Below are 56,754 nucleotides of genomic sequence, written 5' to 3'. Positions count from 1 at the left end.
AGAATTGTTACAACGACCATAAAGAACAGAGCGGGAACAAATGCTTTTTTATTCGTTTCTTTACTCTTTATATAAGCGACAATTGCCCCAAACACAAATAACATCCCAGCAACAAGTATGTTATTCCCTAATGAAACTTCCCCATTTGCAATAAGTACTGACCTTAAATAAACGAAATCAAACAATACGAACGCAATAAAGAACAGTTGCACTGTATTCCATAAAGAAGATGACCGAAACATCCCTAATCCAAAACGATGGATCGTTAAATACGCAAAGAACCCCATTTGACTTATAACACTAAAAATAAATCCTACGCCCATCAACCAAAAGGAAATTGCTAAAATCTCTTTTCCGTCAAAATTTTGAAAAAATTTAGCGTACTTGTCCCACTCTAAAACAAAACCAATAAAGACTGTGCTAATCCCACCAAGAAACAACGTCGTAAAAAATAGTCGTACCCACTTGCGGCTATTCACAACACATCCCCCATTATTCTTATATTTCTAATTAAATTGTAACAATGACAATTTCAAAAAGCTAGCCATGTTAATGTATAAATTCCTTAAAGAGATTTATATTAAAAAAAGAGAACTTTGCTGAAAGGAGCTCCAACTTATGAAACGGATGCTGCTCGTTTTGATTTCTTCTTTTCTATTTATAGCACTAGCGGCATGTGCACAAGAAAAAGAAGCAAAATCCGAACTTGATTATGATCAAACAAAAAAAATGATTGTTGATATTTTAAAAACCGATCAAGGAAAAAAAGCGATCCAAGATGTATTAACTGATGAAAAAATGAAACAAGCACTCATACTAGATGAAACAGTAGTAAAGAAAACGATTGAAGATGCACTGGTATCTGAAAAAGGGCAACAATTCTGGGAAAAGCTCTTTAAAGACCCTGAGTTCTCATCGAAATTTGCTAAAAGTATGGGAAAAGAACAAACAAACTTAATGAAAACTTTACTAAAAGATCCTGAATACCAATCAGGTGTTATAGAAATTATGAAAAATCCTGAAGTAGAGAAAATTATGTTACAAACAATGAAGAGTAAAGAATATCGTCAATATTTACAGCAAGTACTAACCGAAACTGCCGAAAGTCCACTCTTCCAAGCTAAGATGATTGACATCATTAGTAAAGGTGTACAAAAAGCCGAAAAAGGTGGATCTGATAAGAAAGGCGCAGGTGGTGAAGGCGGTTCCCAAGATGGGAACAAAGAACAATAATAAAAATTATAGTAATGAGTGGACAATGTATATATTGTCCACTCATTACTACTTTATTTTTGCGCGACAGCTGTTTTATCAATAACTGTCTCAGCTATCGTACGATAAATGAGACCCGTTGTATGTGTATCTTCATATACTGACGGCGCAAAGTCCTCTTTATTCCAATCAGGTTGTTGAAGTGGAATTCGGCCAAGTACATCCGTTTGGAGTTCCGTAGCCAATTTATCTCCTCCACCTCTTCCAAACACATACTCTTTTTCACCAGTTGCTTTACTTTCAAAATACGCCATATTTTCAACAACACCAAGAATACTATGTTCTGTACGTAAAGCCATGGCTCCAGCGCGCGCTGCTACAAATGCCGCTGTTGGATGCGGCGTTGTTACAATAATCTCTTTACAAGCCGGCAACATCGAATGTACATCTAGAGCAACATCACCCGTACCTGGTGGTAGGTCCAATACTAAGTAATCTAAATCACCCCACTCTACTTCTGTGAAAAAGTGATTTAACATTTTCCCAAGCATCGGTCCTCTCCAAATAACAGGTGCGTTATCTTCTACAAAGAATCCCATTGAGATTACTTTCACGCCTAGACGCTCCACTGGTATTATCTTATCACCTCTTACGATTGGACGTTTTTCTATACCCATCATATCCGGTACACTAAAACCGTAAATATCCGCGTCAATGATACCAACCTTTTTGCCTAAACGAGCTAAAGCAATTGCAAGGTTAACAGAAACAGTTGATTTCCCTACTCCACCTTTTCCACTTGCCACTGCTAAAAATGTTGTATTTGAGTTCGGTGATAATAAGGATTCACTTTTCTCTTCCTCTTGCGGTGGTGCAAACTGAGCTAATTCCTCTTCTGTAAATTCTGCAAAACGAAGTCCAACTGTTGTTGCTCCAAGTTCTTTTACTAACTTTACAATTCCAGACTGCAACTGCATTTGTTCCGCTGTACCCGTCTTTACAATTGCAATTTTAACACTTACATGTTCCTTCTCAGGCTTGACTGTCACCTCTTTAATTGCATTTGTTTCTTTTAACGTTTTATGTATAAACGGATCTACAATCCCTTCCAATGCTTCCACTACCTGCTCTTTTGTTACCATAATTAGCCCAGCCCCCTGTATAAAAAATAACGTAATGTTAATTAAATTTATCTCTCTTTATTTTTGAAATAAATGCGTTTACATTTCCAGTATAACATATTTTCGGAAAACTTCGTTAACGAGAGAAACTCGAAAAAATCCTCCTTATTCTGGAGGATTTCCTTTTTCCGTAAAATAACGTAATATACCACGATATATTGCAGCAGCTACTTTTTGTTGGTATTTCTCCGAATTTAACATATATCTTTCATTCACATTCGATAAAAAGCCAGCCTCAATTAAAGCACCTGGTGTTTTGGCATACTTCAATAAATACACGTGAGGAATTGTTTTAGCAGAACGATTCGTATTTTCTAAGCTTGTTCTCAATTCCGCTTGTATAAATTTCGCAGCCCGTTCATTTTCAATCGAAGAACGATAGTAGAACGTTTGTGCGCCCTTAGATCCACTACTAGTTAGGGCATTTAAATGAATACTCGCAAAAAAGTCTACATCAGGCTTATTAATGATCTCAACACGCTTTTTTAAATCCTCTGCTTTACGTCTACTATATGACTTTGTATCTTTATTAGCTAAATCATAATCTCCTTCACGCGTTAAAATAACTAAAGCACCTTGTTCTTGTAAATAATCTTGTACCTTTTTTGTAATCTCAAGTGTAATATCTTTTTCTACAATATCCTTTCCACCAACAGCCCCTCCGTCTGGCCCACCATGCCCAGCATCTAGTACAATCACTTTCCCTGATAAGGGTAAATTCCAAGCTCGCCACGATTTTGTAATTTGAAATTCTTGTTTAACTAAAAAAAACAAAACAACCGCAGCGAGCGCAAAAGAGATAATTCGAATTCTCTTCATACCTTTCCTCCTCCAGCTAGTCCCTCTAATTACTTATATGGGACAAGAGGAAAGTTTATGCTTGTCTTAGTGTAGCTTTAATCGATATCTTCTTTCGCCTTTTTCATACCCTTCCTGCCACCACAAGCCGATAAACTGCTGGCAAGATTCAAAAAGTAATTCCTCGTCTTGCAACTTAATTTCACGTATAGTCATACTCGTTAAAAATTGAAATAACGTTTCAGTTAATTGTTGTTCTTCTTCTAAAGCCCTATATTTCACATCAAAGAACGATTCACCATGATAACCAAATTTACTGTATCTCGCTCCTAATAAATAAGATTCTATCCCTAGTTCAATACAATAATCTTCATACTGACGATGAAGTTCTTGCATCTGAAAGGCATCACGAATATTTAAACGCAATGTTTTTAATGATAATTCTCGCAGCATCTTCCGCTCGTATTTTAACTGCTTTTCTTTTTGTTTTTCTTGTAAGCTGACAATGACATTCATAGTACTTATAAACCTCCCTAATACGTATTAGTCTAAACTTCTAAAGAAGAAGCATACGCGAGGCCGTAGCACTAAAATATTCCAAGCTAAAAAAATTACAAAAGAAGAATTAAACATAAAAAAACCCCAACCAAAATGGTTGGGGTTTGTAGTTCGCAAAAATTAACGTTTTGAGAACTGAGGTGCACGACGTGCGCCTTTAAGACCGTATTTTTTACGCTCTTTCATACGTGCGTCACGAGTTAATAGACCCGCACGTTTTAATGTTAGACGGTATTCTGGATCAGCTTTTAATAAAGCGCGAGAAATACCGTGACGAATAGCACCAGCTTGACCAGTGTATCCACCACCATTTACGTTTACAAGTACATTGTAGTTACCTAAAGTTTCTGTTGCAACTAGAGGTTGTTTCACTACTTCACGTAATGCAGCAAATGGGATATAGTTTTCAAAATCACGACCGTTAATAATAACGCGTCCTTCGCCTGGAACTAGGCGTACGCGCGCTACTGAACTCTTACGACGTCCAGTGCCATAGTATTGAACCTGTGCCAAAGTAAGCCCTCCTTTAATTAATTATCCGCGAAGTTCGTAAACTTCTGGTTGTTGTGCTTGGTGTGGATGCTCTGCTCCAGCATACACGTTTAATTTCTTAGACACTTGACGTCCTAAACGTCCTTTTGGAAGCATGCCTTTAATTGCAAGCTCTAACATTTGTACAGGGTAGTTTGTACGCATTTCTAGAGCTGTTCTTTGCTTAAGTCCACCTGGGTGGTTAGTGTGACGGTAGTAAATTTTATCGTTTAATTTATTACCTGTTAAATGAATTTTCTCAGCGTTAATAATAATTACATGATCACCCGTGTCAACGTGTGGTGTAAATGTTGGTTTGTGTTTACCACGTAAAATGGATGCTACTTCAGTAGATAGGCGACCTAAAGTTTGACCTTCAGCATCAACCACATACCATTTACGCTCAACTTCGTTAGCTTTTGCCATAAAAGTCGTACGCATGTGTTTCCCTCCTCGTTATCTTTTCCATAGAAAAAATCTATTGTTTATCTTAAACACGATTTCCTTCCGGGGCTAATCGTGGTTTTAGAAACAATACCATATGTTATGATATACTTTTGAGTTTCTAATGTCAAGCAAATGTTACACCAGGATTAGTTGTTATAGTTTACCTGCCATAAGTAAAGTCCATGACCTGGAGCCATCTTTCCAGCAAACTGGCGATTTTGTTTCGCTAAAATCTCTGGAATACTATCCGGATCAAGCTTTCCTTGACCTACGCTAAGTAACGTACCAACAATAATTCTGACCATATTATATAAAAATCCATTACCTACAAAGCGAAAAATTAATTCATCGTCTTGCTCAATTAATTCGATTTCATAAATTGTTCGCACTTTATCTTTTTTGTCAGTTTTTGCCGAACAAAAAGAAGTAAAGTCATGCGTTCCAATAAAATAAGGAATCGCTTTTCTTATAGAGTTTATTTCGAGCGGATATGGATATTGATATACGTAATTTCTACGGAATACATCCGCAGTCTTTGATAATAATACACGATAGCGATATTCTTTTTTCTCGACACCGTAACGTGCATGAAATTCTTCTGTTTTCTTCTCTACCTGCCTGATAATAATATCATCCGGCAACATTGTATTTAAAGCATTACTCCATTGCCACTCTTCAAGAGACAAAGGTGTATCAAAGTGTATCACTTGTCCTTTGGCGTGAACGGTAGAATCCGTTCTGCCTGATGCCTGCACACGAACAAGTTCTCCTTTATGCAACTTCTGCAATGCTTTCTCTATTTCTTGTTGAACAGTCCGATGCTGTGGTTGAATTTGGTAACCACAAAAATGAATGCCATCATATGCAACTGTACATTTTATTCTTTCCATTTCTCTATTCTCCATTACGACCGCACCCATGCCAAAATACAAGCTAAACAAAGTAAGCTTACAATTGTTACTGTATCACTTATTTTCCAGCGTAGTTGCCTAAATTTAGTACGTCCTTCGCCACTTTTATATCCACGAGATTCCATCGCAATCGCTAAGTCCTCTGCACGCTTAAAAGCACTGATAAATAATGGAACGAGTAGTGAGATAATAGCTTTCATCCTATCTTTTATCGGTCCCCCGGCGAAATCAATGCCACGTGACGCTTGTGCTTTCATAATTTTACTCGTTTCATCCATTAATGTCGGGATAAAACGTAGTGAAATTGACATCATTAATGCGATTTCATGAACAGGAACTTTTATACGCTTGAACGGCTTTAATAACGTCTCCAACCCATCTGTAATTTCAATGGGTGTCGTCGTTAACGTTAATAATGTCGTCATTAAAATAATAACGAAAAATCGTATAGAAATGTATATCCCTTGCTCTAATCCTTTTTCATGTATCGAAAACCAACCAAGCTGGAATAGTACTTCCCCTTCTTTATTTGTAAAAATATGCAGGAAAAATGTAAAAAGAAAAATCCACAGAATTGGTTTTAAGCCCGAAAGTACATAACGAATCGGCACTTTTGCAAAAAATAAAGCAATGAGTGCATATAAAAATAAAAATCCATATGAAATCGCATTATTTGCTAAGAAAACAACAAATACATATAAAAAGACAATCAACAGCTTCGTACGAGGATCAAGTTGATGAATGAGTGACTGACCTGGAATATATCTCCCAATAATCAACTGCTGCATGATTCATGACCACCTTTTCGTAACACCTGTACAACTTCATGAGTAAGATCCTCTAAAGATAAGGTAGCCTTCGAAATTGAAATACCAAACTTCTCTTCAATTGCACGTTTATACTTTAAAGACATTGGAAGATCCACACCGATTTGTTCTAATTCATCAGCATATGAAAATACTTCCTCTGCTCTTCCTTGCAAAAAGACCGTTCCTTTATGCATGACCACTATTTGATCTGCATACTTAGCGGCATCCTCCATATTATGGGTAACAAGAATGACTGTAAGCCCCTGTTCCTTATGCAAATTGTAAAACATCTCCATGAGCTCGTGCTGTCCTTTTGGATCAAGCCCTGCTGTAGGTTCATCTAATACAAGCACTTCGGGTTCCATCGCAAGTACGCCTGCTATTGCAACACGCCTCATTTGCCCACCGCTTAATTCAAACGGAGAACGTGCTAATAACTCTATGTCTAATCCAACAAGCTGGATTGCATCTTTCGCCTTTTGTTTTGCCTCTTCTTCAGATACACCAAAATTAGTAGGTCCAAAACAAATGTCCTTTTCAACTGTTTCTTCAAATAGTTGATGTTCTGGAAACTGAAAGACAACCCCTACTTTTTTTCGTAGCGGCTTAAGTTTTTTCTCTTTTTTCCCTGCTGAAATTAAATGTTCACCAATTTGAACCGTACCATTTGTCGGCTGCAATAAACCATTTAAATGTTGAATCATCGTCGACTTACCTGAACCAGTATGACCGATAATGGCATAATAGCCCCCACTTGGAAACGACACGTCTACATCATAAAGTGCGCGTCTTTCAAATGGAGTTTTATATTGATAACGATGTTCTACTTTTTGGAATGTAATCTCCAAAGTTCGTTCACCAAGCTTTCCATTGTAAGATGCGTATTTTGCAAGTGAATTTCATTTCTTTTTAATAATTCTGCTATTTTCACCGAAAAAGGTACATCTAATCCAATCTCTTGGAGCATATGAGAGGATTTGAAAATTTGCTCTGGAGTACCTTCCTCTAATATTTCTCCCTTGTTCAAAATAATAATACGGTCTGACTGTGCCGCCTCTTCTAAATCGTGCGTAATCGATAACACCGTAATACCTTTTTGATCAACAAGTTGTCTGACCGTTTCTACTACTTCACGTCTTCCCTGAGGGTCTAACATTGAAGTTGCTTCATCTAGTATTAAAATAGATGGCTGAAGTGCTAGAACACCTGCTATTGCGACTCGCTGCTTTTGTCCACCAGATAACGAATGAGGTTCTTCATTTAAAAAATCTTCCATACGGACAAGTTGCAGAGCTTGTTCTAGTCTTTCTATCATCTGCTCCCTTGGCATTCCGATGTTCTCTAGGCCGAATACAACGTCATCTTGTACTGTCGTTCCAACAAATTGATTATCTGGATTTTGAAATACCATCCCAATTTGCTTTCGAACATCCCATACTGTTTCCTCTGATAAAATCATTGTATCATTTAAAGTGATTGTCCCTGATTCCGGTAAAAATAAGCCATTCAATAATTTTGCAAGTGTAGACTTCCCTGAACCATTTTGTCCAATAACAGATACCCATTCTCCTTCATATAAGGAAAACGAAACATCTTTTAATGCATAAGAGGCTGCCCCAGGATATTGAAATGATATATTTTCTGTCCGAAGTTTCTCTTTTTTCAATACAAGGCACCCTTTCTTTCGCCAAGTTAGCCTATCTTTTTATACTTAAAAAAAAAGGGCCATGACCAGTTACTTGAAAAGAACTGTCCTGCCCTTTTAATCATCATTATACTAACTCGATAATTACCATTGGTGCTGCGTCTCCGCGACGTGGACCAATTTTTGCAATACGAGTGTATCCGCCTTGGCGCTCAGCATAGCGTGGAGCTACATCAGCGAATAATTTTTGAAGTGCATCTTGACCAGTCTCAGCGTTAGCAACCTCATTACGGATGAAAGCTGCTGCTTGACGACGAGCATGAAGATCTCCGCGTTTACCTAAAGTGATCATTTTTTCCACTACAGAACGAAGTTCTTTTGCACGAGTTTCTGTCGTTTGGATGCGCTCGTTGATAATTAAATCAGTAGCTAAATCACGTAACATAGCTTTACGTTGCGCACTTGTACGGCCTAATTTTCTGTATGCCATTCGTAGTTCCCTCCTTTGTTGATGGGTTTAAATCCTCAGTCGTCTTTACGTAAACCTAAACCTAATTCCTCAAGTTTATGTTTAACTTCTTCTAAGGATTTACGTCCTAAGTTACGAACTTTCATCATATCTTCTTCTGTTTTGTTCGCAAGCTCTTGTACAGTATTAATTCCTGCACGTTTTAGGCAATTATAAGAACGAACAGAAAGATCTAGTTCCTCGATAGTCATCTCAAGAACTTTTTCTTTTTGATCTTCTTCCTTCTCGACCATAATCTCAGCATTTTGTGCTTCGTCAGTTAAACCAACAAAGATATTTAAATGCTCAGTTAAGATTTTGGCACCTAAAGAGATAGCTTCTTTTGGCCCGATGCTTCCATCCGTCCATACATCAAGCGTAAGCTTATCATAATTAGCCACTTGTCCGACACGTGTCTTTTCCACTTGGTAAGTCACACGTGATACTGGAGTATAAATAGAATCAATAGGAATTACTCCTATTGGTTGATCTTCGCTTTTATTTGCATCAGCTGGCGTATACCCACGGCCACGCTTTGCAGTTAAACGCATGCGGAAATGCGCATTTTTTGCTAACGTCGCAATGTGTAAATCTGGATTTAAGATTTCAACATCACTATCGTGAGTAATATCAGCAGCTGTGACAATACCTTCGCCCTGTACATCGATTTCCAACGTCTTCTCTTCTTCAGAGTAGATTTTAAGAGCTAACTTTTTCAAGTTTAAGATCATCGTCGTAACGTCTTCTACTACGCCCTCAACTGTTGAAAATTCGTGTAAAACGCCATCGATTTGGATAGCAGTTACAGCGGCACCAGGGAGTGAGGATAAAAGAATACGACGTAAGGAGTTACCCAAAGTAGTACCATATCCACGCTCAAGCGGTTCAATCACGAATTTGCCATACTTAGCATCTTCGTTAAGTTCAACCGTTTCGATTTTCGGTTTTTCGATTTCAATCATTAACTAAACCCTCCTTCAAAACGTCGAAACCCCGGTTAAACAAAGGAAGAACCTCTGTTTAACCGAAAGTCCCCCTTAGGCAGTTCCCGATTGTGCACAACAAGCGATGTTTCTGTACGAAATTTCTCGATAATGCATCATATCCATTATAGACAAAAGGGAAAATTCTATACAGAAAAATTACACACGACGACGTTTTGGTGGACGACATCCATTATGAGGAACTGGAGTAACATCTCTAATTGCTGTTACTTCTAGACCTGCCGCTTGAAGAGCACGAATTGCAGCTTCACGACCAGCACCAGGACCTTTAACAGTAACCTCTAAAGTTTTTAAACCATGCTCCATTGCAACTTTAGAAGCAGCTTCAGCAGCCATTTGCGCAGCGAATGGAGTAGATTTACGAGATCCACGGAAACCAAGTGCACCAGCACTAGACCAAGAAAGTGCGTTACCATGAGTATCTGTAAGTGTTACGATTGTGTTGTTGAAAGTAGAACGAATATGAGCTATACCAGCTTCAATATTCTTTTTCACACGTTTTTTACGAGTGTTTGTTTTACGTGCCATTGTTAGTTCAACCTCCTTTACTTATTATTTCTTTTTATTTGCTACTGTACGACGTGGACCTTTACGTGTACGAGCATTGTTTTTAGAGTTTTGACCACGAACTGGTAAACCACGACGGTGACGAAGACCACGGTAAGAACCGATCTCCATTAGACGTTTAATATTAAGAGATACTTCACGACGAAGGTCTCCCTCAACTTTAATACGATCGATGATATCACGGATACGTCCTAATTCATCTTCCGATAAATCACGAACTCGTGTTTCCGAAGAAATACCAGCTTCTGTAATAATTTTTTCAGCAGTTGTGCGACCAATGCCGAATACGTAAGTTAAAGAAATAACAACGCGCTTGTCACGAGGAATATCTACACCTGCGATACGTGCCATTCTGAATGCACCTCCTTCTGATTAACCTTGTTTTTGTTTATGTTTAGGGTTTTCACAAATAACCATTACTTTTCCACGTCTACGAATAACTTTACATTTTTCGCAGATTGGTTTAACTGACGGTCTTACTTTCATGTCTCGAACCTCCTTAAAGATTACGGAGTGCTATATTATTTAAAACGGTACGTAATACGACCACGATTTAAATCGTACGGAGATAATTCTACCGTAACTTTGTCTCCTGGTAAAATACGAATGAAGTTCATACGGATTTTACCAGAAACGTGAGCCAATACGACATGCCCATTCTCTAATTCTACTTTGAACATAGCATTTGGCAACGTTTCAAGAACGGTACCTTCGACTTCAATTACATCATCTTTAGCCATTCAATAGTTCTCCCTTCTTCAAATCAGTAACATTTTACACTGCTCTGAAATCCCGGAGAGCCAGCTACTTATAAAGTGGTAAGGATTTCGTATCCTGCTTCTGTAAGAGCAATCGTGTGCTCAAAATGGGCACACCATTTACCATCTACCGTTACCACTGTCCAGTCATCAGATAGTGTTTTTACATATCGTCTTCCTTGATTCACCATCGGCTCAACACAGATGACCATTCCCGGCTTTAATCTAGGGCCTCTATTTGGTGGACCATAGTGCGGGATTTGAGGGTCCTCATGTAAGTCTTGCCCGATTCCGTGACCAACATACTCCCTAACGATCGAGAACCCATTCTCTTCAGCATGTGTTTGAACCACATGCGAGATATTTGATAATCTTTCGCCTGGTTTTACTTGTTCTAGACCAAGATACAACGATTTTTCTGTGACATCAAGTAGCTTTTGAACAGATTCAGAAATGTTTCCAACTGGATACGTCCATGCAGAATCTCCATGGTACCCATTGTATTTCGCACCAATATCGATACTGATGATATCGCCCTCTTCGAGCTTACGCTTCCCTGGAATCCCGTGTACAAGCTCTTCATTTACAGAAGCACAAATGCTCCCCGGAAATCCGTTGTATCCTTTAAAAGATGGCGTAGCACCATATTTTCGAATCGTCTTTTCCGCTATTTGATCGAGCTCTTTCGTTGTAATTCCTGGAGTAATATGTTGTTTCAACTCTTGATGAGTTAAAGCAACGATCCTGCCAGCTTCTCGCATGATTTCTATCTCGCGAGGAGTTTTGCAGATGATCATTACGCTAAGTCTCCGATGAGAACATCGATATCAGCAAATACTTTATTGATACCTTGCTCACCATTAATGCTTTGTAAGTAGCCAAGCTCCTCGTAGAAATCAAGCAAAGGTTTTGTTTGCTTAATATTTACATCTAAACGATTTGCTACAGTTTCTTCATTGTCATCAGAGCGTTGATATAATTCGCCACCACATTTATCGCACACATCAGCTTTTGCTGGCGGATTGAATTCTAAGTGGTAAGTCGCACCGCATTCTTTACAAATGCGACGGCCTGTAAGGCGTGTTAATAACAAACCTGAATCCACATTAATGTTTAAAACATAGTCGATTTTTTTGCCAAGATCTTTCATAATCTCTTCAAGAGCTGATGCTTGTGCAACAGTTCGTGGGAAACCATCTAATAAGAAGCCTTTAATACAGTCTTCTTGGCTTAAACGTTCACGAACAATTCCAATTGTAACTTCATCTGGAACAAGCGCACCTTTATCAATAAAAGATTTTGCTTGTAAACCAAGTTCAGTTTCAGCCTTCATAGCTGCACGGAACATATCTCCTGTTGAGATGTGAGGGATGTTATACTTGGCAACAATCTGTTCGGCTTGTGTACCTTTACCAGCACCAGGAAGCCCCATTAAAATCAAGTTCATCCTTGTTCCCCCTCAGTACATGAGCATGTAGGGAAGACAGTTCTTCCCACTTACTCACTGCTTGATAAACCCTTTGTAATGGCGTTTTACCAATTGGCTTTCTAGCTGCTTCATTGTTTCTAAAGCAACGCCGACAACGATTAACATACTCGTTCCACCAATCTGTGCAGATGGAGGAAGATTTCCCAATTTCGTAAAGATAACTGGTAAGATTGCAATCGCTGCTAGGAAAATTGATCCCACAAAGGTCAAACGATACAAGATTTTTGTTAGATATTGTTCTGTATTCTTACCCGGACGAATACCTGGAACATATCCACCTTGCTTGTTTAGATTCTCTGACATTTGCTCTGGATTAACCTGAACAAATGCATAGAAATATGTGAAGGCTACAATGAGCGCAACATATATGATCATTCCCACTGGGTGAGAATAGTTAAAGTTTGCAATAATCCACTGCGACACATCATGTTTCGGGAAGAACTGTGCAATAGTTGGAGGCGTAATTAAGAATGAAACAGCAAAAATGACTGGAATAACACCCGCACTATTTACCTTAAGTGGTAAATGAGTGTTTTGTGCTCCAGCATGATTCCCATTCCCTCCTGTTACACGCTTCGCGTATTGAATTGGGATCTTTCTAACAGCCTGTTGAATGAAAATAACACCAACAATAACTGCTAGCACAGCTAGTAAAATCAATGCAACTTTAACGATACTCATGAACAATTGATCTCCGATATTTTGAAACTGTTGTTGATACACTTGAGATATAACACTTGGGATCGCTGCGGCAATACCACCAAAGATAAGAATGGAAATACCATTACCTACACCTTTAGCTGTAATCTGTTCACCTAACCACATTAAAAATGCAGTACCAGCAGTCAGTACCGTAGCAATGTATAAATAAGTGCTCCAACCTGGATTCAAAATTAATTGCCCACCTACCATACCGTTAAAACCGATTGACATACCAAACCCCTGAATAAACGCAAGAACAATTGTAAAGTAACGCGTGAATTGCGTTAGTTTACGACGGCCCATTTCGCCTTGCTTCGACCATTCCGAAAATTTAGGAACAACATCCATCTGCAATAATTGCACGATGATGGATGCTGTAATATACGGCATGATTCCCATCGCGAAGATGGAGAAGTTCTTCAAGGCGCCACCGCCAAATGTATTTAGGATACCTAAGGCATTTAATTGATCTTGTGCTTTCAGTACGTCTCCATTTGTAAATGGCACTGGGATAAACGTGCCAATCCTGAATACGACTAACATGGCTAAAGTGAATAATATTTTACGTCTTATCTCAGCAACGCGCATAAAGTTGGAGATTGTACGAAACATTAGATCACCTCAACTGATCCGCCAGCTGCTTCAATTGCTTCTTTAGCACTTGAAGAGAACTTGTGCGCTTTAACAGTTAATTTTTTCTCTACTGCTCCGCTTGCAAGAATTTTAACACCGTCGTTTAACTTGCTGATAACGCCAGTTTCCAGCAATAATTCAGGTGTTACTTCTGTACCATCTTCAAAACGATTTAACGTTGATAAGTTTACAATAGTAAACTCTTTACGGTTAATGTTTGTGAAGCCGCGTTTTGGTAAACGACGGAATAGTGGAGTTTGACCACCTTCGAAGCCAAGACGAACACCGCCGCCAGAACGTGCGTTTTGTCCTTTATGACCTCTACCAGCAGTTTTACCGTTACCAGAACCGATACCACGACCGACACGGTTACGTACTTTACGAGAACCTTCTGCAGGTTTTAATTCATGAAGTTTCATTCCCAGGCACCTCCTTATATTAATGAGTTATCCTTAAGCTTCTTTTACAGTTATAAGGTGAGAAACTTTGTTGATCATACCAAGAATAGCAGGAGTTTCTTCCTTAACTACAGTTGAATTCAACTTTTTAAGACCTAAAGCTTCTACCGTCGCACGTTGATCTTGTGGACGACCAATTACACTACGAGTGAGGGTAATTTCTAACTTTTTCGCCATTTGTTTTCCCTCCTTAACCTAGTAGCTCTTCTACAGATTTACCGCGTAATTTTGCAACATCTTCAGCGCGCTTAAGTTCGCTTAATCCGTTCACAGTAGCGCGAATCATGTTGATTGGTGTGTTAGTACCAAGAGATTTCGAAAGAATATCTTGTACACCAGCTAATTCTAGTACCGCACGAACAGGTCCACCAGCAATAACACCAGTACCCTCAGCAGCAGGTTTTAAGAATACTTCACCAGCTCCAAAATGACCGTTGATTGTATGTGGAATTGTTGTACCAACTAATGGTACTGCGATTAGGTTTTTCTTAGCGTCTTCGATAGCTTTACGGATTGCGTCTGGTACCTCTTGTGCTTTACCAGTACCGAATCCAACATGACCGTTTTTATCGCCAACTACAACTAGTGCAGCAAAGCGGAAACGACGACCACCCTTAACAACTTTCGCGACACGATTTATCGTAACTACACGTTCTTCAAGTTCTAATTTACTTGGGTCAATGCGTTGCATCAATTTTCCCTCCTTTGACCATTAAAATTGTAATCCAGCCTCACGAGCAGCTTCAGCTAGAGCTTTAACACGGCCATGGTATAAGTAACCACCGCGATCAAATACTACTTCTTTAACGCCTTTCTCTACAGCACGCTTAGCAACTGATTCTCCAACTTTCGTAGCAGCTTCAGTATTGCTAGTACCGTTAAGAGCAAGGTCTTTATCAAGAGTAGATGCACTTACTAATGTTACACCATTTACATCATCAATAACTTGAGCGTAAATATGTTGGTTAGAACGGTACACGTTTAAACGTGGACGTTCTGCAGTACCAGTAAGTTTAGCACGTACACGTGCATGTCTTTTCTTACGAGTCGCATTTTTAGCAGCTTTAGTGATCATTCTTGTCACTCCTTTCTTTCACCTAACGGGTTTACTTAGCAGTTTTACCTTCTTTACGACGAACAACTTCGCCTTCGTAACGAATACCTTTACCTTTATATGGCTCAGGAGCACGTACAGCACGGATGTTAGCAGCAAATTCGCCAACACGTTGCTTGTCGATACCTTTAATTACGATTTTAGTTGGTACAGGTACTTCAACTTCAAGTCCTGCTTCTGGAGTCATTTCTACTGGATGAGAATAACCTACGCTTAAAACAAGTTTATCACCTTGTTTTTGAGCACGGTAACCAACACCGACTAATTCAAGTCCGCGTGCAAAACCTGTAGTTACACCTTCAACCATGTTTCCGATTAAAGCACGAGTTGTACCGTGTAATGCACGGTGTTCCTTCTGTTCAGATGGACGCTCAACTGTTAGTGTATTTTCTTCAATTTTGATAGACATATCAGTTTTGAAAGTACGAGTTAATTCACCTTTAGGGCCTTTTACTGTTACAGTATTGTCTTCTGCAACTGTAATAGTAACACCTGCAGGGATTTCAAGAATCTTTTTACCAATACGAGACATGTGGTCACACCTCCGTTCGTTTTAAATATATATTACCAAACGTATGCTACTACTTCTCCACCAGTTTGTAATTGACGAGCATCTTTGTCTGTCATTACTCCCTTAGATGTAGAAACAAGAGCGATACCTAATCCGTTAAGTACACGAGGTACTTCATCAGCTTTTGCGTAAACGCGTAAGCCAGGCTTACTGATACGCTTTAATCCAGTGATTACACGTTCATTGTTTGCACCATATTTCAGGAAAATACGAAGGATACCTTGTTTGTTATCCCCGATGTATTCTACATCACGAATGAAACCTTCACGTTTTAAAAGATCAGCGATCTCTTTTTTGATTTTAGAAGCAGGAACCTCTAATTTCTCATGACGTACCATATTCGCATTACGGATGCGAGTAAGCATGTCTGCAATTGGATCTGTCATCACCATGTGTTTTACCTCCTTCCCATTTGTGGGTTTTACCAACTAGCTTTTTTAACACCAGGAATTTGACCTTTATATGCAAGTTCACGGAAACAAATACGGCAAAGCTTAAATTTGCGGTATACAGAATGCGGACGACCGCAGCGTTCGCAACGTGTATACTCTTGTACTTTAAACTTAGGAGTACGCTTTTGTTTCGCGATCATAGATTTTTTAGCCACGTTTTCGCCTCCTCTACTTAGCGTTGGCTTCCATTATTTTTGGAATGGCATACCGAATTGTGTTAAAAGTTCACGAGCTTCTTCATCAGTTTTCGCTGTAGTAACGATTACGATGTCCATACCTCGGACTTTACTTACTTTATCATAATCAATCTCAGGGAAAATTAGTTGCTCTTTAACACCTAATGTGTAGTTCCCACGACCATCAAATGATTTCTTAGAAACACCACGGAAATCACGTACACGTGGTAAAGAAACTGATACTAATTTGTCGAAGAACTCATACATTTGCTGACCGCGTAAAGTTACTTTCGCACCGATTGGCATACCTTCACGAAGACGGAAACCAGCGATTGATTTTTTAGCGCGAGTTACAACAGGTTTTTGACCTGCGATTTGAGTTAATTCTTCTACTGCATTGTCTAAAGCTTTTGAGTTAGATACCGCGTCACCAACACCAGTGTTGATTACGATCTTTTCGATTTTCGGTACTTCCATCACAGATTTATAGTTAAACTTGCTCATTAGAGCAGGAGTAATTTCCTTTTGGAACTTCTCTTTAAGGCGATTCAATGAAGTGACCTCCTTTCTTAAGAAAATTATTTATCTAATAATTCACCAGATTTTTTTGCAATACGCACTTTTTTACCATCTTCTACTTTGAAGCCTACGCGAGTAGGTTCGCCTGTTTTCGGATCTAATACCATAACATTAGAAACGTGAATAGGTGCTTCTTTCGTAATAATTCCACCTTGTGGATTTAATTGAGATGGCTTAGAGTGTTTTTTAACGATGTTAACACCCTCAACGATAACACGGTTTTGCTTTGGGAAAGCCACAAGGATAACACCTTGTTTTCCTTTGTCTTTACCAGTGATTACCTGAACTTTATCACCTTTTTTTACATGCATCTTAATTCTGCACCTCCTTAGCAAGGCAATACCTTAAATTATAGAACTTCTGGAGCTAAAGAAACGATCTTCATGAAGTTGCTATCACGTAATTCACGAGCTACTGGTCCGAAGATACGAGTACCACGTGGGCTCTTATCGTCTTTGATGATAACCGCTGCGTTTTCATCAAATTTAATGTAAGAACCGTCCGGACGACGAGCTCCGCTCTTCGTACGTACCACTACTGCCTTAACAACGTCACCTTTTTTAACAACGCCACCTGGTGTTGCTTGTTTTACCGTAGCAACGATAATATCACCAATATAAGCATATTTACGACCAGAGCCGCCTAATACTTTAATTGTTAAAAGTTCGCGGGCACCAGAGTTGTCAGCAACTTTCAAACGAGATTCTTGTTGGATCATGTTATGAAACCTCCCTTCGGACTAAAAATTCCGATTCGTCTATTTAGATAACAACCGCTTCTTCAACGATTTCAACTAAACGGAAACGCTTAGTAGCAGAAAGCGGGCGAGTTTCCATGATTTTAACGATATCGCCAAGTTTCGCTTGGTTTTGCTCATCATGGGCTTTATACTTTTTAGAATACTTAACACGTTTTCCGTATAAGGAATGAGTTTTGTAAGTTTCAACTAAAACTGTAATCGTTTTGTCCATTTTGTCAGAAACAACACGACCAGTATAAACTTTGCGTTGGTTACGTTCGCTCACTATGCAAACCTCCCCTCAATTTATCGATTAATTCCGATCTCTCTTTCACAAACTACAGTTTTCATACGAGCAATCGCTTTACGTACTTCACGGATGCGAGTTGGGTTCTCTAATTGTCCTGTAGCAAGTTGGAAGCGAAGATTAAACAACTCTTCCTTTAAAGCTTTAACTTTTGTTTCGATTTCGGCAGTGGTTAATTCACGAATATCATTAGTTTTCATTAGATTCACCACCATTTTCTTCACGTTTTACGAATTTACATTTCACAGGTAACTTGTGAGCTGCAAGACGTAATGCTTCGCGTGCTACCTCTTCAGATACACCCGCAATTTCAAACATAATTTTCCCAGGTTTTACTACTGCTACCCAGCCTTCTGGTGCCCCTTTACCGGAACCCATACGTACTTCTAGAGGTTTTGCAGTGTAAGGTTTAGAAGGGAAAATTTTAATCCATACTTTACCGCCACGTTTCATGTGACGAGTCATTGCACGACGAGCAGCTTCGATTTGACGGTTTGTAATCCATGAAGCAGCTAGTGCTTGTAAACCAAATTCACCAAAAGCGATTTCAGTTCCACCTTTTGCACGACCACGCATTTTACCACGATGCTCTCTACGATATTTTACGCGTTTAGGCATTAACATATTATTTTCCTCCTTCCTCAGAAGCTTTCTTTTTTGTAGGAAGGACTTCTCCACGGTAGATCCATACTTTTACGCCTAATTTACCGTATGTTGTATCAGCTTCAACTGCTGCATAGTCAATATCAGCGCGAAGTGTATGAAGTGGAACAGTTCCTTCACTGTAAGATTCTGCACGAGCGATATCAGCTCCGCCAAGACGACCAGAAACCTGTGTTTTAATACCTTTTGCTCCTGCACGCATAGCACGTTGAATAACTTGCTTTTGTGCACGACGGAATGATACACGGTTTTCTAATTGACGAGCGATGTTTTCGCCTACTAATTTAGCGTTAAGATCAGCTCTCTTAACTTCTAAAATGTTAATGTGTACACGCTTGCCTGTTAATTGGTTAAGAGCTTTACGAAGTGCTTCAACTTCAGTACCACCTTTACCAATTACCATACCAGGTTTTGCAGTGTGAATTGTAACATTTACACGATTTGCTGCACGTTCGATTTCTACTTTAGCAACAGCAGAATCTTTTAAGCGTACAGTAATGTACTCACGGATTTTGATGTCTTCATGTAATAACGTAGCATAATCTTTCTCAGCGAACCAACGAGATTCCCAGTCGCGGATAATACCGACACGAAGACCAATTGGATTAACCTTCTGACCCATCGATTATCCCTCCTTCTTTTCTGATACCACAACTGTGATGTGGCTTGTGCGTTTGTTAATTTGGCTTGCACGACCCATTGCACGTGGACGGAAACGTTTCAACGTTGGACCTTCGTCAACGAAGACTTTTTCAACAACTAGGTTGTTAATATCCATCTCATAATTGTGCTCTGCATTTGCGATTGCAGATTTTAAAACTTTTTCTACAACTGGAGAAGCAGTTTTTGGTGTGTGGTTAAGGATAGCAATCGCTTCACCCACTTGCTTACCTCGGATTAAGTCTACTACTAAACGAACCTTACGAGGAGCAATACGAACTGTTCTCACTACTGCTTTAGCTTGCATTGAAGTGCCTCCTCTCATTATCTTCTAGTTTTCTTATCGTCAGCAAGGTGACCTTTATACGTACGAGTTGGTGCGAATTCACCTAACTTATGGCCAACCATATCCTCAGTGATGTACACAGGTACGTGTTTACGACCATCATATACAGCAATTGTATGTCCGATGAACTGAGGGAAGATTGTTGAACGGCGAGACCAAGTTTTAACAACTTGTTTTTGCTCAGATGCAACTAATTTTTCCATTTTGTTCATTAAGTGATCATCGACAAATGGTCCTTTTTTTAAGCTACGAGCCATTTTGGTGCCTCCCTTCGTGATTGGCGTACGGTTCTTGAAATGAACCGTACTACAATCCCATTATTTTTTACGACGACGAACGATAAATTTATCAGACGCTTTGTTTTTCTTACGAGTCTTGAATCCAAGAGTTGGTTTACCCCATGGAGACATTGGAGACTTACGTCCGATTGGAGAGCGTCCTTCACCACCACCGTGTGGGTGATCAACCGGGTTCATTACAGAACCACGAACTGTTGGGCGCTTACCTAACCAGCGAGAGCGACCTGCTTTACCGATTTTGATAAGTTCGTGTTGTTCGTTACCAACTTGACCGATTGAAGCGCGACAAGCAGATAATACTAAACGTACTTCACCAGAAGTTAAACGTACAAGTACGTATTTTCCTTCTTTACCAAGTACTTGAGCAGACGTACCAGCAGAACGGACTAATTGTCCTCCACGACCAGGCTTAAGCTCGATATTATGAACAACAGTACCTACTGGAATGTTGATTAATGGTAATGCGTTACCGATTTTAATGTCAGCTTCAGGGCCAGACATAACTTCCATACCTACTTCTAAAGTTTTAGGAGCAAGAATGTAACGTTTTTCACCGTCAACGTAGTTAATTAATGCGATATTCGCAGAGCGGTTTGGATCGTATTCGATCGTAGCAACGCGTCCTGGAATTCCATCTTTGTTACGCTTAAAGTCGATGATACGGTATTGACGCTTATGTCCGCCACCTTGATGACGTACAGTAATTTTACCTTGGTTATTACGACCAGCCTTTTTGCTTAAAGGAGCAAGTAAAGACTTTTCCGGTCTGTCAGTCGTGATTTCAGCGAAATCATTCGTAGTCATGTTACGACGACCGTTAGTAGTTGGATTATACTTTTTAATTCCCATCTCAATTTCCCTCCTTCTTTAGTAAGAATTAAACGCCTTGGAAGATTTCGATTTCTTTGCTGTCAGCAGTTAGCTTAACGATTGCTTTACGACGACGGCTAGTAAAACCAGCGTGACGACCAACACGTTTTGCTTTCGGCTTGTAGTTCATGATATTTACTTTGTCTACATTAACACCAAAGATCGCTTCTATAGCGTCTTTAACCTCTGTTTTATTAGATTTAACGTCCACGTCGAACGTGTATTTTTTTTCAGCCATCATTTCCATAGAACGTTCAGTGATAACTGGGCGCTTAATGATATCACGAGGATCTCTCATTATGCAAGCACCTCCTCTACTTTTTCCACTGCCGCTTTTGTCATGATTAGCTTATCATGATGAAGCACATCTAGCACGTTTACGCCATCAGCAGTGATTACTGTTACTCCAGGGATATTGCGAGCAGATAACTCTACAGATTCGTTTGCATCAGCAGTTACGATAAGAGCTTTCTTCTCAACAGTTAATCCTTTAAGTACTGCTACCATGTCTTTTGTTTTTGGTGCATTTAACACTAGGTCCTCAAGAACTACAATGTTGTTCTCAACTACTTTAGTAGCTAATGCAGATTTGATTGCTAAACGACGAACTTTCTTAGGAAGTTTGTACGCATAGCTTCTTGGTGTAGGTCCGAATACCGTACCACCACCACGCCATTGAGGAGAGCGGATAGAACCTTGACGAGCACGTCCAGTTCCTTTTTGACGCCATGGTTTACGACCACCACCGCGAACTTCAGAGCGAGTTTTTACTTTGTGTGTACCTTGACGTAAAGATGCACGTTGCATCATTACAGCTTCAAATAGTACAGCTTCATTTGGTTCGATACCGAAAATAGCTTCAGCTAATTCGATTTCACCAACCTGTGAACCAGTTTGGTTATATACAGTAACTTTTGGCATTGGAATTCCTCCTTCCTATTGTGAATTATTTGCTAACCTTCACAGCGCCTTGAACAACTACAAGAGATTTCTTAGCACCTGGAACGTTACCTTTTACTAGTAATAAGTTGCGCTCAGTGTCAACTTGAACGATTTCTAAGTTTTGGATAGTAACTTGGTCTCCACCCATACGTCCAGCAAGTTTTTTGCCTTTGAATACACGGTTCGGAGCAACTGGCCCCATTGAACCTGGACGACGGTGATAGCGAGAACCATGAGACATAGGTCCGCGAGATTGTCCGTGGCGTTTAATAACACCTTGGAAACCTTTACCTTTAGAAATTCCTGTTACGTCAACGATTTCACCTGCAGCGAAAACTTCAACTTTTACCTCTTGACCAACCTCTAATCCGTCCACGTCTGCATCGCGGATTTCGCGAATGAAGCGCTTAGGAGTTGTAGATACTTTAGCAGTGTGGCCTTGTTCAGGTTTGTTAGTTAACTTTTCACGTTTATCTTCAAATCCTAACTGAATTGCGTTGTAGCCATCAGTTTCAGTTGTTTTCTTTTGAAGAACAACGTTTGGATTAGCAGCGATTACCGTTACTGGGATTAACTCACCGTTCTCAGCAAATACTTGAGTCATACCGATCTTTCTTCCTAAGATTCCTTTGGTCATGAGTTACACCTCCTACATTTTTAAGTTATATGAATTATAGTTTGATTTCGATATCTACACCAGATGGTAAATCTAAACGCATTAATGAATCTACTGTTTGCGGAGTAGGACTCACGATGTCGATTAGACGTTTGTGTGTGCGCATTTCGAATTGTTCACGAGAATCTTTGTACTTATGAACAGCACGAAGAATTGTGTAAATAGTCTTCTCAGTTGGTAATGGGATCGGACCAGAAACTGTTGCCCCAGAACGCTTAGCTGTTTCTACAATTTTCTCAGCTGATTGATCAAGAATACGGTGATCATAAGCTTTTAAACGGATACGAATTTTTTCTTTTGCCATTATTTTCCCTCCTTCGTTCGCCTATTTCTAAAATAGACCTTCTCCATGGAAATTTCCCCACACCATGCCATGGCAAAGCGGCCGGGTGTGTCAGCAACCTTCCACTTCATCGCAGTCAAAGACCAACATTGTCTATTATACAATGTTATTCGTCTAGATGCAAGCATCTTTTTGTTCGCATCTGCTTTTCTCTACTTTTGCTATTATACATGGCACTTTAAAGAATATCAAGTTTTCATCTACTCTTATTCACCTTACAGTTTTTGGGTGTTGTTTTCGTTTTATATACTATAGAAGAAACTCATCCAAAAATAGAAGATACATCTCTTTCTTCTATAGTAATAAGCAATAAAAAAACTCAAGGGAGAATCCCTTGAGTTTTTAATAATCTAATTAAAGACTACTCAGCAACGATTGTAGCAACTACACCGTAACCTACTGTACGTCCACCTTCACGAATAGAGAATTTAGTTCCCTCTTCGATAGCGATTGGAGCGATAAGTTCGATAGTCATTTCGATGTTGTCACCAGGCATTACCATTTCAGTACCTTCTGGTAATTGGATGATACCAGTTACGTCAGTTGTACGGAAGTAGAACTGTGGACGGTAGTTAGCGAAGAATGGAGTATGACGTCCACCTTCTTCTTTAGATAATACGAAAACCTCAGCTTTGAATTTAGCGTGTGCTTTTACAGAGCCAGTTTTAGCAAGAACTTGTCCACGTTGGATGTCTTCACGAGCAACCCCACGAAGTAGAGCACCGATGTTGTCTCCAGCTTGAGCTTGGTCAAGAAGCTTACGGAACATTTCTACACCAGTTACAGTTGTAGTAGCATTCTCTTCAGCAAGACCGATGATTTCTACTACGTCACCAACTTTAACGATTCCACGCTCAACACGACCAGTTGCAACTGTACCACGACCTGTGATAGAGAATACATCCTCGATAGGCATTAAGAATGGTTTGTCAGTTTCACGTTCTGGAGTTGGGATGTAAGCATCAACTTCAGTCATTAATTCGATGATTTTTTCTTCCCACTCAGCTTCTCCTTGAAGAGCTTTAAGAGCAGAACCTTTAATTACAGGAATATCGTCGCCTGGGAATCCGTATTCAGATAATAGGTCGCGAACTTCCATTTCTACTAATTCTAATAATTCTTCGTCATCTACCATGTCGCATTTGTTTAAGAATACAACGATGTAAGGAACACCTACTTGACGAGAAAGAAGGATGTGCTCACGTGTTTGAGGCATTGGACCATCAGCAGCAGATACTACTAAGATACCGCCGTCCATTTGAGCAGCACCAGTGATCATGTTTTTAACATAGTCAGCATGACCTGGGCAGTCAACGTGTGCATAGTGACGAGTTTCAGTTTCGTACTCAACGTGTGCAGTTGAGATTGTGATTCCGCGCTCTCTTTCTTCTGGAGCAGCGTCGATTTGATCGTATCCGCGTGCTTCAGCACCACCAGCTTTTGCAAGAACTGTAGTGATCGCAGCAGTTAATGTAGTTTTACCATGGTCAACGTGGCCGATTGTACCGATGTTAACATGGGGTTTAGAACGTTCGAATTTAGCTTTAGCCATTCTAAATTCCTCCTTAGTTTATATGAGTTATTTTATATTTAGACTAGAAAGTGAAACTTGCGTCTCACTTTCTAAGCTTACATAAGTAGTTATACTTGAACAATCGATAAAAATCAATTATTCACCTTTATTTTTTTTAATAATTTCTTCAGAAACAGACTTCGGTACTTCTTCATAATGATCAAATGTCATTGAGAATGTTCCGCGTCCTTGAGTGTTAGAACGTAATGCCGTTGCATAACCGAACATTTCAGAAAGTGGAACCATAGCGCGAACAACTTGAGCGTTACCGCGAGCTTCCATACCTTCTACACGTCCACGACGAGATGTTACGTCGCCCATAATGTCACCCATGTACTCTTCAGGAATTACAACTTCAACTTTCATCATTGGCTCAAGAATTACTGGGCTACATTTAGAAACCGCAGCTTTAAGCGCCATAGATGCAGCGATTTTGAACGCCATCTCAGATGAATCGACATCATGGTAAGATCCGTCAACTAACGCAGCTTTAATATCAACTAGTGGATAACCAGCTAGTACACCATTTTTAAGTGCGTCTTCAAGACCCGCTCCAACAGCTGGGATGTATTCACGTGGAACTACACCACCGACTACCTTGTTTTGGAATTCGAATCCTTTACCTTCTTCATTAGGTTCAAACTCAATCCAAACGTGACCGAATTGTCCACGACCACCAGATTGACGAGCGAACTTACCTTCAACTTTCGCAGCAGCGCGGAAAGTCTCACGGTATGCTACCTGAGGAGCACCAACGTTTGCTTCCACTTTGAATTCACGGCGCATACGGTCAACAATGATATCAAGGTGAAGTTCACCCATACCAGCGATGATTGTTTGGCCAGTTTCTTGGTCAGTGTGAGCACGGAATGTTGGATCTTCTTCAGAAAGCTTAGATAATGCTGTACCCATTTTATCTTGGTCAGCTTTAGATTTTGGTTCGATAGCTACAGAGATAACTGGCTCTGGGAATTCCATAGACTCAAGGATAACAAGGCTCTTCTCGTCACAAAGAGTATCACCAGTAGTAGTATCTTTTAAACCTACAGCAGCAGCGATATCACCAGCGTAAACTGTTGAAATCTCTTCACGGCTGTTAGCGTGCATTTGTAGGATACGACCTACACGCTCACGCTTACCTTTAGTTGAGTTTTTCACGTATGATCCAGAGTTTAACACACCAGAGTACACACGGAAGAACGTTAACTTACCAACATAAGGATCAGTCATGATTTTGAATGCTAAAGCTGCGAATGGTTCTTCATCGCTAGACTTACGCTCGATAGCTTCATCTGTATCCGGAAGAGTACCTTTAATAGCAGGTACATCTAATGGAGATGGTAGGTAGTCGATAACTGCGTCTAACAGAATTTGAACACCTTTATTTTTGAATGCAGAACCACAGATTACTGGGAAGAATTCTACAGAAGTTGTAGCCTTACGGATACCAGCTTTAAGCTCTTCTACAGTGATTTCTTCACCTTCTAGGTACTTCATCATCATTTCTTCATCAAGCTCAGCTACCGCTTCAATAAGTTTTCCACGGTATTCTTCAGCTAATTCTTTATGCTCTTCAGGAATTTCGACACGCTCGATGTCTGTTCCTAAATCGTTAGAGTACATGTAAGCACACTCTTCAACAAGGTCAATGATACCATTGAACTCATCTTCAGCACCGATTGGTAACTGAATTGGATGTGCGTTTGCTTGTAAACGATCGTGGATTGTTCCTACAGAGTATAAGAAATCTGCACCAATCTTATCCATTTTGTTAACGAATACGATACGAGGTACACCATAAGTAGTAGCCTGACGCCAAACAGTTTCTGTTTGTGGTTCTACACCAGATTGTGCATCAAGTACTGCTACTGCGCCATCAAGTACGCGTAAAGAACGTTCTACTTCTACTGTGAAATCTACGTGTCCTGGAGTGTCAATGATATTTACACGGTGACCTTTCCATTGTGCTGTAGTTGCAGCAGAAGTAATTGTGATACCACGTTCTTGCTCTTGCTCCATCCAGTCCATCTGAGATGCACCTTCATGAGTTTCACCGATTTTATGAATACGTCCTGTGTAATACAGAATACGCTCAGTTGCTGTTGTTTTACCAGCATCGATGTGAGCCATGATACCAATATTACGAGTGTTTTCTAAAGAGAACTCTCTAGTCATTTGGTGTCTTGCTCCTTCCATATATGGATTGGATTATTTTATTTTAAGTAGCAAAAAAGCCACTTTATATTGTTACATATGCCAGTGTCCAGTACCCTCATTATGTAAAACGAGCGCCCAACGAAAGGGAGAGGCATTCTCCCTCTCCACACTTCCATAAGCGACAAATAAAGCGGTTTATGCTTATAATCTATTTTACGTTGAATCCTACCAACGGTAATGAGCAAATGCTTTGTTAGCTTCTGCCATTTTATGAGTGTCTTCACGTTTCTTAACAGATGCACCAGCGTTGTTAGCTGCATCTAAGATTTCGTAAGCTAGACGCTCTTCCATAGTTTTTTCACCACGAAGACGAGCATAGTTTACTAACCAGCGAAGACCTAAAGTTGTACGGCGTTCTGGACGAACCTCAACTGGAACTTGGTAGTTAGCACCACCAACACGACGAGCGCGTACTTCAAGAACAGGCATGATGTTCTTAAGAGCTTGCTCGAATACTTCCATTGGTTCTTTATCTGAACGTTCACGAACGATATCGAAAGCGTTATAAAGAATTGTTTGAGATTTACCTTTTTTACCGTCAACCATCATTTTGTTGATTAGGCGTGTTACAAGTTTAGAATTGTACATTGGATCTGGTAACACGTCACGTTTCGCAACAGGTCCTTTACGAGGCATATTGAGTTCCTCCTTTCATTATAAGTTTATTATTTTTTAGCAGGTTTTGGTCGCTTAGTACCATATTTAGAACGTCCTTGCATACGTTTGTCAACACCAGCTGTATCAAGCGCACCACGAACGATGTGGTAACGTACCCCTGGTAAATCCTTTACTCGACCACCGCGAATTAATACTACGCTATGCTCTTGTAGGTTATGACCGATACCTGGGATGTAAGCTGTAACTTCAATACCATTTGTTAAACGTACACGAGCGTATTTACGTAACGCTGAGTTAGGTTTCTTCGGAGTCATTGTACCAACACGAGTACACACACCACGTTTTTGAGGTGCAGAGATATCAGTTGATTTTTTCTTTAAAGAATTAAAACCTTTGTTTAACGCAGGTGATTTAGACTTCCATACTTTATCAGTACGACCATTTCTCACTAATTGGTTAATAGTAGGCATTTGATTATCCTCCCTTCGCATGTTTGTATGACCACATATCCAGGTGGTTCATTATTAGTTGAAAACAAAGTTTTTGCAAGGAAGAGCAAATGCTCTCTCCTCACAAAAACAGTTTTAACTTATTATTCCTATTGCTGAAGCTCCCACTTGAATCCCCGAAACTTTTCCAAGCTTACGAACTGATTCAACTTTGGTTATGGGTATGTTATGTTGCAAGGCAGTACGAATGATAACATGGGTTAACCGCACATCAGCATCTTCCGCAATAACAACTTCTTTAACTATACCATTTTTGATTGCTTCCAATGTTCGTTTATGACCAACGACTACATTTTCAGCATTTGACACTTTTTGATAAGACATATAAATATCCTCCAAAGCATCGTTCAGGAGCAACCTTGATTATAGTAACATTTTGTCTCATACAATGTCAACTAGGATTAGCTGTTTTTATACAAAATTTACGACGGAAAATTTTACTGTTCCACATAAACTTCATCGTTTTCTACATTCATGTTATCTTGTGTTGTTTTTACAAGATCCACTTTGCGATAACGATTCATACCTGTTCCAGCAGGAACAAGCTTACCGATAATAACATTCTCTTTCAATCCTAGAAGCTCATCGCGTTTACCTTTAATTGCTGCATCTGTTAGAACACGAGTTGTTTCTTGGAATGACGCCGCAGATAAGAACGAATCTGTCTCAAGTGAAGCTTTTGTAATACCAAGTAGAACCGGTCTAGCCGTTGCTGGTTGTTTACCTTTCAGTAACACCTTCGCATTCGCATCAGTAAACTGATGGATATCTAGTAATGTTCCTGGTAATACATCTGTTTCACCCGCATCACTCACACGAACTTTACGTAGCATTTGACGTACCATTACTTCTACGTGTTTGTCACCAATTTCTACCCCTTGCATACGGTATACTTTTTGAACTTCACGTAATAAGTATTCTTGAACTGCTGTAATGTCCGTTACTTTTAGTAATTCCTTCGGATCAATAGAACCTTCTGTTAACTCTTTACCGTGGCTAATTGGCTGTCCTAGAGTTACTTTCAGACGAGCACCGTAAGGAATAGCATACGTACGAGCTTCAACTTCACCCTGTACAACTACTTCTTGGCGATCTTTAACATCGTTGATCGCTGCGATAACACCGTCAATTTCACTGATAACTGCCTGACCTTTCGGATTACGAGCTTCGAAGATCTCTTGGATACGAGGTAAACCTTGTGTGATATCATCTCCGGCAACCCCACCTGTATGGAACGTACGCATCGTTAACTGTGTACCTGGCTCACCGATAGATTGAGCTGCGATAATACCTACCGCTTCTCCTACTTCTACGTCTGTACCAGTTGCTAAGTTACGACCGTAACACTTCTTACATACACCATGGCGAGTATTACACGTAAACGCTGAACGAATGTTTACAGTTTCAACACCCGACTTTTCAACAATATGAGCAATATCTTCAGTAATTAATTGATTTTCAACAACTAATACTTCACCTGTTTCAGGATGTTTTACAGTTTTTCTTGCAAAACGTCCAACAAGACGATCATATAGTGACTCAATAACTTCATTACCCTCTTTAATCGCACCAATTAGTAAACCGCGATCTGTTCCACAATCATCTTGACGAACAATTACATCTTGTGCAACGTCTACAAGACGACGTGTTAAGTAACCAGAATCGGCAGTTTTAAGTGCTGTATCGGCAAGACCTTTACGCGCACCATGCGTAGAGATGAAGTACTCAAGTACTGTTAAACCTTCACGGAAACTCGATTTGATCGGAAGCTCAATGATACGACCAGATGGATTGGCCATCAGACCACGCATACCAGCAAGCTGAGTAAAGTTCGATGCGTTACCACGGGCACCGGAATCACTCATCATGAAGATTGGGTTGCGTTTATTCAAGGATTTCATCAGCTTTCCTTGGATAACATCTTTTGCATTACTCCAAATAGAGATAACGCGATCGTAACGTTCTTCTTCCGTGATTAAACCGCGACGGAATTGTTTAATTACATTATCTACTTTTGCTTGTGCTTCATGGAGAATTTCATCTTTTTCACCTAATACAAGAATATCTGATACCCCAACTGTAATACCAGCTTTTGTAGAGTATTTAAATCCTAAGTTTTTCATACGGTCAAGCATGCGAGACGTTTCTGTAATTTGGAAACGTTTGAATACTTCCGCAATAATGTTACCAAGGATTTTCTTGCTAAATGGTGCCACTTCTTCGCGACTAGCAATAATTTCTTTAATGTTCGCACCTTTTTCAACGAAATATTCCGCTGGTGTTTCTTTTTCAAGGTTTGAGTTTGTTGGTTCATTAATATAAGGGAACGACTCTGGTAAGATTTCGTTAAATATTAATTTACCAACTGTTGTTAATAGAAGCTTACTCTTTTGCTCTTCAGTAAACGTTACATTATTTACCGAACTCGCAGCAACTGCAACACGCGTGTGCAGATGTACATATCCATTTTGGTATGCAAGTATTGCTTCGTTTGCATCTTTGAAGACCATACCTTCACCGATTGCACCCTCGCGCTCAAGTGTTAAGTAATAGTTACCTAATACCATATCCTGGGATGGAGTAACAACTGGTTTTCCGTCTTTTGGATTCAAGATGTTTTGTGCCGCTAACATAAGGATACGAGCTTCTGCTTGTGCCTCTGATGATAACGGAACGTGAACCGCCATTTGGTCACCGTCAAAGTCCGCGTTGTATGCAGTACATACAAGTGGGTGAAGACGGATTGCACGACCTTCTACTAGTGTAGGTTCAAACGCCTGGATACCAAGACGGTGAAGTGTTGGTGCGCGGTTTAGAAGTACTGGATGCTCTTTGATCACAGATTCTAAAACGTCCCAAACTTCAGGGTGTACACGCTCGATTTTACGTTTAGCACTCTTAATGTTGTGTGCTAATCCTTTTCCAACTAACTCTTTCATAACGAAAGGTTTAAACAATTCAAGTGCCATTTCTTTCGGCAATCCACATTGGTACATCTTTAAGTTCGGTCCTACAACGATTACAGAACGGCCAGAGTAGTCAACACGTTTACCTAATAAGTTTTGACGGAAACGTCCTTGTTTACCTTTAAGCATGTGAGATAGTGATTTTAATGGACGGTTACCTGGTCCAGTAACTGGACGGCCACGGCGACCATTATCGATTAATGCGTCTACAGCTTCTTGTAACATACGTTTTTCGTTTTGAACGATAATGCTTGGTGCACCTAAGTCCAATAGACGTTTTAAACGGTTGTTACGGTTAATTACACGACGATATAAGTCGTTTAAGTCAGAAGTAGCAAAACGTCCACCATCTAACTGTACCATTGGGCGTAGTTCTGGTGGGATAACTGGAAGAACCTCTAAGATCATCCAAGATGGGTGATTTCCAGAGTTACGGAATGCTTCTAATACTTCTAGACGTTTAATAGCACGAGTACGGCGTTGTCCTTGTGCTGTTTTTAATTCTTCTTTTAAGAAGTCTACTTCTTTATCTAAATCGATGTCTTGCAGTAATTTTTTAATCGCTTCTGCACCCATAGCAGCATGGAATGTACTGCCATATCGATCACGATATGCACGGTATTCTTTTTCAGAAAGTAATTGCTTCTTATCAAGTGGTGTATCTCCACTTTCTGTTACAACATAAGAAGCGAAATAAATTACTTCTTCAAGCGCGCGAGGGGACATGTCTAAGACAAGTCCCATGCGGCTCGGGATACCTTTGAAATACCAAATATGAGATACAGGAGCAGCTAATTCGATATGACCCATACGTTCACGACGAACTTTTGCACGCGTTACTTCAACGCCACATCGATCACAAACTACACCTTTATAACGTACACGTTTATATTTTCCGCAATGACATTCCCAGTCCTTTTGTGGTCCGAAAATACGCTCACAGAACAAGCCATCTTTTTCAGGCTTTAACGTACGATAGTTAATTGTTTCTGGTTTCTTAACTTCACCGTATGACCAAGAACGAATCTTGTCAGGTGAAGCAAGTCCAATCTTCATATATTCAAAGTTATTTACATCTATCAAGGGGCCTACCTCCCTTTTAGTCTACAGGTTATCCCAATTATTCCTTAGTTGTCTCAACTTCAACATTCAATTTATCTGCTGATTGATGATCATCGTCATCTTCCGTATCACGCATTTCAATTTCTGTATCGTTGATAGACATCATTTTAACGTCCATACCTAAACTTTGCAGTTCTTTAATCAATACTTTGAATGATTCAGGAACACCTGGTTCTGGAACATTTTCACCTTTAACAATTGCTTCATACGTCTTAACACGCCCAATAACATCATCAGACTTCACTGTTAAGATTTCTTGAAGAGTATAAGCAGCACCATAAGCTTCAAGTGCCCAAACCTCCATCTCACCGAAACGCTGTCCACCGAACTGAGCTTTACCTCCAAGAGGTTGCTGCGTTACAAGTGAGTATGGTCCAGTAGAACGAGCATGAAGTTTATCGTCAACCATGTGCGCAAGTTTGATCATATACATGACACCAACAGATACACGGTTATCGAATGGCTCACCAGTACGTCCGTCATACAGGATTGTTTTCGCGTCATTTGCCATACCAGCTTCTTCAATTGTGCCCCATACATCTTCCTCACGAGCACCATCGAATACTGGTGTTGCAATGTGAATGCCAAGGTATCTTGCTGCCATACCAAGATGAAGCTCTAATACCTGACCGATATTCATACGAGATGGTACCCCTAATGGGTTTAACATGATATCGATTGGCGTACCATCTGGTAAGTAAGGCATATCTTCTTCCGGTAAAATACGGGAAATAACACCTTTGTTACCATGACGACCGGCCATTTTGTCACCTTCAGAAATTTTACGCTTTTGAACGATATATGCACGTACAAGTTGATTCACGCCTGGTGGCAATTCATCGCCATCTTCACGGTTAAACACTTTTACGTCTAATATAATACCGCCACCACCGTGTGGTACACGTAGTGATGTATCACGTACTTCACGTGCTTTTTCACCGAAGATTGCATGTAATAGACGTTCTTCTGCCGTTAATTCTGTTACACCTTTTGGCGTTACTTTACCAACAAGTAGATCTCCATCTTTTACTTCAGCACCGACGCGAATAATACCGCGCTCGTCAAGATTACGAAGTGCATCTTCTCCAACATTCGGGATATCACGTGTAATTTCTTCTGGTCCAAGCTTCGTATCACGAGCTTCTGATTCATATTCTTCAATATGGATAGAAGTGTACACATCATCTTTTACAAGGCGCTCACTCATGATGATCGCATCCTCATAGTTATAACCGTCCCATGTCATAAAGCCAACAAGCACGTTACGTCCAAGCGCCAGTTCACCTAGTTCCATAGAAGGACCATCCGCAAGGATTTCACCTTTTACAACTTGGTCTCCAACACTTACGATTGGACGTTGGTTGTAGCAAGTTCCTTGGTTAGAACGAATGAATTTTTGCATTTTGTAGCGATCTAAGTCGCCTTTTACTGTTTGACCGTCAACGTCTACATAGCGACGTACCCAAACTTCACGTGCTTCTACGCGCTCAACAACACCAGGCTGTTTACAGATTACTGCAGCACCTGAGTCTTTTGCTGATACGTACTCCATACCTGTACCTACAATCGGAGATTCCGGATTTATTAACGGAACCGCCTGACGTTGCATGTTCGCTCCCATAAGTGCGCGGTTAGAGTCATCGTTTTCTAAGAACGGAATACAAGCTGTCGCTGCCGACACTACTTGTTTTGGAGATACATCCATGTAGTCGATGCGTTCTTTATTTGTGACAATGTTTTCACCACGGAAACGAGCTACGATATCTTCATCAAGGAATTCCCCTACTTCAGATAATTTCATATTCGCTTGGGCTACAACATAGTTATCTTCTTCATCTGCTGTTAAATAATCAACCTGCCCTGTTACAAGACCAGTTTCTGGGTCAACACGACGGTATGGCGTTTCAATGAAACCAAACTCATTTACTTTCGCAAACGAAGATAATGAGTTAATCAAACCGATGTTTGGTCCCTCTGGCGTTTCAATTGGACACATGCGACCATAGTGAGAGTAGTGAACGTCACGTACTTCAAAGCCTGCGCGCTCACGCGTTAAACCACCGGGTCCTAATGCAGATAGTCTTCGTTTGTGAGTTAACTCTGCTAATGGGTTTGTTTGATCCATGAACTGAGATAACTGAGAACTTCCGAAGAACTCTTTAATAGATGCAATAACCGGGCGAATGTTAATTAACGCTTGTGGTGTAATTGCATTTGTATCTTGAATCGACATTCTCTCACGAACAACACGTTCCATACGAGAAAGACCGATACGGAATTGGTTTTGTAGTAACTCTCCTACAGAACGCAGACGACGATTTCCTAAGTGGTCAATATCATCTGTATCCCCTACTTTATATAGCAAGTTAAAGAAGTAGCTAATAGAAGCAAGAATATCACCTGGTGTGATGTGTTTTATATCACGAGTAATATTTGCATTCCCAATTACGTTTATAGATCGTTCGCCTTCTGATTCTGGAGCATAAATCTTAATAGATTGCAGCTCAACATCGCCTGCTACCACTCCACCCATTGGTTTCGCTGTTTTGAATCCAATGTTTTTCTCTAAGTAAGGTAGAATGCGATCCAGTGTACGACGATCTAAGACTGTTCCTTCTGCCGCTAAAATTTCACCAGTTTCTGGATCCACCAGTGTTTCAGCTAAACGTTGGTTAAACAATCTGTTTTTAATGTGTAGCTTTTTGTTGATCTTATAGCGACCTACATTTGCTAAATCGTAGCGCTTCGGATCAAAGAAACGAGACACAAGTAAGCTCTTTGCATTTTCTACTGTTGGTGGTTCACCAGGGCGTAGACGCTCATAAATTTCAAGCAATGCTTTCTCTGTGCTATCTGTGTTGTCTTTTTCTAACGTATTGCTTAAGTATTCGTTATCACCTAAAAGCTCGGTGATTTCTTGATCAGAGCCAAACCCTAATGCGCGTAACAAAACAGTTACAGGAAGTTTACGCGTACGGTCAATACGCACATATACAACATCCTTAGCATCTGTTTCATACTCTAACCAAGCTCCGCGGTTTGGAATTACAGTAGCAGTAAAACCACGTTTTCCGTTTTTATCCACTTTGCCACTATAGTATACGCTTGGAGAGCGAACTAACTGGGAAACGATAACACGTTCTGCACCGTTAATTACGAATGTTCCAGTCTCTGTCATGAGTGGGAAATCTCCCATGAACACATCTTGTTCTTTTACTTCACCAGTTTCCTTGTTGATTAGACGCACTTTTACACGAAGTGGTGCTGCATACGTCACATCACGCTCTTTGCATTCTTCTACAGAGTATTTAGGTTCACCCAAGCTGTAGTCGATAAATTCAAGCGATAGATTTCCCGTAAAGTCTTCGATCGGAGAAATGTCTTGGAACATTTCTCGCAAACCCTCATCAAGAAACCACTGATAAGAAGAGGTTTGAATTTCGATAAGATTTGGTAACTCTAATACTTCACTAATACGGGCATAACTTCTTCGTTGGCGGTGGCGTCCGTATTGAACTAGTTGACCTGTCAACTGCTTCACCCCTCAAATCATGAGTATTATAAATGCACAAAAAAATTTGTGCAAAATCACAAATAAATACAACTACTGCTATTAGCGTAGTTTTTTTCTCTTAAAGATAGATACGTTGAGTCTTTCTACCTGCTCAAAAAAGAAAAATGGCTTCTATAAGAAAACCATCATTCTGTTTCATAATCTGCTGATTTTACTATCTTTTCCAAGAGAAGCAAAAATATACATCTTTCTCAACGCAGAAAATCATATATTGGCATTGTATAATGTTAACATAGCCAAAAATAACCGTCAACGCTTTTTTGATTTTATGATATAATATCCTTTTTTCTTTTCTACAACTTCAACTTCAGAAAATACTTCTTCTAGTTTTTTCATCGCAGATGGCGCACCTTGTTTCTTTTGAATAACAATCCACAATTCTCCACCTGAAACTAAATACTCCACAGCCTTTTCTAAAATCTCATGCACGATATCTTTACCAGCACGAATTGGAGGATTAGATAGAATAACAGCATACTTGCCATCTACATTTTCATAGACACTACTTTGCAAAATACGTATATTTTCAATTCTGTTATTAGCGGCATTTTCTTTTGCAAGTCCCAAGGCCCTTTCATTCACATCCACCATGTGAATTTCACGATTTTGAAACTCTTTCGCTAACGACAAACCGATTGGACCGTACCCACATCCTACGTCTAACACATTACCTTTAACATCTGGCATTTGAAACGCTTCAATTAAAAGACGAGAACCAAAGTCCACTTCGTTTTTCGAGAACACCCCATGGTCAGATAAAAAAGTAAATCGAGATTCACGAAGTGTAACTTCCCATCGTTTACGATCACTTTTACTAGAAGGGTCGTTAGAAAAATAATGGTCTGCCATATGGCCACCTCTTTTCTTTACAGTTAAAAAAAAAGCTCGCATAAGAGCGAGCTTTTTTTAAAGCACCAAAAGTTAATTACTTAACTTCTACAGCAGCGCCAACTTCTTCAAGTTTAGCTTTCATTTCTTCAGCTTCCTCTTTAGTAACGCCTTCTTTGATTGCTTTTGGAGTGTTGTCAACTAATTCTTTAGCTTCTTTTAAGCCAAGACCAGTGATTTCACGTACAGCTTTGATAACTTTGATTTTTTGAGCGCCAGCACTTGCAAGTACTACGTCAAATTCAGTTTGCTCAGCAGCAGCTTCACCAGCGCCACCAGCTACAGCTACAGGAGCAGCAGCAGTTACGCCGAATTCTTCCTCGATAGCTTTTACTAAGTCGTTAAGTTCTAATACAGTCATAGATTTAACTGCTTCAATGATTTGTTCTTTAGTCATTGTAAATATCCTCCCTTAAATAGGTTTGTATTGTTTTATAGATAACAAGTAATTATCTTTTAAAAAATTAAGCGCCTTGCTCTTCCTTTTGATCTGCAACTGCTTTAGTAGCAAGTGCAAGGTTACGGATTGGAGCTTGAAGAACGCTAAGAAGCATAGAAAGTAAGCCTTCACGTGATGGAAGAGTAGCGATAGCTTTAACCTCATCAAGTGTTACAAGTTTACCTTCGATTACGCCCGCTTTAATTTCTAAAGCTTCATGATTTTTAGCGAAGTCGTTTAATACTTTCGCAGGAGCAACTACATCCTCGTTACTGAACGCGATTGCGTTTGGTCCTGTTAAGAATTCGTTTAACTCAGCCATTTCAGCAGACTCTGCAGCACGACGAGTTAAAGAGTTTTTGTAAACTTTGAACTCAACGCCAGCTTCACGTAAGTTTTTACGTAATTCTGTTGCTTCAGAAACTGTTAAACCACGGTAGTCAACAACAATTGTAGATTTACTCGCGCGAAGTTTTTCAGCGATTTCAGTTACAACTTGTTGTTTAGTTTCGATTACTTTGCTCATGTTATTACACCTCCTGTAGATTATATAGAAGATGTACCGAAAGTGCACTAAAAACCTCCATGCCCAACTTGTAGACATGGAGGCATATAGTCACAGAAAAAAGATTCCGCTTCGTATATTAACACCTAGGTAGGAAATTAAGTCGAATCGACTCCTACTGTCTACGGTACACTATTAAAATTCACAACATAAATGATTATATTAAAACTTCTTTATGAAGTCAACTTCCAATTTTACGCAAGTGTAGAAACGTCTACGCGTACGCCAGGTCCCATTGTAGAAGCAACAGTTGCGTTCTTCATGTAAGTACCTTTTGCAGCAGCTGGCTTAGCTTTTTGTAGCGTGTCAGCAATTGTTTTGAAGTTTTCTACTAATTTAGCATCTTCGAAAGATACTTTACCGATTGGAACGTGGATGTTACCAGCTTTATCAACGCGGTATTCAACTTTACCAGCTTTGATTTCGTTAACAGCTTTAGTTACATCGAAAGTAACTGTTCCAGTTTTAGGGTTTGGCATTAAACCTTTAGGTCCTAATACGCGACCAAGTTTACCAACTTCACCCATCATGTCAGGAGTTGCTACTACTACATCAAAATCGAACCAACCTTTTTGGATTTTACCGATGTAATCAGCATCGCCTACGAATTCAGCGCCAGCAGCTTCAGCTTCTTTTGCTTTTTCGCCTTTAGCGAATACTAATACACGTTGTACTTTACCAGTACCGTGTGGAAGAACAACTGCACCACGAATTTGCTGGTCAGCTTTCTTAGGGTCAACACCTAAACGGAATGCAGCTTCTACAGTTGCATCAAATTTAGCTGTGTTTGTTTTCTTTACTAATTCTACTGCTTCTGTTGCAGAGTAAGCAGATGCACGATCAACAAGCTTCGCAGCTTCAACGTACTTTTTACCTCTTTTAGCCATGTTTGTTTCCTCCTTGAATGTGGTTTTAGCGGAATAACCTCCCACGTTTACGCCTTCATTCCGGGAACCCCCGAGGATGTGCGCCCATCCATTTATTTAAAAATGATGATCATTTACGATAATAAAGGTTGCGAATTGGAATTCCAGACCCGCAACCTTTTTTACAAAAAACAAATCGAATTAGTCTTCGATAACGATGCCCATACTGCGCGCAGTACCTTCAACCATACGCATTGCAGCTTCTACGCTAGCAGCGTTTAGGTCAGGCATTTTAGTTTCAGCGATTTCGCGTACTTTATCACGCTTAACAGTTGCCACTTTATTACGGTTTGGTTCACCAGAACCAGACTCAATACCAGCTACTTTCTTAAGAAGAACAGCAGCAGGAGGAGTTTTAGTAATGAAAGTGAATGAACGGTCCTCAAATACCGTAATTTCAACAGGGATGATAAGACCAGCTTGATCAGCTGTACGAGCGTTAAACTCTTTACAGAAGCCCATGATGTTAACACCTGCTTGTCCTAATGCTGGACCAACCGGCGGAGCTGGATTAGCTTTACCTGCAGGAATCTGAAGTTTTACCATTTTAATTACCTTTTTAGCCACGAGACACACCTCCTTAAGTCCGTGATGTGGTCAATTGGGCAGTGATTTGCCCTCCCACTTCATATTTTATCATAATGATAAAATCTTTTTCAAAAAACGTCTCCGTTACCGAAGACGTACTGACTTAAAAGATATTATCACTTTTTACAATTCATTTCAAGTTTCATTTTATAATTTTTCGATTTGATGGAAATCAAGTTCAACCGGAGTCTCGCGACCGAACATGTCTACAAGCACGCTAACTTTTTTCTTTTCCACATCAATTTCTTCAATCGCACCTGTATAATCCGCGAATGGTCCCTCATTTACACGCACTGTTTCATGAAGTTCAAATTCGAAATCAACCACTTCATTGTCCATTCCCATATGCTTCATGATGGTAACAACTTCCTCTTCTAATAGAGGCGATGGTTTAGATCCTGAACCAGAAGAACCGACAAAACCTGTTACACCTGGCGTGTTACGAACAACATACCAAGAATCGTCAGTCATGATTAGTTCTACTAATACGTAACCTGGGAACACTTTTCTTTTCGTTATTTTTTCTTTACCATTTTTCATTTCTACTTCTACTTCTTCCGGGACAACAACACGGAAAATTTTATCTTGCATACCCATTGATTCTACACGTTTCTCTAGGTTTGCTTTTACTTTATTTTCATATCCAGAATAAGTATGGACAACATACCAACTTTTTTCCATTCATTTAGGACGAGCGTCCTTCCCTCCCTGACGTACATTTTTTTGCGCAAATGAAAAAACCCGTTCACCGGGCTTTTACACAGTTCTTATAAATAACATTATATCATGGATAAGTGCTTCTTATTCAAGAATTAACCAAGAATTAACCGAATTAAAGAAGAAATGCCCATATCAACCACTGCGAAGAAAATCGCAAAGAACACAACTGTCGCGATAACAGTCGTTGTTGAGCGGAGTAATTCATCTTTTTTAGGCCAACTTACTTTTTTCATTTCGCGACCTACATCGCCGAAAAAGTTCGTTAAACGCATCTACGGGACCTCCAGTGTATTATTTCAATTATTTATTTTGTTTCTTTGTGAACTGTATGCTTATTGCATGTTTTACAAAACTTCTTTATCTCAAGTCGCTCTACTGAGCTCGTATCTTTCATCGTAGAGTAGTTTCGATTTTTACACTCTTCACATGAGAGTACAACTTTTTTCCTCATTAGTTACACCAACCTTGTAACATTGTCCCTAAAAATGTATCATACAACAAAAGATAATGTCAATGTCATGACTTTCACTCTCTTAACAAAAAGAAAACAGGTGAATTATTTTACACCTGCGGCACTTGCTATGAATTTAAAGTTGTACTCTCTCTCATCTCCATATATCTTTCTAATTTCCTTTTTACACGCTGCAATGCGTTATCAATAGATTTCACGTGCCTGTTTAACTGTTCTGAAATTTCTTGATAGGAACGACCATCTAAGTATAAAGAGAGCACTTTTCTTTCTAAATCGCTTAATAATTCAGATATTTTTGATTCTATGTCTGTATATTCTTCCTGACTTATAATCATCTCTTCTGGATCAGTTACTTTCGATTCCGAAATAACATCTAATAATGTTCGATCAGATTCCTCATCGTAAATTGGCTTGTCTAAAGACACATACGAATTTAACGGAATATGTTTTTGCCTTGTTGCTGTTTTAATAGCGGTAATAATTTGTCGAGTGATACACAGTTCAGCAAATGCTTTGAACGAAGACAGCTTGTCCCCTTTATAATCACGAATGGCTTTAAACAATCCAATCATGCCTTCTTGAACAATATCTTCTCGATCGGCACCCACTAAGAAATAAGATCTTGATTTCGCGCGAACAAAGTTCTTATATTTGTGAATTAAATATTCTAGAGCGTCAGTATTACCTTTTCGAACTAACTCAACGATTGCCTCATCCTCTAAATCACGAAATGTAACGTCGCCTACACTTACGAAGCCTGCTTCCACCTTGATCCCTCCGACCGCTATATATTTAGCAATATTATACAGTAAAAAGATAAAGAGCGTCAATGCTTCAACGCTCTCCTCTTCTTAATTTTTCTAATTTTTCTGTAATATCCTCACTAAATATCTTTCGCATGGCGGGTTGCTTTTCTTTCGTGTCTTTGGTACACCTTCTTACTTGTTGTTCCATCGCTTGCACTTCTAACTCTAATTCACGCGCAGATTTTCGAAGTGCACCTTGCGCAAATATAATCCATTGCTCCGTATAATCCGAAGTTGCAACGTATATTTGTGTATTTATATTTCTAAGCTCAATTGCAAGTTGTTCTATCTTTTCATCTGCAGTTTGATTTTTTCTCGTGAATATTACTTCCACCCGTGATTGTTTCATCTTTTTTTCAATACCATAGACTGTATAGGCATCAAAGACAATCATTACCTTTGTGCCTGTATAGCCTTGATAATCCGCCATCTTATCAATAAGTGCGTCTCTTGATGACTGCAAATCTACATCCCGCAGTTTCTTCAAGTCTCCCCAAGCCCCGATAATGTTGTAACCGTCAACGATTAAAATATCGTTCATTTTTTATTTACCAATTTCGTGACGTTTACGATATACCTCATACATTAACAAACTTGCGGCTACTGAAGCATTTAAGGATGTAACTTTACCGACCATCGGTAAAGTAATTAGGAAATCACACTTTTCACCAATAATACGACTCATACCTTTTCCTTCACTACCAATTACTAGTCCGATTGGCATATTACCATCTAAATTACGGTAATCTGTTTTCCCTTTGGCATCTGTACCAGCAATCCAAAGTCCACGTTCTTTTAATTCATCAATTGTACGCGATAAATTTGTTACACGTGCAACAGGAATATATTCAATTGCCCCAGTCGACGCTTTCGCAACTGACGCTGTAAGTCCCACCGCTCTTCTTTTTGGAATAATAACCCCATGAGCCCCTGTTGCATCCGCAGTACGCATAATAGAACCTAAGTTATGTGGGTCTTCAATTTCATCTAAAATTAAGAAGAATGGATCTTCATTGCGTTTTTCTGCTAATTTAAACAAATCCTCTAACTCAGCATATTGATATGCTGCTACTTGAGCAATTACACCTTGATGATTACCCTCAACCAATTGATCTAATTTCTTCTTTGGTGCATGTTGCAAAATAACCTTATTCTCTTTTGCTAATGCTAGTACAATTTGCACTTGTCCTTTGGCAGCGCCTTCCGCTACCAAAATTTTATTAATATCTCGCCCCGCTCTTAAAGCTTCAATTACAGGGTTACGTCCGATAATATATTCACTACTCATGATGATGTGCTCCCTTCCTTTTCTTCCAAAACGTCAATCGCCTTATATACAATCTCGTCCAATCTTTCACGATTATTCAACAAGTGATGATAACCGATTAGCGCTTCAAAGGCTGTACTGTGTCGATATGTTTGTACATCTGTATTTTTTGGAACAGTACCCGAATTCGCATTACGCCCTCTTCTTAATACCGCCTCTTCCTCTTCTGTCAAAAATGCCGTTTCTAATAAATGATAAACAACTTTCGCCTGTGCTTTTGCCGAAACAAAGCCCGTCCCTAAGCGATGTAATTGATTAGGGCGAACTGTCCCCTTTTGAAGGAGGTGATAGCGGATATATTGCTCATATACCGCATCACCCATATATGCTAAAGCTAAGCTGTTCAATTGCTTTGCATCAATCATTCTTATCCTCTTTTCCATCTTGTACCTTGAGCGGTATCTTCTAAAATAATATTACGCCCCTTTAAATCATCGCGAATTTGATCAGATAGTGCGAAGTCACGATTTTGACGAGCTTCAATACGCTTTTGGATTAGTGCTTCAATTTCTTCATCAAGCAACTCTTCTTGCGCTAATTCTAATCCTAAAATACTAAATAATGTTTCAAGTTGTTTTACATACGCTTCAATTACAACTTTAGAAGTATGTTCTTCTAACAAATATTGATTTGCGTAATTTGCTACGTTATATAATTCAGTAATCGCATTAGCCGTATTGAAATCATCATCCATCGCTTCTTCGAATGCAACCTGGAACTTTTCCATTTCAGCTAACCATTTTTCATTATGGTCCGTTAAATCCGTGCTACTTTCCATACGATGCTTTAAGTTACCGTAAGCTGTTTTAATTCTTTCTAGCCCATTATTAGTACTTTGCAATAAATCCTCGCTAAAGTTAATTGGGTGACGGTAATGTACCGATAGCATAAAGAACCTGATTAACTGTGGATCATATTGTTTAATGATATCGTGAACTAAAATGAAGTTTCCAAGCGACTTAGACATCTTCTCGTTATTAATATTAATATATCCGTTATGCATCCAATAACGTGCAAATGTTTTTCCTGTCAACGCCTCAGACTGCGCAATTTCATTTTCATGATGAGGAAATGCTAAATCTTGACCACCAGCATGAATATCAATTGTATCCCCTAAATATTTACGCGCCATTGCTGAGCATTCAATATGCCACCCTGGGCGTCCTTTCCCCCAAGGGCTTTCCCAGAAGATTTCTCCTTCTTTCGCAGCTTTCCATAAAGCAAAGTCAAGAGGGTCTTGTTTCTTTTCTCCTACTTCAATACGTGCACCGTGACGTAAGTCTGCAATCGGTTGATGTGATAATTTACCGTAACCTTCGAATTCTTTCGTTTTAAAGTACACATCACCTTCTGATTCATATGCATACCCTTTATTCACAAGTTCTTGAATAAATTCAATAATGATATCCATATTTTCCGTTACACGTGGATGAACCGTTGCATGTTTGCAACCTAGTGCCGTTACATCTTCAAAGTAAGCCTCAACAAAACGATCTGCAATTGTTGGCACATCTTCACCTAATTCATTTGCCGCCTTAATTAATTTATCATCCACGTCAGTAAAGTTAGATACATACTGCACATCATATCCTTTATATTCTAAGTAACGGCGTACTGTATCAAACACCATAGGTGGTCTTGCATTCCCAATGTGAATGTAGTTATACACTGTAGGTCCGCACACATACATCTTTACCTTATTTTCTTCTAATGGCATAAACTCTTCTTTTTGACGCGTTAACGTATTATAAATGTGAATAGTCATTTTTATCCTTCCTTCCTACCTTTACTTCGAGTTGCTTTCTCAATTTATCAAGTTCTACTTCCATAACCTTTAATTTATCAAAAATCGGATCCGGAAGATCAGAATGATTTAATTCTTGACCAATCTTTACTCCATTTTGAATAACGACTCGGCCAGGTATACCTACAACTGTAGAATGCGCAGGAACTTCCTTTAACACGACAGATCCTGCTCCAATTTTAGAATTCTCTCCAATAGTAATAGAACCTAGTACTTTAGCACCTGTTGCAATTAATACATTATCCTGAATTGTAGGGTGCCTCTTTCCTTTTTCTTTACCTGTACCACCTAATGTGACACCTTGATAAATTGTTACGTTTTCGCCAATTTCACACGTTTCTCCAATTACAACCCCCATTCCATGATCAATGAAAAAACGACGACCAATAGTTGCTCCTGGATGAATCTCAATGCCAGTAAAAAAACGACTAACTTGCGAAATCCAACGTGCCATAAAGAAAAAATTCCTTTTATAAAAAGCATGTGCAATTCGATGGGCCCAAACTGCATGTAATCCAGAGTAAGTTAAAATGACTTCGAAATAACTTCTTGCCGCTGGATCCTGTTCAAAAACGACTTCAATATCTTCCCGAAGCCTCTTAAACATCGATGTTCCCTCCCCTTTATGGGCTGCTTTTTTCGAGTGAACTAACTCCCCACTTCCCCCTAAATCTTTATACAAGGGGATAAAACTTATACTCACACCATTTACATGGTATAAAAAAAAGACGCCTCTGTCATATAGACAGAGACGCCTTTTAAGCGCGGTTCCACTCTGTTTAGGCTAAAGAAGCCTCAAACTCATCCATGATAACGGTTTACACCGCTTCTGTTTACTTTGCGCCCTAAGACGTTCCGCGAAATACTTCGCTGTTCAACAGAAGACTCGAAGGGGCATTTCAAAAATCCGCTTATAAACCACTTCCAGCCTAAGGGTGGTTCTCTCTGTAAAAAGCCTGATTTTCTACTTCTCCTTCTCGTCGCTTTTCCTTATTAGATTTTAGATATACTTATTATATTGCTAAACCTAGAAAATGTTAACCAATTACTTTTTGAATACGATTTAAAACTTTTTCTTTTCCAAGAAGAGCAATAGCGTTAGGAAGCTCTGGACCATGTGTTTGTCCAGTAGTAGCAACACGGATTGGCATAAATAGGTTTTTACCTTTATGTCCTGTTTCTTTTTGAACTGCTTTAATAGCCGCCTTAACTGCCGCTGGCTCCATTGCTTCTAAAGCTTCTAATTGATCGGCAAATGCACGAAGTACTTCAGGTACTTGTTCACCTTTCAATACTTCTTGTCCCTCTTCTTCATGATCAACATGATCTTTAAAGAACATTTCAGAAAGCTCTACAATTTCAGCTCCAAAGCTCATTTGGTCATGATATAAAGCAATTACATCACGAACCCACGCTTGTTCTTGTTCGCTTAAGTTTTCACCTACGCGACCCGCTTTTACTAAATGCGGTAAGCTTAGTTCAACAACCGTATCTAAATCTTGTTTTTTCATATATTGGTTGTTCATCCATTTTAGTTTTTGGGAATCAAATAATGCAGGTGATTTTGATAAACGAGCTGCATCAAACATTTTGATAAACTCATCTTGAGAGAAGACTTCTTCTTCACCTACTGGTGACCAACCTAGTAATGCAATAAAGTTAAAGATTGCTTCTGGAAGATATCCAAGCTCTTTATATTGCTCAATAAATTGAATAATAGATTCGTCACGCTTACTTAGCTTTTTACGGCTTTCGTTTACAATTAAAGTCATATGACCGAACTTCGGGATATCCCAACCGAAAGCTTCATAAATCATCATTTGTTTTGGCGTGTTTGAAATATGATCATCACCACGAAGCACGTGTGTAATCTCCATTAAGTGATCATCTACCGCTACCGCAAAGTTATAAGTTGGAATTCCATCTTTTTTCACGATAACGAAATCACCAAAATCATTTGAATGGAATGCAACTTCATCTTTTACGAGATCTTTAAACGTGTAGTCGCTATCAGCCGGCACACGGAAGCGAATACTTGGAATACGGCCTTCAGCCTCAAATCCTTTAATTTGCTCCTCAGTTAAATCACGGTGGTTTCCTGCATAACGCGGTGTTTCACCACGAGCGATTTGACCTTCACGCTCTGCTTCTAGCTCTTCTTCTGTCATATAACATTTGTAAGCTAAATCACGCTCTAATAAATCTTTATATAATTTTTTATAAATATCTAAACGCTCTGTTTGACGATATGGTCCAAATTCACCACCAACATCAACACCTTCATCCCAGTCCATACCGAGCCATTTCAAGTATTTTAATTGGCTTTCTTCTCCACCAGCAACATTACGTTTCACATCAGTATCTTCAATACGAATAATAAACTTACCATCTTGATGACGAGCAAATAAATAATTAAATAATGCCGTACGCGCATTTCCGATATGTAAGTGTCCTGTTGGACTTGGCGCATAGCGCACTCTCACTTGCTTTTCCATAATTGGTACACCTTCCAATCTTAATGTCAACACATTCTATAATTGTACACCAAAAAAATGTGATTTTCCATCTTACGAATTAAAAACCACTATTTTTTCTGTAATAAAACAACCGCTTGAGAAGCAATCCCTTCTTCTCTACCTGTAAATCCTAATTTTTCTGTTGTTGTTGCCTTTACATTAATATTATCAATAGACGTTTCTAATAGTTCACTAATGCGTTTACGCATGCTTTCAATATGCGGTGCCATTTTTGGCTTTTGGGCAATAATTGTACAATCTAGGTTACCTAGCTCATAACCTTGTTCACGCACAAATTCCCAAACCTTTTGTAACAATACGGCTGAATCCGCATCTTTAAAGGCAGGATCTGTATCAGGAAAATGTTTTCCAATATCTCCTGCTGCAATTGCTCCTAGACATGCGTCAGCAATCGTATGTAACAATACATCCGCATCCGAGTGACCGATTAATCCTTTTTCATGAGGAATTTTAATTCCACCGATAATTAACGGTCTACCTTCCGCAAATTCATGCACATCAAAACCTTGTCCAATTCGAAACATTCTTTACATCCTCCTCAATCTAAACTACTTTATGAATTCTATATTATATTGCTATCTCTATAAAGAAAAGCCCGGCAACTGCCGAGCTTTTCTTTACTATAATACCATCACTTCTATTTCTTCTGAACATGAAGGAAACTTTCAGCAATTAATAAATCCTCTGGAGTCGTCACTTTAATATTATAGTAACTCCCCTCTACTACGCCTACTTTCTTCCCTACACGTTCTACGAGACTTGCATCATCTGTACCAAGAAAACAATTTTGCTTTGCACTTCTATGAGCTTCTAATAAAAGAGGAACAGAAAATCCTTGTGGTGTTTGAACCGCTTTAAGCTGAGAACGTTCTACCGTTTCAACAACAACACCCTGTTCTACTTTCTTAATGGTATCCTTCACTGGCACCGCACAAATGGAAGCACCATATTTCTCTGCTGCAGTTAATACATCTTGCATCATCTTATTCGTTACGAACGGGCGCGCACCATCGTGTACGAGAACATATTCAACACCACTCACATACTGAAGCGCATTATACACACTATCTTGTCTTTCGGCCCCGCCTTGAATAAATTGCACCTGCTTTTCAACCGGGTACTTCTGCATTAACTCCTCAAAATAAGGGCGTTCCTCTTCGTTAATCGCCATGATAATACGTTTACATGCTTTATCTTTTTCAAAAGCACGTAATGTATGCACAATGATAGGTACTCCATTTATAAGTAAGAACAACTTATTTTTGCCAGCACCCATCCGTTTCCCTTGACCAGCTGCCGGAATAATTAACGTATACATATTAATAATCCTCTACTTATAATGCTTTTTCTAATAATTTACGTTTTGCGAAAATCATACGACCAGCCGATGTTTGCAACACACTTGTAACTAGTACATTAAGTTGCGAACCGACATATTCTCTACCATCTTCTACTACAATCATCGTGCCATCATCTAAGTATGCAACACCTTGATTTTGTTCTTTACCATCTTTCACAACATAAACACTTAATTCTTCACCAGGGAGTACGACTGGTTTAATTGCATTTGCTAAATCGTTAATGTTTAACACTGTTACTCCTTGTAGTTCAGAAACTTTGTTTAAGTTGAAATCATTTGTTACAACAGTTCCACCAGTGATTTTAGCTAACTTTACAAGCTTGCTATCCACCTCTTGGATATCCTCAAAATCGCCTTCATAAATTTCCACCGGAATTGGTAGCTCTTTTTGAATACGATTTAAAATGTCTAATCCTCTGCGACCACGATTACGCTTTAAAGCATCAGAAGAATCGGCAATATGCTGAAGCTCTTCTAATACGAATTGTGGAATCACAATTGTTCCTTCTAAAAACTTCGTTTGGCAAATATCCGCAATACGTCCATCAATAATTACACTTGTATCGAGAATTTTCCAATGAGTTGTAGATTTTTCTACCTCTACCTCTTCGTTCTCGCTATTGTTTTTCTTCTTACCTCCACGCTGGGGTAATGTAAATAATCCTAGCAATTCATTTCTCTTTTTAAATCCTACTTGGAATCCTAAATAACCAAGTAAAAGAGTAAAGAACACTTGTAATACTGTACTAATGACTGGAATCGTGAATTCACGAATTGGTATCAAAATTAAATATGCAACAATAAGACCAGAGATCAACCCTAATGTACCAAATAAAACATCCGCTACCGGTGCCTTTACAAGGGCTTCTTCGATATGTTTAATAAGTTGAACAATATAATCCACAAGCCAAAATGTTGTTAAAAATAAAATAATTGCACCAATAATTGCACGAACGTACGATCCCTCAAGCAAAGGAACAGCACCGACGTCCAATACATTAATAACTTTTGGGATTAGAAAAATCCCTAACGCTCCCCCGATTACTAAAAAGAAGAGCTGTACGATTCTTTTTAACATCCAACCACCTCCTACTCATTATTAACCATTGTTTTGCTAATCAAAACGCCGAATGCAAAAGCGGACGTGTTTTTTTGTAAATAGTTTTATTTACCAATATACCATATCATATAACAAAAATGTTCTAGTGTCGTTATATTATGGAATCAATGTAATATTCTTAATTGTGTCTACTCATATAGAGATGCTCTTGAATTCTTTTTAGGCCCTCTCGTATTTTCTTCGCCCTAACTTCCCCAATTCCTTCCACATCATCCAATTCATTAATAGTTGCACGACAAACACCTTGCAATGTTTTAAATCGATTAATTAAATTTTCAATGATAAGTGGTGGAACACGAGAAATTTTGCTTGCGATTCGGTATCCCCTCGGTGTCACGCTTTCTTCTAAGCTCATTTGCCCTGGATAGCCGAGCAATTTAACTAAATCGCTATCCTCTAAAAGCTGTGTATTTGCAAGATCTTGTAACTTTTTCAAAATTTGATGGTGATCCTGCGTTTTTTCTTGATAATAATCCTTAATTAATAACGCTGCCTCTGCTTCTAAGTCGGCTAGTAATTCTGTAAGTTGTAAACGAATTAACCTTCCTTCCGTTCCTAACTCATGAATGTAGCTCACTATTTCATTTTTAATACGCAGTACCATTTCAACACTATGTAAAACGTGAACTACCTCGGACATTGTAACGACCTCTTCAAATTCTAGAATGCCCAAATTCGTAATCCCATCATTCCATACAGCTTTATATTTTTCTAACGTTTGAATAGCTTGGTTTGCCTTTGTTAAAATTACCCCTATATCTTTTAGTGTATAACGTAAGTTCCCTTGATATAGTGTAATTACGTTACGTCTTTGTGAAATAGCCACAACAAGGCTAGCCGTCTGCTTTGCTACACGCTCTGCCGTTCGGTGACGCATACCTGTTTCAATAGAATCAATGGATGGATCTGGAACTAATTGTGCATTTGCAATTAAAATTTTGCTCCCAGTTTCATTTAAAATAAGTGCCCCATCCATTTTTGCTAATTCATATAAACTAGCCGGTGAGAATGCACAATTAATGTGAAATCCTCCATCAACAATACTTTTAATCTGCTCATTATACCCAAGAACAATTAGCCCTCCAGTTTGCGCACGAAGTACGTTATCTATCCCCTCGCGTAGTGGTGTTCCTGGGGCAACAAGCTGTAGAATATTAATCATACTTTTGACACGTTGCTTGTTTTCCTCCATAGCCTAGCCTCCTAATGTCAAACGAAGCGCTTCTCCTAAATTAGAAACACCTACTACCTCAATCCCATCTGGAATTGTCCATCCTCCCAAATTTTTTCTAGGAATAATAGCACGTTGAAATCCTAATTTCGCTGCTTCTTGTACACGTTGTTCAATTCTTGATACTCTTCTTATTTCTCCAGTTAGGCCTACTTCTCCTATTACCGCATCGGCTGGTGCAGTAGCTTTATCTCTGAAACTTGAAGCAATACTTAAGGCGACAGCTAAATCGATTGCTGGTTCATCTAATTTCAAGCCACCCGCAACTTTTAAATATGCGTCTTGATTTTGCAACAATAAACCTGTTCTTTTTTCTAGCACTGCCATAATAAGTGAAACGCGGTTATGATCAATTCCCGTCGCCATTCTTCGAGGATTTCCAAAACTAGTAGGGGAGATTAATGCTTGTATTTCTACTAAAACCGGTCTTGTTCCTTCCATTGAAGCAACCACTGTGGATCCTGCAACTCCAACTGGACGTTCCTCAAGGAAAATTTCAGAAGGATTTAGTACTTCTGCAAGACCTAGTTCCTTCATTTCAAAGATACCCATTTCATTTGTGGAACCAAAACGGTTCTTCACAGCTCGCAAAATACGATATGTATGGTGACGATCTCCTTCAAAGTAAAGAACTGCATCAACCATATGTTCTAGCATACGTGGTCCTGCAATTGCCCCTTCTTTTGTCACATGTCCGACGATAAAAATAGGAATCCCTTTCGTCTTTGCAAGTTTCATTAATTCCGCTGTACATTCACGTACTTGCGTTACACTCCCTGGGGCTGACGTCACTTCAGGTAAATGTATCGTCTGAATGGAGTCAATAACAACAAAAGCTGGATTCATCTCTTCAATGTGCGCTGCAATTCTCTGTAAATCAGTCTCTGCTACAACAAATAGATTACTACCCTTTACATGCAAACGATCTGCACGAAGTTTGATCTGCTTTGCTGACTCCTCACCTGATATGTATAGTACATCATATGAAGAATCTGCTAATTGCGATGAAATTTGTAATAACAATGTTGATTTCCCAATCCCAGGGTCTCCACCAATAAGTACTAAAGATCCATCTACAATCCCGCCACCAAGTACACGGTTAAACTCTTGAAATTTTGTTTCAATACGCGCCTCAGACTTTGTTTCTACCTCTGTTAAGCGTCTTGGTTTTGTTACTTCTGATTGAATTGCATTGGCATAATTAAGGCGTCTTGATGATACAACTGGTTCCATCTCTTCAACAAGCGTATTCCATTGACCACATCCAGGACATTTCCCCATATATTTTGGCGACTGATAACCACATTCTTGACATGTAAATTTTGTTTTCTTTTTAGCCATATCTTTTATAGTTCACTTCACTTTCATCTACAAACGTTTATCCTTCTCGTACAAGAAAGAGGGCTATCGCGTAGCCCTCTTTGTTTGTCTATACTTATTTTACCTTTTCCGCACTATGAATGACAAATGATTCTCCTTCTATATCAAAGATAACTTTTTGTCCTTTCTCAATAGCACCTTTTAACAGTTCTTCTGATAGTCTATCTTCTACATGTTTTTGAATTGCTCTACGAAGCGGACGAGCACCGTACTCTCGATCAAATCCTTTATCAGCAATTGCTGAAATTGCTCCTTCTGTTAAATGCAATTCAATCTCTTGTTCTTTTAAGCGATTCACTAACTGATTCACCATAAGAGTTACAATTTCTTGAATATGTTTTTTCTCAAGCATATGGAACACGATAATTTCATCAATACGGTTTAAGAATTCTGGACGAAATGCTTTTTTCAATTCATCCATTACTTTACCTTTCATATCTGAATAATCGCGGCTCTCATCTTGTACGTTAAATCCAAGATGTTTATTACGTTTTAATGCGTCTGCACCAACATTAGATGTCATAATAACAATTGTATTACGGAAATCAACTGTACGTCCTTTAGAATCTGTTAAACGGCCATCTTCTAATACTTGTAGTAAAATATTAAACACATCAGGATGAGCTTTCTCTACTTCATCTAATAAGACAACTGAATATGGCTTACGACGAACTTTCTCTGTTAATTGTCCACCTTCTTCATATCCAACATATCCTGGAGGAGATCCAACTAAACGAGAAGTAGAATGCTTTTCCATGTACTCAGACATATCGATGCGGATCATTGCATCCTCATCACCGAACATAGATTCCGCTAATGCCCTTGCTAGTTCTGTTTTACCTACACCAGTAGGTCCTAGGAAAATAAATGAGCCAATTGGACGTTTCGGATCTTTTAATCCCGCTCTCGCACGACGAACAGCTTTTGCCACAGCTACAACTGCTTCATCCTGCCCAATTAAACGATCATGTAAAATTGATTCCAAGTTTAATAATTTATCTGTCTCTGTTTGTGCAAGTTTAGAAACTGGAATACGTGTCCATGTGGAAACGACATTTGCAATATCTTCTACTGTTACTTCTGAGTTTTCTTGTCCTTGTTTCTCTTTCCACTGACGCTTTGTATCTTCTAACTTTTCACGTAAACGTTGTTCCATATCACGTAAGGAAGCAGCCTTTTCAAATTCTTGGCTTTGTACAGCTGCATCTTTTTCTTTTCTAATTTCCTCAAGCTTCACTTCAAGCTCTTTTAAGTTTGGCGGTGTTGTATACGAACGTAAGCGCACTTTTGATGCAGCCTCATCAATTAAATCGATTGCTTTATCAGGTAAAAAACGGTCTGTAATGTAACGATCTGAAAGTTTTACAGCCGCATCGATTGCATCATCTGTAATAGATACGCGGTGATGCGCCTCATAACGGTCACGTAAACCTTTTAAAATTTGAACTGATTCTTCTAAGTTTGGTTCATCAACATGAATTGGTTGGAAACGTCTTTCTAATGCCGCATCCTTTTCAATATATTTACGATATTCGTCTAAAGTTGTTGCACCAATACATTGTAATTCACCACGTGCTAAAGATGGTTTTAAAATATTCGATGCATCAATTGCACCTTCCGCCCCTCCTGCACCAATTAACGTATGAAGCTCATCAATAAATAGAATGATGTTACCAGCTTGGCGAATCTCATCCATCACTTTCTTTAAACGATCCTCAAACTCACCACGATATTTTGTTCCAGCAACAACTGTACCCATATCTAATGTCATAACACGCTTATCTCTTAAAGTTTCAGGAACTTCATTATTTACAATTTGCTGTGCTAATCCTTCCGCAATTGCTGTCTTACCTACACCAGGTTCTCCAATTAATACTGGATTGTTTTTTGTTCTACGGCTTAACACTTCAATTACACGTTGAATTTCTTTACTACGTCCAATAACAGGATCTAAACGATTTTCACGTGCAACAACTGTTAAATCACGTGCTAGACTGTCAAGTGTAGGTGTATTCGCATTTGTTGATGAACCACCCTGGTGACCTGAACTAGCTTCATTACTTCCAAGAAGTTGTAACACTTGTTGTCTTGCTTTATTTAGGCTTACACCTAAATTATTTAAAACGCGTGCTGCTACACCTTCACCTTCACGGATTAAACCAAGTAAAATATGTTCTGTTCCAACGTAGGAATGGCCTAGCTTACGAGCTTCATCCATAGACAACTCAATAACTTTTTTAGCACGAGGTGTGTAATGTACTGTTTGAGAAGCTTCCGTTCCACGTCCAATTAATGCTTCTACCTCTTTTTGAACTTTCTCTGGACTTAATCCAAGAGCAATTAACGCTTTTGCTGCAATTCCTTCACCTTCGCGTACAAGCCCAAGTAAAATATGTTCTGTTCCAATATTATTATGCCCAATGCGAATTGCTTCCTCTTGAGATAAAGCTAATACTTTCTGTGCTCGTTCTGTAAATCTTCCAAACATCATAGAAATCGCCTCCTACTTGCGCTTAATTTTGTTTAATTCGTAATCGCTCACGGATTAAGGTTGCTCTTCGATAATCTCTTTCTTCTGGTCCTAAAGGTCCTCCTGCATATTGTTGCAAAATGCCTGGCTGAGTAAGAACCATTAACTCAGTTAAAATATTTCTCGATATACCTTGTATATATCCTAAGTCAATACCAAGCCGTACATCTGATAAGCAAGTGGCTGCTTCTGCAGATTGAATTAAACGACTGTTAGCTAGTATTCCGTAAGAACGATATACCTTATCTTCAAGCTCGATACTTGAATTTTGTACAATTAATTCTCTAGCCATTTTTTCTTGATGGATGATTTGTTGAATGACACTCTTTAAATCTGCAATAATATCTTCTTCTGATTTCCCTAGTGTCATTTGATTTGACACTTGAAATATATTACCTAACGCTTCGCTACCTTCACCGTATATTCCTCTTACTACTAACCCTAATTTTTGAATTACTTGTATAATACGGTTAATTCTTTTCGTTAAAACCAGTCCCGGCAAATGAATCATTACCGAAGCCCTTAATCCTGTACCGACGTTAGTGGGGCAACTCGTAATATATCCAAGCGATTCATCAAAAGCATATTCAACCTGTTCCTCGATCCAATTATCTATTTGATTGGCACTTTGAAGCGCCTCTGATAACTGTAAACCTGAAAATAGGCACTGAATCCTAACATGATCCTCTTCATTAAGCATGATACTTATATGTTCACTTTCTGATAGTAGGCATGCTCCGTATTCTGTTCCTGCAAGATTTGGACTAATTAAATGCTTCTCAACTAAAACTCTCCTTTGAAGAGGATTTAATTCATTCATTTTTAATAGTTCAAACTCCCCAAAAGGTTCTACAGGTTTATTTATAAACTTCTTCTTAAATAACTCGTGAATCTGTTTAGCTTCTTCCTCGTTTTGCATAGTAGAGAATTGATATTTTTTAAAATTACGAGCCAAACGAATTCGACTACTTAAAACAATATCAGAATCAGGGCCATCTCCCTTCATCCATGGACTAATCGCTTCATTCATGATTCTGTCCAGTGACATAGAACTATTCCCCCTCTCTATGCTCACTAAGCTGATTTACAAGACCTCGAATTTTATCTCGTACTTCAGCCGCTTTCTCAAATTCCTCTTTCTGTACATATTGTTTCAGATTGAGTTTTAGTTCATCTAATTCTTTCTTTAAGTAGATATTTCCTTCTATACGTTCAGGAATTTTTCCACAATGATCCGTATGCCCACCGTGAAGACGTTTTAACAATGGTTTTAAATGCCCCTTAAATGTATCGTAACAAGAAGCACATCCAAAGCGTCCCACTTTTGTAAATTGTTCATATGTCATCTTACAATTCGGACATCTTGATATATTTGTATTTGAAAATGCATCTTGCCCTTCTTCAAACATTGCTGGTTCACTATGCAATAATCCGGCTAATAGGTCATGGAATGAAAAATTGGACTGCGGTGATTGAAAGAAAGACGTATAGCCACTTTGTTCTGCACATTGCTCGCAAAGATGAACTTCCGCCTTTTTTCCGTTGATTACTTTTGTATAATGTAAAGTTGCTGGTCTTATATTACAGTTTTGACAAGTCATCGCTATCCCCCACCTTTACAACAGGAACGATCTATCTCATGATACTTTTCATACATTACTAGATTGTTCTCTTTCCTTAATCCATTTAGTAAAAGCACATGTCATCTTTCAAAATTCCTACAATATTAAACTGCATTATCTTAGTTATCATTCTTAACAAAAGTTATATTTATTTATATTTCAGTGTTCTTAACATTGCGCATAATATTCGAGCCCTAAGTTCATCTCGAGAAGGAACATCCATTAATAATACAGAACGATCTAGTACGCTTAACATAAGTTTAGCTTCACGATTTGTTATAATCCCCTCTTCTATTAAACGTATAATCATACTTTCAGCATTTCCTTGTGCAACGCTATGATCAATCATATGAAGCATTTGATCAATAATGTCTATATCATCATGCAGTTTGACTTTTATAATGCGAATGTAACCTCCTCCACCTCGTTTACTTTCTACTACAAATCCTCTTTCTAACGTAAAACGGGTATTGATTACATAGTTGATTTGAGATGGCACACAATCGAATCGATCAGCGACCTCATTCCTCTTGATTTCAATCGCATTATTATTGCTTAAGTCAATAACTTGCTTTAGATATTTCTCAATGATATCAGATATATTTCTCATTTATCCGCCACCTTTATTGACTTTGACTATCTTTGACTATAATTATATACGTATTAAAAAAATTTGCAACTCTTTTGCTTATTCACTATCCTAGCCACATTTCACAATCTTTAATCAAAAGGACGATTCTTTAAATAAAGATTTTTTAAATTACTATGAATTATAAAAGAAAACACGAAAAAACACGAGTCAAATGACTCGTGTTTTTAGCTTGCTTGGCGACGTCCTACTCTCACAGGGACAAGGTCCCAACTACCATCGGCGCTAGAGAGCTTAACTTCCGTGTTCGGTATGGGAACGGG

The 56,754-nt window shown here is 39.1% G+C and carries 72 protein-coding genes, 1 rRNA gene and 2 other annotated features (1 of these 75 only partly in view); of the genes, 1 reads left to right on the top strand and 72 read right to left on the bottom strand.

Going from position 1 to position 56,754, the window contains the following annotated elements:
• A protein-coding gene (gene kbaA, locus MR155_RS26840; RefSeq protein WP_002167158.1) for a KinB signaling pathway activation protein KbaA crosses the window boundary here: on the bottom strand, positions 1-479 show its 5' portion. Its footprint begins 133 nt before the window's first position; only the first 479 of its 612 coding nucleotides appear in the window; the start codon lies at positions 477-479; the stop codon falls past the left edge of the window.
• A 139-nt stretch (positions 480-618) separates the two neighbouring features.
• Here kbaA and gerD point away from each other — a divergent pair, with 139 nt between their 5' ends.
• On the top strand, positions 619-1,233 hold the full coding sequence (gene gerD / locus MR155_RS26835; protein ID WP_002009716.1) for a spore germination lipoprotein GerD: 615 nt from the start codon (positions 619-621) through the stop codon (positions 1,231-1,233).
• A gap of 53 nt (positions 1,234-1,286) precedes the next feature.
• Here gerD and MR155_RS26830 read toward each other — a convergent pair whose 3' ends face one another.
• From MR155_RS26830 to rrf, 71 genes are all read right to left on the bottom strand, one after another.
• Positions 1,287-2,354, bottom strand: a complete 1,068-nt coding sequence (locus tag MR155_RS26830) for an Mrp/NBP35 family ATP-binding protein (RefSeq protein ID WP_113938445.1) — start codon at positions 2,352-2,354, stop codon at positions 1,287-1,289.
• A gap of 144 nt (positions 2,355-2,498) precedes the next feature.
• Positions 2,499-3,212, bottom strand: coding sequence for an N-acetylmuramoyl-L-alanine amidase CwlD (gene cwlD, locus MR155_RS26825; RefSeq protein ID WP_002009721.1), 714 nt, complete (start codon positions 3,210-3,212; stop codon positions 2,499-2,501).
• A 66-nt stretch (positions 3,213-3,278) separates the two neighbouring features.
• Complete coding sequence (locus MR155_RS26820) at positions 3,279-3,707, bottom strand: DUF2521 family protein (RefSeq protein ID WP_002029335.1); 429 nt, start codon at positions 3,705-3,707, stop codon at positions 3,279-3,281.
• 162 nt (positions 3,708-3,869) lie between these two features.
• Positions 3,870-4,262: a 30S ribosomal protein S9 gene (rpsI, locus tag MR155_RS26815; protein WP_002009728.1), complete on the bottom strand. Its 393-nt coding sequence runs from the start codon at positions 4,260-4,262 to the stop codon at positions 3,870-3,872.
• 21 nt (positions 4,263-4,283) lie between these two features.
• Positions 4,284-4,721, bottom strand: a complete 438-nt coding sequence (gene rplM / locus MR155_RS26810) for a 50S ribosomal protein L13 (protein ID WP_002029337.1) — start codon at positions 4,719-4,721, stop codon at positions 4,284-4,286.
• Between the two features lie 152 nt (positions 4,722-4,873).
• Positions 4,874-5,617: a tRNA pseudouridine(38-40) synthase TruA gene (gene truA / locus MR155_RS26805; protein ID WP_002124694.1), complete on the bottom strand. Its 744-nt coding sequence runs from the start codon at positions 5,615-5,617 to the stop codon at positions 4,874-4,876.
• Positions 5,618-5,631: 14 nt separating this feature from the next.
• Entirely contained in the window at positions 5,632-6,426 is a 795-nt protein-coding gene (locus tag MR155_RS26800) for an energy-coupling factor transporter transmembrane component T family protein (RefSeq protein WP_002124692.1), read from the bottom strand.
• Positions 6,414-7,295 (bottom strand): energy-coupling factor ABC transporter ATP-binding protein, encoded by an 882-nt coding sequence (locus MR155_RS26795; RefSeq protein WP_002124690.1) that lies wholly within the window; start codon positions 7,293-7,295, stop codon positions 6,414-6,416. The genes MR155_RS26800 and MR155_RS26795 overlap by 13 nt, the downstream gene beginning before the upstream one ends.
• A complete protein-coding gene (locus tag MR155_RS26790) occupies positions 7,271-8,113 on the bottom strand; it encodes an energy-coupling factor ABC transporter ATP-binding protein (RefSeq protein WP_219300676.1) in 843 nt (280 codons plus the stop codon). Before MR155_RS26790 ends, MR155_RS26795 begins: the two co-directional genes overlap by 25 nt.
• Positions 8,114-8,219: 106 nt before the next feature.
• Positions 8,220-8,582 carry a 50S ribosomal protein L17 gene (gene rplQ, locus MR155_RS26785; protein ID WP_000331490.1) on the bottom strand — a complete coding sequence of 121 codons (363 nt, stop codon included), beginning with the start codon at positions 8,580-8,582 and terminating at the stop codon, positions 8,220-8,222.
• 35 nt (positions 8,583-8,617) lie between these two features.
• Positions 8,618-9,562, bottom strand: coding sequence for a DNA-directed RNA polymerase subunit alpha (locus tag MR155_RS26780; RefSeq protein ID WP_002009743.1), 945 nt, complete (start codon positions 9,560-9,562; stop codon positions 8,618-8,620).
• A 180-nt stretch (positions 9,563-9,742) separates the two neighbouring features.
• Positions 9,743-10,132 (bottom strand): 30S ribosomal protein S11, encoded by a 390-nt coding sequence (gene rpsK / locus MR155_RS26775; RefSeq protein ID WP_002009745.1) that lies wholly within the window; start codon positions 10,130-10,132, stop codon positions 9,743-9,745.
• A gap of 24 nt (positions 10,133-10,156) precedes the next feature.
• Complete coding sequence (gene rpsM / locus MR155_RS26770; RefSeq protein ID WP_002063431.1) at positions 10,157-10,522, bottom strand: 30S ribosomal protein S13; 366 nt, start codon at positions 10,520-10,522, stop codon at positions 10,157-10,159.
• A 21-nt stretch (positions 10,523-10,543) separates the two neighbouring features.
• Positions 10,544-10,657 carry a 50S ribosomal protein L36 gene (gene rpmJ / locus MR155_RS26765; RefSeq protein ID WP_000868344.1) on the bottom strand — a complete coding sequence of 38 codons (114 nt, stop codon included), beginning with the start codon at positions 10,655-10,657 and terminating at the stop codon, positions 10,544-10,546.
• 35 nt (positions 10,658-10,692) lie between these two features.
• Positions 10,693-10,911, bottom strand: coding sequence for a translation initiation factor IF-1 (gene infA / locus MR155_RS26760; protein WP_001029884.1), 219 nt, complete (start codon positions 10,909-10,911; stop codon positions 10,693-10,695).
• A 68-nt stretch (positions 10,912-10,979) separates the two neighbouring features.
• Complete coding sequence (map, locus tag MR155_RS26755) at positions 10,980-11,726, bottom strand: type I methionyl aminopeptidase (protein WP_113938447.1); 747 nt, start codon at positions 11,724-11,726, stop codon at positions 10,980-10,982.
• Positions 11,726-12,376, bottom strand: coding sequence for an adenylate kinase (locus tag MR155_RS26750; protein WP_113938448.1), 651 nt, complete (start codon positions 12,374-12,376; stop codon positions 11,726-11,728). Before MR155_RS26750 ends, map begins: the two co-directional genes overlap by 1 nt.
• A 54-nt stretch (positions 12,377-12,430) precedes the next feature.
• Positions 12,431-13,732 (bottom strand): preprotein translocase subunit SecY, encoded by a 1,302-nt coding sequence (gene secY / locus MR155_RS26745; protein WP_002124688.1) that lies wholly within the window; start codon positions 13,730-13,732, stop codon positions 12,431-12,433.
• Positions 13,732-14,172: a 50S ribosomal protein L15 gene (gene rplO, locus MR155_RS26740; RefSeq protein WP_002009754.1), complete on the bottom strand. Its 441-nt coding sequence runs from the start codon at positions 14,170-14,172 to the stop codon at positions 13,732-13,734. Before rplO ends, secY begins: the two co-directional genes overlap by 1 nt.
• Before the next feature lie 33 nt (positions 14,173-14,205).
• Positions 14,206-14,388, bottom strand: coding sequence for a 50S ribosomal protein L30 (rpmD, locus tag MR155_RS26735; RefSeq protein WP_001085231.1), 183 nt, complete (start codon positions 14,386-14,388; stop codon positions 14,206-14,208).
• 13 nt (positions 14,389-14,401) lie between these two features.
• A complete protein-coding gene (rpsE, locus tag MR155_RS26730; protein ID WP_002063426.1) occupies positions 14,402-14,902 on the bottom strand; it encodes a 30S ribosomal protein S5 in 501 nt (166 codons plus the stop codon).
• Between the two features lie 21 nt (positions 14,903-14,923).
• Complete coding sequence (rplR, locus tag MR155_RS26725) at positions 14,924-15,286, bottom strand: 50S ribosomal protein L18 (RefSeq protein WP_002009761.1); 363 nt, start codon at positions 15,284-15,286, stop codon at positions 14,924-14,926.
• A 31-nt stretch (positions 15,287-15,317) separates the two neighbouring features.
• Positions 15,318-15,857, bottom strand: a complete 540-nt coding sequence (gene rplF / locus MR155_RS26720; protein WP_002063425.1) for a 50S ribosomal protein L6 — start codon at positions 15,855-15,857, stop codon at positions 15,318-15,320.
• Between the two features lie 32 nt (positions 15,858-15,889).
• Positions 15,890-16,288, bottom strand: a complete 399-nt coding sequence (gene rpsH / locus MR155_RS26715; RefSeq protein WP_002091529.1) for a 30S ribosomal protein S8 — start codon at positions 16,286-16,288, stop codon at positions 15,890-15,892.
• A gap of 29 nt (positions 16,289-16,317) precedes the next feature.
• Entirely contained in the window at positions 16,318-16,503 is a 186-nt protein-coding gene (rpsN, locus tag MR155_RS26710) for a 30S ribosomal protein S14 (protein ID WP_001085700.1), read from the bottom strand.
• A 33-nt stretch (positions 16,504-16,536) separates the two neighbouring features.
• The gene (gene rplE / locus MR155_RS26705) at positions 16,537-17,076 is read right to left on the bottom strand and encodes a 50S ribosomal protein L5 (protein WP_002091528.1); all 540 of its coding nucleotides are present in this window, start codon (positions 17,074-17,076) and stop codon (positions 16,537-16,539) included.
• Between the two features lie 26 nt (positions 17,077-17,102).
• Positions 17,103-17,414 carry a 50S ribosomal protein L24 gene (gene rplX / locus MR155_RS26700; protein ID WP_000558201.1) on the bottom strand — a complete coding sequence of 104 codons (312 nt, stop codon included), beginning with the start codon at positions 17,412-17,414 and terminating at the stop codon, positions 17,103-17,105.
• 38 nt (positions 17,415-17,452) lie between these two features.
• Complete coding sequence (rplN, locus tag MR155_RS26695; protein WP_002063420.1) at positions 17,453-17,821, bottom strand: 50S ribosomal protein L14; 369 nt, start codon at positions 17,819-17,821, stop codon at positions 17,453-17,455.
• Between the two features lie 43 nt (positions 17,822-17,864).
• The gene (gene rpsQ / locus MR155_RS26690) at positions 17,865-18,128 is read right to left on the bottom strand and encodes a 30S ribosomal protein S17 (protein ID WP_002091526.1); all 264 of its coding nucleotides are present in this window, start codon (positions 18,126-18,128) and stop codon (positions 17,865-17,867) included.
• Between the two features lie 20 nt (positions 18,129-18,148).
• Positions 18,149-18,349 (bottom strand): 50S ribosomal protein L29, encoded by a 201-nt coding sequence (gene rpmC / locus MR155_RS26685; RefSeq protein WP_002091523.1) that lies wholly within the window; start codon positions 18,347-18,349, stop codon positions 18,149-18,151.
• On the bottom strand, positions 18,339-18,773 hold the full coding sequence (rplP, locus tag MR155_RS26680; protein ID WP_002063419.1) for a 50S ribosomal protein L16: 435 nt from the start codon (positions 18,771-18,773) through the stop codon (positions 18,339-18,341). Before rplP ends, rpmC begins: the two co-directional genes overlap by 11 nt.
• Before the next feature lies 1 nt (position 18,774).
• Positions 18,775-19,434 carry a 30S ribosomal protein S3 gene (gene rpsC / locus MR155_RS26675; RefSeq protein ID WP_002009771.1) on the bottom strand — a complete coding sequence of 220 codons (660 nt, stop codon included), beginning with the start codon at positions 19,432-19,434 and terminating at the stop codon, positions 18,775-18,777.
• 3 nt (positions 19,435-19,437) lie between these two features.
• Positions 19,438-19,779 (bottom strand): 50S ribosomal protein L22, encoded by a 342-nt coding sequence (gene rplV / locus MR155_RS26670; RefSeq protein WP_002009773.1) that lies wholly within the window; start codon positions 19,777-19,779, stop codon positions 19,438-19,440.
• A 17-nt stretch (positions 19,780-19,796) separates the two neighbouring features.
• Positions 19,797-20,075 carry a 30S ribosomal protein S19 gene (gene rpsS, locus MR155_RS26665; RefSeq protein ID WP_000124452.1) on the bottom strand — a complete coding sequence of 93 codons (279 nt, stop codon included), beginning with the start codon at positions 20,073-20,075 and terminating at the stop codon, positions 19,797-19,799.
• Between the two features lie 60 nt (positions 20,076-20,135).
• The gene (gene rplB, locus MR155_RS26660) at positions 20,136-20,966 is read right to left on the bottom strand and encodes a 50S ribosomal protein L2 (protein WP_000511584.1); all 831 of its coding nucleotides are present in this window, start codon (positions 20,964-20,966) and stop codon (positions 20,136-20,138) included.
• A 28-nt stretch (positions 20,967-20,994) separates the two neighbouring features.
• Entirely contained in the window at positions 20,995-21,285 is a 291-nt protein-coding gene (rplW, locus tag MR155_RS26655) for a 50S ribosomal protein L23 (RefSeq protein WP_001205557.1), read from the bottom strand.
• Positions 21,285-21,908, bottom strand: coding sequence for a 50S ribosomal protein L4 (gene rplD, locus MR155_RS26650; protein WP_001127261.1), 624 nt, complete (start codon positions 21,906-21,908; stop codon positions 21,285-21,287). Before rplD ends, rplW begins: the two co-directional genes overlap by 1 nt.
• Before the next feature lie 25 nt (positions 21,909-21,933).
• Entirely contained in the window at positions 21,934-22,566 is a 633-nt protein-coding gene (gene rplC, locus MR155_RS26645; RefSeq protein ID WP_110497833.1) for a 50S ribosomal protein L3, read from the bottom strand.
• Positions 22,567-22,600: 34 nt separating this feature from the next.
• A complete protein-coding gene (gene rpsJ / locus MR155_RS26640; RefSeq protein ID WP_001040595.1) occupies positions 22,601-22,909 on the bottom strand; it encodes a 30S ribosomal protein S10 in 309 nt (102 codons plus the stop codon).
• 400 nt (positions 22,910-23,309) lie between these two features.
• Positions 23,310-24,500, bottom strand: coding sequence for an elongation factor Tu (gene tuf / locus MR155_RS26635; protein ID WP_002009778.1), 1,191 nt, complete (start codon positions 24,498-24,500; stop codon positions 23,310-23,312).
• 117 nt (positions 24,501-24,617) lie between these two features.
• Complete coding sequence (fusA, locus tag MR155_RS26630) at positions 24,618-26,696, bottom strand: elongation factor G (RefSeq protein ID WP_113938449.1); 2,079 nt, start codon at positions 26,694-26,696, stop codon at positions 24,618-24,620.
• Positions 26,697-26,903: 207 nt separating this feature from the next.
• A complete protein-coding gene (gene rpsG, locus MR155_RS26625; protein WP_001137492.1) occupies positions 26,904-27,374 on the bottom strand; it encodes a 30S ribosomal protein S7 in 471 nt (156 codons plus the stop codon).
• Positions 27,375-27,403: 29 nt separating this feature from the next.
• Positions 27,404-27,826 carry a 30S ribosomal protein S12 gene (rpsL, locus tag MR155_RS26620; RefSeq protein ID WP_001142341.1) on the bottom strand — a complete coding sequence of 141 codons (423 nt, stop codon included), beginning with the start codon at positions 27,824-27,826 and terminating at the stop codon, positions 27,404-27,406.
• A 114-nt stretch (positions 27,827-27,940) separates the two neighbouring features.
• Positions 27,941-28,189, bottom strand: coding sequence for a 50S ribosomal protein L7ae-like protein (locus MR155_RS26615; RefSeq protein ID WP_000121833.1), 249 nt, complete (start codon positions 28,187-28,189; stop codon positions 27,941-27,943).
• Positions 28,190-28,302: 113 nt separating this feature from the next.
• Positions 28,303-31,914 (bottom strand): DNA-directed RNA polymerase subunit beta', encoded by a 3,612-nt coding sequence (rpoC, locus tag MR155_RS26610; protein WP_002009783.1) that lies wholly within the window; start codon positions 31,912-31,914, stop codon positions 28,303-28,305.
• Between the two features lie 37 nt (positions 31,915-31,951).
• Positions 31,952-35,485: a DNA-directed RNA polymerase subunit beta gene (rpoB, locus tag MR155_RS26605; protein WP_002113316.1), complete on the bottom strand. Its 3,534-nt coding sequence runs from the start codon at positions 35,483-35,485 to the stop codon at positions 31,952-31,954.
• Positions 35,486-35,776: 291 nt separating this feature from the next.
• Positions 35,777-36,376 (bottom strand): class I SAM-dependent methyltransferase, encoded by a 600-nt coding sequence (locus tag MR155_RS26600; protein ID WP_002124684.1) that lies wholly within the window; start codon positions 36,374-36,376, stop codon positions 35,777-35,779.
• Positions 36,377-36,452: 76 nt separating this feature from the next.
• The gene (rplL, locus tag MR155_RS26595; protein WP_002009788.1) at positions 36,453-36,812 is read right to left on the bottom strand and encodes a 50S ribosomal protein L7/L12; all 360 of its coding nucleotides are present in this window, start codon (positions 36,810-36,812) and stop codon (positions 36,453-36,455) included.
• Between the two features lie 67 nt (positions 36,813-36,879).
• Positions 36,880-37,380, bottom strand: a complete 501-nt coding sequence (gene rplJ, locus MR155_RS26590) for a 50S ribosomal protein L10 (RefSeq protein WP_002009790.1) — start codon at positions 37,378-37,380, stop codon at positions 36,880-36,882.
• Positions 37,381-37,419: 39 nt separating this feature from the next.
• Positions 37,420-37,565 (bottom strand) — a sequence feature (ribosomal protein L10 leader region).
• A 48-nt stretch (positions 37,566-37,613) separates the two neighbouring features.
• Positions 37,614-38,306, bottom strand: a complete 693-nt coding sequence (gene rplA, locus MR155_RS26585; RefSeq protein ID WP_002009792.1) for a 50S ribosomal protein L1 — start codon at positions 38,304-38,306, stop codon at positions 37,614-37,616.
• A gap of 180 nt (positions 38,307-38,486) precedes the next feature.
• On the bottom strand, positions 38,487-38,912 hold the full coding sequence (gene rplK, locus MR155_RS26580) for a 50S ribosomal protein L11 (protein ID WP_001085872.1): 426 nt from the start codon (positions 38,910-38,912) through the stop codon (positions 38,487-38,489).
• A gap of 168 nt (positions 38,913-39,080) precedes the next feature.
• Entirely contained in the window at positions 39,081-39,614 is a 534-nt protein-coding gene (gene nusG / locus MR155_RS26575; RefSeq protein ID WP_002009795.1) for a transcription termination/antitermination protein NusG, read from the bottom strand.
• A gap of 131 nt (positions 39,615-39,745) precedes the next feature.
• On the bottom strand, positions 39,746-39,925 hold the full coding sequence (gene secE / locus MR155_RS26570) for a preprotein translocase subunit SecE (RefSeq protein WP_002009797.1): 180 nt from the start codon (positions 39,923-39,925) through the stop codon (positions 39,746-39,748).
• 32 nt (positions 39,926-39,957) lie between these two features.
• A complete protein-coding gene (rpmG, locus tag MR155_RS26565; protein WP_012260172.1) occupies positions 39,958-40,104 on the bottom strand; it encodes a 50S ribosomal protein L33 in 147 nt (48 codons plus the stop codon).
• A gap of 128 nt (positions 40,105-40,232) precedes the next feature.
• Positions 40,233-40,892, bottom strand: coding sequence for an RNA polymerase factor sigma-70 (locus MR155_RS26560; RefSeq protein ID WP_002009799.1), 660 nt, complete (start codon positions 40,890-40,892; stop codon positions 40,233-40,235).
• Positions 40,893-40,959: 67 nt separating this feature from the next.
• Positions 40,960-41,472: an NYN domain-containing protein gene (locus MR155_RS26555; RefSeq protein WP_002009801.1), complete on the bottom strand. Its 513-nt coding sequence runs from the start codon at positions 41,470-41,472 to the stop codon at positions 40,960-40,962.
• Positions 41,473-41,475: 3 nt separating this feature from the next.
• Positions 41,476-42,219 (bottom strand): 23S rRNA (guanosine(2251)-2'-O)-methyltransferase RlmB, encoded by a 744-nt coding sequence (gene rlmB / locus MR155_RS26550; RefSeq protein ID WP_002091503.1) that lies wholly within the window; start codon positions 42,217-42,219, stop codon positions 41,476-41,478.
• Complete coding sequence (locus tag MR155_RS26545; RefSeq protein ID WP_002009804.1) at positions 42,216-42,623, bottom strand: Mini-ribonuclease 3; 408 nt, start codon at positions 42,621-42,623, stop codon at positions 42,216-42,218. The genes rlmB and MR155_RS26545 overlap by 4 nt, the downstream gene beginning before the upstream one ends.
• Before the next feature lie 2 nt (positions 42,624-42,625).
• A complete protein-coding gene (gene cysS / locus MR155_RS26540; protein ID WP_002191705.1) occupies positions 42,626-44,023 on the bottom strand; it encodes a cysteine--tRNA ligase in 1,398 nt (465 codons plus the stop codon).
• Positions 44,004-44,669 carry a serine O-acetyltransferase gene (cysE, locus tag MR155_RS26535; RefSeq protein ID WP_002091498.1) on the bottom strand — a complete coding sequence of 222 codons (666 nt, stop codon included), beginning with the start codon at positions 44,667-44,669 and terminating at the stop codon, positions 44,004-44,006. The genes cysS and cysE overlap by 20 nt, the downstream gene beginning before the upstream one ends.
• 137 nt (positions 44,670-44,806) lie before the next feature.
• Positions 44,807-45,052, bottom strand: a binding site (T-box leader).
• Between the two features lie 47 nt (positions 45,053-45,099).
• Positions 45,100-46,557 (bottom strand): glutamate--tRNA ligase, encoded by a 1,458-nt coding sequence (gltX, locus tag MR155_RS26530; protein WP_002091496.1) that lies wholly within the window; start codon positions 46,555-46,557, stop codon positions 45,100-45,102.
• Between the two features lie 89 nt (positions 46,558-46,646).
• The gene (gene ispF, locus MR155_RS26525) at positions 46,647-47,123 is read right to left on the bottom strand and encodes a 2-C-methyl-D-erythritol 2,4-cyclodiphosphate synthase (protein ID WP_242311556.1); all 477 of its coding nucleotides are present in this window, start codon (positions 47,121-47,123) and stop codon (positions 46,647-46,649) included.
• A gap of 113 nt (positions 47,124-47,236) precedes the next feature.
• Positions 47,237-47,917, bottom strand: a complete 681-nt coding sequence (gene ispD / locus MR155_RS26520; protein ID WP_113938451.1) for a 2-C-methyl-D-erythritol 4-phosphate cytidylyltransferase — start codon at positions 47,915-47,917, stop codon at positions 47,237-47,239.
• A 16-nt stretch (positions 47,918-47,933) separates the two neighbouring features.
• On the bottom strand, positions 47,934-49,037 hold the full coding sequence (locus MR155_RS26515) for a PIN/TRAM domain-containing protein (RefSeq protein WP_002063406.1): 1,104 nt from the start codon (positions 49,035-49,037) through the stop codon (positions 47,934-47,936).
• A 160-nt stretch (positions 49,038-49,197) separates the two neighbouring features.
• The gene (disA, locus tag MR155_RS26510) at positions 49,198-50,271 is read right to left on the bottom strand and encodes a DNA integrity scanning diadenylate cyclase DisA (protein ID WP_000392162.1); all 1,074 of its coding nucleotides are present in this window, start codon (positions 50,269-50,271) and stop codon (positions 49,198-49,200) included.
• Positions 50,272-50,274: 3 nt separating this feature from the next.
• Entirely contained in the window at positions 50,275-51,651 is a 1,377-nt protein-coding gene (gene radA, locus MR155_RS26505) for a DNA repair protein RadA (RefSeq protein ID WP_002009817.1), read from the bottom strand.
• A 94-nt stretch (positions 51,652-51,745) separates the two neighbouring features.
• Positions 51,746-54,181, bottom strand: a complete 2,436-nt coding sequence (gene clpC / locus MR155_RS26500; RefSeq protein WP_002063405.1) for an ATP-dependent protease ATP-binding subunit ClpC — start codon at positions 54,179-54,181, stop codon at positions 51,746-51,748.
• A gap of 22 nt (positions 54,182-54,203) precedes the next feature.
• Entirely contained in the window at positions 54,204-55,268 is a 1,065-nt protein-coding gene (locus MR155_RS26495; protein ID WP_113938452.1) for a protein-arginine kinase McsB, read from the bottom strand.
• Positions 55,269-55,272: 4 nt separating this feature from the next.
• Positions 55,273-55,821 (bottom strand): protein-arginine kinase activator protein McsA, encoded by a 549-nt coding sequence (locus MR155_RS26490; protein ID WP_002009823.1) that lies wholly within the window; start codon positions 55,819-55,821, stop codon positions 55,273-55,275.
• Between the two features lie 169 nt (positions 55,822-55,990).
• On the bottom strand, positions 55,991-56,452 hold the full coding sequence (ctsR, locus tag MR155_RS26485; RefSeq protein WP_002029353.1) for a transcriptional regulator CtsR: 462 nt from the start codon (positions 56,450-56,452) through the stop codon (positions 55,991-55,993).
• A 213-nt stretch (positions 56,453-56,665) separates the two neighbouring features.
• A 5S ribosomal RNA gene (gene rrf / locus MR155_RS26480) occupies positions 56,666-56,754 on the bottom strand; the annotation flags it as partial.

The organism is Bacillus cereus group sp. BfR-BA-01331 (assembly GCF_022663915.1).
GTDB classification, from domain to species: domain Bacteria; phylum Bacillota; class Bacilli; order Bacillales; family Bacillaceae_G; genus Bacillus_A; species Bacillus_A mycoides.
Note: the sequence above shows the minus strand (reverse complement) of the source record. Positions and strands in the feature narration are given on the sequence as shown.

Bases quoted from the DNA above. Each gene is read 5' to 3' on its own strand.
- rplX (WP_000558201.1), bottom strand. From the start codon at position 17,414: ATGCATGTAAAAAAAGGTGATAAAGTTCAGGTAATCACTGGTAAAGAC.
- truA (WP_002124694.1), bottom strand. From the start codon at position 5,617: ATGGAAAGAATAAAATGTACAGTTGCATATGATGGCATTCATTTTTGT.
- MR155_RS26515 (WP_002063406.1), bottom strand. From the start codon at position 49,037: ATGTTAAAAAGAATCGTACAGCTCTTCTTTTTAGTAATCGGGGGAGCG.
- clpC (WP_002063405.1), bottom strand. From the start codon at position 54,181: ATGATGTTTGGAAGATTTACAGAACGAGCACAGAAAGTATTAGCTTTA.
- rlmB (WP_002091503.1), bottom strand. From the start codon at position 42,219: ATGAGTAGTGAATATATTATCGGACGTAACCCTGTAATTGAAGCTTTA.
- rplR (WP_002009761.1), bottom strand. From the start codon at position 15,286: ATGATCACTAAAGCTGCTAAAAATGCGACTCGTAAGAAAAGACATGCA.
- rplW (WP_001205557.1), bottom strand. From the start codon at position 21,285: ATGAGAGATCCTCGTGATATCATTAAGCGCCCAGTTATCACTGAACGT.
- map (WP_113938447.1), bottom strand. From the start codon at position 11,726: ATGATCATCTGCAAAACTCCTCGCGAGATAGAAATCATGCGAGAAGCT.
- rpsE (WP_002063426.1), bottom strand. From the start codon at position 14,902: ATGCAACGCATTGACCCAAGTAAATTAGAACTTGAAGAACGTGTAGTT.
- gltX (WP_002091496.1), bottom strand. From the start codon at position 46,557: ATGGAAAAGCAAGTGAGAGTGCGCTATGCGCCAAGTCCAACAGGACAC.
- rpsG (WP_001137492.1), bottom strand. From the start codon at position 27,374: ATGCCTCGTAAAGGACCTGTTGCGAAACGTGACGTGTTACCAGATCCA.
- secY (WP_002124688.1), bottom strand. From the start codon at position 13,732: ATGTTTCGTACAATCTCCAACTTTATGCGCGTTGCTGAGATAAGACGT.
- MR155_RS26830 (WP_113938445.1), bottom strand. From the start codon at position 2,354: ATGGTAACAAAAGAGCAGGTAGTGGAAGCATTGGAAGGGATTGTAGAT.
- MR155_RS26615 (WP_000121833.1), bottom strand. From the start codon at position 28,189: ATGTCTTATCAAAAAGTGTCAAATGCTGAAAATGTAGTCGTTGGTCAT.
- radA (WP_002009817.1), bottom strand. From the start codon at position 51,651: ATGGCTAAAAAGAAAACAAAATTTACATGTCAAGAATGTGGTTATCAG.
- cysS (WP_002191705.1), bottom strand. From the start codon at position 44,023: ATGACTATTCACATTTATAATACGTTAACGCGTCAAAAAGAAGAGTTT.
- MR155_RS26495 (WP_113938452.1), bottom strand. From the start codon at position 55,268: ATGTCACTGGACAGAATCATGAATGAAGCGATTAGTCCATGGATGAAG.
- fusA (WP_113938449.1), bottom strand. From the start codon at position 26,696: ATGACTAGAGAGTTCTCTTTAGAAAACACTCGTAATATTGGTATCATG.
- rpsM (WP_002063431.1), bottom strand. From the start codon at position 10,522: ATGGCACGTATCGCAGGTGTAGATATTCCTCGTGACAAGCGCGTTGTT.
- ispD (WP_113938451.1), bottom strand. From the start codon at position 47,917: ATGTATACGTTAATTATTCCGGCAGCTGGTCAAGGGAAACGGATGGGT.
- rpsJ (WP_001040595.1), bottom strand. From the start codon at position 22,909: ATGGCAAAAGAAAAAATTCGTATCCGTTTAAAAGCTTATGATCACCGT.
- rplJ (WP_002009790.1), bottom strand. From the start codon at position 37,380: ATGAGCAAAGTAATCGAAACTAAACAACAAGTTGTAACTGAAATCGCT.
- rplO (WP_002009754.1), bottom strand. From the start codon at position 14,172: ATGAAACTTCATGAATTAAAACCTGCAGAAGGTTCTCGTAAAGTACGT.
- MR155_RS26490 (WP_002009823.1), bottom strand. From the start codon at position 55,821: ATGACTTGTCAAAACTGTAATATAAGACCAGCAACTTTACATTATACA.
- infA (WP_001029884.1), bottom strand. From the start codon at position 10,911: ATGGCTAAAGATGATGTAATTGAAGTCGAAGGTACCGTTCTTGAAACG.
- rplL (WP_002009788.1), bottom strand. From the start codon at position 36,812: ATGACTAAAGAACAAATCATTGAAGCAGTTAAATCTATGACTGTATTA.
- rpmJ (WP_000868344.1), bottom strand. From the start codon at position 10,657: ATGAAAGTAAGACCGTCAGTTAAACCAATCTGCGAAAAATGTAAAGTT.
- MR155_RS26780 (WP_002009743.1), bottom strand. From the start codon at position 9,562: ATGATTGAAATCGAAAAACCGAAAATCGAAACGGTTGAACTTAACGAA.
- MR155_RS26820 (WP_002029335.1), bottom strand. From the start codon at position 3,707: ATGAATGTCATTGTCAGCTTACAAGAAAAACAAAAAGAAAAGCAGTTA.
- rplN (WP_002063420.1), bottom strand. From the start codon at position 17,821: ATGATCCAACAAGAATCTCGTTTGAAAGTTGCTGACAACTCTGGTGCC.
- rpmC (WP_002091523.1), bottom strand. From the start codon at position 18,349: ATGAAAACTAATGATATTCGTGAATTAACCACTGCCGAAATCGAAACA.
- rplA (WP_002009792.1), bottom strand. From the start codon at position 38,306: ATGGCTAAAAGAGGTAAAAAGTACGTTGAAGCTGCGAAGCTTGTTGAT.
- rplD (WP_001127261.1), bottom strand. From the start codon at position 21,908: ATGCCAAAAGTTACTGTATATAACCAAACTGGTTCACAGGTTGGTGAA.
- rplM (WP_002029337.1), bottom strand. From the start codon at position 4,721: ATGCGTACGACTTTTATGGCAAAAGCTAACGAAGTTGAGCGTAAATGG.
- rpsH (WP_002091529.1), bottom strand. From the start codon at position 16,288: ATGGTGATGACAGATCCAATTGCAGACATGCTTACTCGCATCCGTAAT.
- cysE (WP_002091498.1), bottom strand. From the start codon at position 44,669: ATGTTTAAGAGGCTTCGGGAAGATATTGAAGTCGTTTTTGAACAGGAT.
- rplP (WP_002063419.1), bottom strand. From the start codon at position 18,773: ATGTTAATGCCTAAACGCGTAAAATATCGTAGAGAGCATCGTGGTAAA.
- rpsC (WP_002009771.1), bottom strand. From the start codon at position 19,434: ATGGGTCAGAAGGTTAATCCAATTGGTCTTCGTGTCGGTATTATCCGC.
- ispF (WP_242311556.1), bottom strand. From the start codon at position 47,123: ATGTTTCGAATTGGACAAGGTTTTGATGTGCATGAATTTGCGGAAGGT.
- rplC (WP_110497833.1), bottom strand. From the start codon at position 22,566: ATGACCAAAGGAATCTTAGGAAGAAAGATCGGTATGACTCAAGTATTT.
- MR155_RS26750 (WP_113938448.1), bottom strand. From the start codon at position 12,376: ATGAACTTGATTTTAATGGGGCTTCCTGGTGCTGGTAAAGGTACACAA.
- rpsK (WP_002009745.1), bottom strand. From the start codon at position 10,132: ATGGCACGTAAAACAAACACTCGTAAAAAACGTGTGAAAAAGAATATT.
- rplF (WP_002063425.1), bottom strand. From the start codon at position 15,857: ATGTCTCGTATTGGTAAAAAGATTCTTGAAATCCCTGCAGGTGTTACT.
- tuf (WP_002009778.1), bottom strand. From the start codon at position 24,500: ATGGCTAAAGCTAAATTCGAACGTTCTAAACCCCATGTTAACATCGGT.
- rpsS (WP_000124452.1), bottom strand. From the start codon at position 20,075: ATGGCTCGTAGCTTAAAAAAAGGACCATTTGTCGATGATCACTTAATG.
- rplB (WP_000511584.1), bottom strand. From the start codon at position 20,966: ATGGGAATTAAAAAGTATAATCCAACTACTAACGGTCGTCGTAACATG.
- rplQ (WP_000331490.1), bottom strand. From the start codon at position 8,582: ATGGCATACAGAAAATTAGGCCGTACAAGTGCGCAACGTAAAGCTATG.
- secE (WP_002009797.1), bottom strand. From the start codon at position 39,925: ATGCGTTTAACGAACTTTTTCGGCGATGTAGGTCGCGAAATGAAAAAA.
- nusG (WP_002009795.1), bottom strand. From the start codon at position 39,614: ATGGAAAAAAGTTGGTATGTTGTCCATACTTATTCTGGATATGAAAAT.
- MR155_RS26600 (WP_002124684.1), bottom strand. From the start codon at position 36,376: ATGGCAGACCATTATTTTTCTAACGACCCTTCTAGTAAAAGTGATCGT.
- MR155_RS26545 (WP_002009804.1), bottom strand. From the start codon at position 42,623: ATGATTGATGCAAAGCAATTGAACAGCTTAGCTTTAGCATATATGGGT.
- MR155_RS26800 (WP_002124692.1), bottom strand. From the start codon at position 6,426: ATGCAGCAGTTGATTATTGGGAGATATATTCCAGGTCAGTCACTCATT.
- rpmG (WP_012260172.1), bottom strand. From the start codon at position 40,104: ATGAGGAAAAAAGTTGTACTCTCATGTGAAGAGTGTAAAAATCGAAAC.
- ctsR (WP_002029353.1), bottom strand. From the start codon at position 56,452: ATGAGAAATATATCTGATATCATTGAGAAATATCTAAAGCAAGTTATT.
- cwlD (WP_002009721.1), bottom strand. From the start codon at position 3,212: ATGAAGAGAATTCGAATTATCTCTTTTGCGCTCGCTGCGGTTGTTTTG.
- rplV (WP_002009773.1), bottom strand. From the start codon at position 19,779: ATGCAAGCTAAAGCAGTAGTGAGAACAGTTCGTATTGCTCCTCGTAAG.
- rpsL (WP_001142341.1), bottom strand. From the start codon at position 27,826: ATGCCTACTATTAACCAATTAGTGAGAAATGGTCGTACTGATAAAGTA.
- disA (WP_000392162.1), bottom strand. From the start codon at position 50,271: ATGGAGGAAAACAAGCAACGTGTCAAAAGTATGATTAATATTCTACAG.
- gerD (WP_002009716.1), top strand. From the start codon at position 619: ATGAAACGGATGCTGCTCGTTTTGATTTCTTCTTTTCTATTTATAGCA.
- rpmD (WP_001085231.1), bottom strand. From the start codon at position 14,388: ATGGCGAAAAAGTTAGAAATTACCCTCACTCGTAGTGTAATTGGTCGT.
- MR155_RS26555 (WP_002009801.1), bottom strand. From the start codon at position 41,472: ATGAACGATATTTTAATCGTTGACGGTTACAACATTATCGGGGCTTGG.